Genomic DNA, 55789 nt, shown 5'->3' with positions numbered 1-55789 from the left:
GCCTTGCAAGGAATCGGCGCCACCGGCGCCGACCAACACATCATTCCCGGCGCCGCCGAGCAGGATGTCGTTGCCTCCCTGTCCGTCGAGCGTGTCGTTACCGCCCTGACCGTTCATCGTGTTGGCGGCTGCGCTGCCGGCCAAGTCGTCGCCACCCGTGTTGGAACCGATCAGGTAGACGATACCGACCAGATAGTCGCCCTGGGCGTCGCCGCCGAAACCTTGCGAGGCACCGGTGAGCTGGATGTTGAGACCCAGCCTCGGCAGGTTGAGGCTGACAAGCACTGACAGGTCGATAGTCACGCCGTCGACGGATGTCGTGTAATCAGCCGCGTCGATGCCTGAAAGGGTGATGACGCCTGCGGCATCGATCGTGCCGCCGATGACGACGTCCCCGCCGGCGCCGCCGCGGATCACATCGTCGCCGGACCAGCCGATTGCGATGTCGTCTCCGCCGAGTGCGTCGACGAAGTCGTTGCCGGTGCCCGAGACCGGCCCCATGTTGATATCAAGCAGGATCTCGGCGCCGTCGGTGCCGGTGAAAGTGGCCATGAGATCCTCGTGGAAAAATGGGGCGGCGAAGAGGTGCGCCGATTCGCACCGAACGCGATCGTAGCATGCTACCTTGAGTAGATGAATGCGTGTGGAGTACTTGTCACAGGCCCCTACCCGGCAAATGCCCGTCATGGATAACAAGGATTGAACCGGACCCGGACGGATCGATACTCGGCTGCTGAACGGCGATCAGACCACTTTGGCCAATGGTGTCGCCGCCTTCGCGAACGATACTGTTCGCGCGACGACGCCAGTGTCCGCGAGGATGCGGCGATGGCCGAGTCCGGGCGCCCAATGCAAGGTGACGTGTGGGCCTGCGCCGGCATAGGTACGTGCGTCGTCCGCGGGAACCTCGCGGTCGTCCGGCGCATGAACCACCAGCGTCGGGATCGCCACGCGCGCCAACTGGCGTGAGCCGGCAAAATCGTCCAGCCGGCGTTTTGCGATTCGCTCGATTCGCTCGGCCATTGCATCTCGGGACCGGCGGCCGAGGCCGATCTGGCGGCCGAATCCGTCAAGTATTTCCGAGATCGAGTTGGGCGCGGCGATCAGCACGAGGCGGCGAGCGCAAAGCAGCGTCGTTCCCGCCAACGATCCGGCGACGGCGTTGACCGCAACCGCGCCACCGAAGGAATGACCGAGCACTACGTCGAACGGCCCGAACCACTGTGCGACATTCGCCAATGCGTCCACCCCTTTCATGATGGTCAAGCGCCGGCCGGCGGACTGGCCGTGGCCAGGCAGGTCGACGGCGAACACCCGGTAACCGGCGGCCCGAAGGCCCTCGACGAGAGCCCTCATATATTCGGTGCGGGACCGCCAGCCATGCACGACAAGCGCCCTGCCCGCCTCACCGCTGCCGCTGTCCGGCCGGAACTCGTGCACCGCCACGCAGTCCTTGCCGGCGCTCAGGCGATGATGCCTTGCGGTGCTCATGAAGTCGGCGGCGCGCGCGATGGCCTTGCGCTCGCCATCGGTCTGGATGCGCGGATTGGGCGTGCGGGCGAATAGTTCGAAAGCGGCGCGTCCCGCCAGTTTTGGTGCAACCCGTTCACCGATGCCGAAAAGGGTGCGGGTGACCTGCCAACCCAAAGATGCCATAATCGCGGACCATCAACTAGTTCAAGCATGAACATATTAGTTCAAGAATGAACAATAATCAAGAACTCCCCTGGGATAATCCGCGCTTCCGCAACTGGGTCGCGGTCGCGCGCGCCTGCCATGCCGTGGAACGCGCGTTGGGCGCGGCCCTGCTGCCTCTCGACCTGAAGCCCGCACAACTCGACGTTTTGATGAACTTGTTCCGGCACCCCGGCATCTCGCAGCAGGATCTTGCACGAAAGCTGCTGGTCGGGCGCTCCAACATCACCATGCTGGTGCCGCAACTCGAGACACGCGGGCTGTTGACGCGAGAGGGCGATGAGAAGGATCGGCGCGTGCTGCGGCTCACGCTAACGGCGGACGGCGAAGGACTGCTGATGCAGGCGCTCAAGATCTACACGGCACTGATCGAGAAGGCGATGGCGACCGCCACCCCCAGCGAATGCGATTTCGTCGGCGACCACATGCGCCGAATCGCCGACGTTCTGAGAGTCGACTGAGCGGTCCGGGCTATCGCACTCTGGATACCACTATCCGGCCGCCGCCCGCAGGGGCTTGCGGCCGCCGCCCTTCGGGCGCTTTTCGCCAGCAAGCGGACGCAGCAACGGCACGGCGGCGGCCGTCAATCCGGTCGCCAGAACCCACCAGGCAGGCCGGACCATATACGAAAAATGCAGATTGGCGGCGAGCACGCGCTCCGGCGGGACGCCGGTCGCGAGCGCGTACCAGGCATATTCGATGCCAGCCGTGGCGAGGCCGGCCAGAATCGCAGCACCGCCGAGCACCAGTGGCGAGCCAATGTCGAATCCACGCCAATGCAGGATCCGGAAGAACATTAGCAGCACGAACAGGCCGCTCATCAGAGTGGCCTCGTAAACATCCGCTTTGGTCTGCATGAAGAAATGCAGCGCCGCGAGAACGCCGATCGCATAGATGATCCTGTGCAGCCGCGTCCAATTGCGACCAAGCTTCTTGATCATCGCGTCGGTCGAGGTTGCGCCCAGAACGGACAATCCTATCAGCGCCGCGAAACCGATGGTCAGATAGATTCGAAGCGCTATCTCCGACGCGACGCGGGCCAGCCCAAAATTCTGGTCGATGATGTAGAGGCAAAGATGGGTGAGCGCATAGAACAGCGCAGCCAGCCCAATCATGCGGCGCACCAGGATAAGTTTCGGCCAGTCTGCAATGCGCCGGAGCGGCGTGACCGCCAGCGACAGAAACAGGAAGCGGATCGCCCAATCGCCTGTGCCGTGGATCAGCTCGGTCACCGGCCGTGGCCCGAGCGCACCCGCCGCAAATTGGGCGAGCAGCCAGATGGCTGGAAGGACCAGTCCGGCAAGCACCGCCGTCTTCAGCGGTGAAAGATGCCCGGCGCGGTCGTTCCAGGGCAGTGGCAAGGATCGGCGATCAGTCATGGCACGATCCTATACGAAGATCGTGCGGCCTTGTTACGGAACGGGCGGATCACGCTTCAGTGAAGCAACCACCGCCGGCCCGCCTCACCACATCGTCTTGCGCGCCCGCTCCGGCCATTCCCGATCATAGGCGTCGCCGTCGATGCGGGCAGCGCTGGTTTTTTCCAGAATTTTTCCGGGCGTCGGCAGCGATTTTTCGTCGACATGCCTTTCCGGGTTCCACAGATCGGAACGGCGGATGGCGCGGGCACACTGGAAGTAGACCTTTTCGATGGCGATCACGGTGACGGACCGCGCCGGCTTGTCTTCCATGGCAAAACTGGCGCAGAGGTCCGGATCGATGCTGACTTCGGCGCGGCCGTTGACGCGCAGCGTCGTGCCGGAACCGGGAATCAGGAACAGCAGCCCTACCCTGCCGTCGCGGATGATGTTTTTGAGCGAGTCAGCGCGGTTGTTGCCGCGCCGGTCCGGTATCAGCAGAGTCCTGTCGTCTCTGATGCGCACAAAACCGGCGAGATCGCCGCGCGGACTGCAATCCAGCCCCTCCGGCCCGGCGGTCGCCAGCGCCACGAAAGGCGACGCCTCGATCAGCACGGCATATTCCGGGATCAGCCGGTCGAGTTCCTTGACCAGCGAGGCCTCGCCGGGCTGGCCGTAGAGCGCTTCCAGTTCCTCGACGGTCCTAACTATCGACATCGTTGTTCCTCAGTCTCGCGAAAGGGCTTTTTGCGCAAGCTCGTCGAGATACGCCTGCCAACGCGAATCCTTCTCATGTCCGAGCGTATGCAGGTACTGCCAGGTGAAGATGCCGGTGTCGTGAAAATCGTCGAAGGTGATGCGCACCGCGTAATTGCCGACCGGCTCGATCTTCGAAATGGCGACGTTGCGTTTCCCCGGCACGGTGACGCGCTGCTCGGGGGAATGGCCCTGCACTTCCGCCGACGGCGACAGCACGCGCAGCAATTCCGCCGGCAGTTGGAACGGCCGATGGTCGGGAAAGGTCACCGTCAGCAGTTTCCGGTCTTTCGAGACACGGAGTTCGGTCGGAGCAGTCATCGGTCGTTCTCCATCTGCGGCCGCTATACGCCCAATGCCGTTCGCGAGAAAGCTCTCGACGCCGGCCGCGCCGCATCAACCAAAGAACAGGCGTGACCTTGATTGTCGCGCCCGATCGTACGACATAGGGATATATAACGATCGGCCAGAAGCCGATGGAGGAACGCAATCCCGATGCAGTCCGACATGATCGATCCTTTCGGCCGGGCCATCACCTATCTACGCGTGTCGGTCACCGACCGCTGCGACTTCCGTTGCACCTACTGCATGGCGGAAGACATGACCTTCCTGCCGAAGAAGGATCTTCTGTCGCTGGAAGAGCTCGACCGGCTAACCACCGTCTTCGTCGAGAAGGGCGTAAAAAAACTGCGCCTCACCGGCGGCGAGCCGCTGGTACGCAAGAACATCATGCATCTGGTCCGCCAGATCTCGCGCCATCTCGACAGCGGTGCGCTGGAGGAATTGACGCTCACCACCAACGGCTCGTTGCTTTCGCGCTTCGCGGCTGAGCTCGCCGATTGCGGGGTAAAACGCATCAATGTGTCGCTCGACACGCTCGACACGGATAAATTCCGGCAGATCACCCGCTGGGGCAGCCTCGATCGCGTCATGGCCGGCATCGACGCCGCGCAGGCTGCCGGAATTCATATCAAGCTCAACGCGGTCGCATTGAAGAATTTCAACGAGTTCGAGATTCCGGAACTGCTGCGCTTCGCCCACGGCCGCGGCATGGATCTCACCGTCATCGAGACCATGCCGATGGGCGAAATCGACGGCGACCGCACCGACCAGTACCTGCCGCTGTCGCTGCTGCGTGCCAGCCTGGAGCGACTGTTCACACTCAGCGATATTCCCTTCAAAACCGGCGGCCCGGCCCGCTACGTCGAGGTGGCGGAGACCGGCGGGCGGCTCGGCTTCATCACGCCGATGACCCACAATTTCTGCGAGAGCTGCAACCGCGTCCGTCTGACTTGCACCGGCACGCTCTATATGTGTCTTGGCCAGGAGGACGCCGCCGACCTGCGCACGCCGCTGCGTGTGTCGGAAGGCAACGAGCGCGTGTCGGCCGCCATCGACGAGGCGATCGGCCGCAAACCGAAGGGCCACGATTTCGTGATCGATCGGCGCACCCGCCGCCCAGCCGTGTCGCGCCACATGAGCGTCACCGGCGGCTGATCCGTCTCTTATCACAAATTTTTTGACTGGACTCGAACCGGCTCACGGCGTTAGCCGCAACCTCCGGTTCGGACCTATGCGCGATTCAAGCCGGTCATCACCCAGTTCTCGCCCGTCGAGCCTTGATCAAAAACCAGCGGTTTCGACAGCATGACCACGCTCGACAACGACACATTGGCGGAAAGGCAGCGCCAGCGGCTGGCCTCGCTGCTGACACGCGCCGAGCGCCAGGGCGCCCGCTGGCAGTTCTGGGTCACGTCCGGGACGCTGCTCGGCGTCGCCATCCTGTTCGTCGCGCTCGACAAGTGGGACGCGGCGTTCAGCTACTCGATCTCGACGCTGGTCTTCTTCTTCCTGATCAACCTGTTGAACTACCTGCTGATCAGGCGTGGCATGCGGCCGCTCTGGCTCGGCTATGTGCTTGGCACCCTCAACATCGTGGTCTTGACTGCGGTCGTCGTCATACCCAACCCGTTCCACGACCAGGCACTGCCGCATGCCATGACACTGCGCGACGCCGGCTTCAAATATCTGCTGATCTTCGTCTGTCTCGGCGCGCTGACGCTGTCGCCACGCCTCGCCGCCTGGCTCGGCACCGCCGCGGCGCTGTGCTGGGCAGCGGCCGTGCTGTGGATCATTTCGCTGCCGGGAAGCATCGTCGCGCCGCCGCCAGCCGACGGCATCGGTGTCGGCGAGCGGCTGCGCCTCTATCTCAATCCCAATTTCGTCGACATCGTCGACCAGGCCACCAACATCGCGGTGATCCTGATCATCGCCGGCATCATCGCGTCGGTGGTGGCGCGCACGCGCCGACTGGCCGAGGATTACACGAAAGCCGAACGCGCCCGCGTCAACCTCGCCCGGCATTTCTCACCAAACGTCGTCGACGCGCTGGCGTCGATCGACGAGCCGTTCGGCCCGGTGCGCCGGCAGGAGGTCGCGGTGCTGTTCGCCGACATCGTCGGCTTCACCAACTATGCCGAGGACCACAAGGCCGAAGAGGTGTTTTCCATGCTGCGCGCCTTCCACGGGCGCATGGAGCAGGTGGTGTTCGACCATGGCGGCACGGTCGACAACTATATCGGCGACTGCATCATGGCGACCTTCGGCGTACCCCGCCCCGCCGAGGACGACGCGGCGCGGGCGCTGCGCTGCGCGCGCGCCATGCACATCGCCCTCGACCAGTGGAACGACGAGCGTCGCCGAAGCGGCCTCGACCCCGTCGACGTGCGGATCGGCTGCCAGTACGGTCCGGTGGTGATCGGCGCGATCGGCAGCGAGCGTAGCCTCTCGTTCGCGGTCATCGGCGACACCTGCAACGTTGCCAGCCGGCTGCAGACGATGTGCCGCGATCTCGGCGCCGCTGTCTGCGTCGGCGACGCGCTCGTCAAACGTGTCGCCATGTCCGGCGCGGACGACTTGACCGAAGGTTTCGTGGCGATGCGTGACGTGACGGTACGCGGCCGCGAGGCGCCCATCGACATGTGGACCTTGCCGGTCACGGCTCCGGCTGTCTAGCGGATGCGGGCAAACGCTTCTTGCCTGCGCATTCCTGGGCGACTCGGTGGTGCCCGCCTCGGCCAGGCCGATCGTACCGGGGCGTCCACGCCTCGCCGGCTGGACCAGCGCATTAAAATTGCTGGTGTCGCCGCATCCGTCTAAGCGGCGGCATCGCAATCTTTCCGGACGGCCCCGTGGCGCTTTCCCCCAATCATGCCGGCGCGGTTTTCATGATGGTGTCGATGGCGGGTTTCACCGTCAACGACGCCCTGGTGAAACTCGCTGCGACCGAGATGAACATGGGCCAGGTCATGCTGGTGCGCGGTTTTTTCGCCACCCTGCTGATCACCGCGCTGGCCTGGCACATGGGCGCGTTCCGCTCGGTGCGGCTGCTTCTCCATCCGATGGTGGTCCTGCGCTCGGCCTGCGAGCTCGGCGCCACCGTCTTCTTCCTGACCGCCCTCGTGCATCTGCCGATCGGCGACATCTCGGCCGTGCTGCAGGCACTGCCTCTGATGGTCACGATGGGGGCGGCGCTGTTTTTCGGCGAACCCGTCGGCTGGCGGCGCTGGCTGTCGATCGGCGCGGGTTTTGCCGGTGTGCTGATCGTCATCCGCCCGGGCTTTTCCGGTTTCAGCGTCTACTCGCTCGCCGTGCTGGGCAGTGTGTTCTGCGCCACCGTCCGCGATCTCTCGACCCGCGCCGTGCCGCCGGAAGTGCCCACGCCGCTTGTCTCGGTGATGACCGCAGTGCTGGTCACGGTCGCCGGCGCGATACTGGTGAAGCCGCTCGGCGGCTGGACGCCGATGGACGGCTGGGAACTGGGCACGCTCGCCGTCGCGGCCGGCCTGCTCATCGTCGGTTACCAGTTCATCATTCTCGCCATGCGGCGCGGCGACATCTCCTTCATCGCCCCGTTCCGCTACACCTCGTTGCTCTGGGCCATTCTGCTCGGCTACCTGATCTTCGCCGACGTGCCGGACCTCCCGATGATCGCCGGCTCGGCCATCATCGTCGCGTCGGGGCTCTACATGCTCTACCGCGAGCGCGTGGTGGCAAAACGCCTGCCGATCGCCAACAGCACCTCGCCCGGCATGGCGCCGGAAGGGTTGTGAGCTTGCAGAACGATCCGCTTCGGTTTACCGCGGCCCGATGAGCGGCCTCGAGACTATCGAGATCGGCTGGATCTGCTTCAGCAGTACGTCCTTCAACATCGACACGCGCGGACCTTGCCGCGGTGGAGCGGATGGCGAAAAATAGCGGCGCATGACAAGACGCATCTTCGGCATCACCGGCTGGAAGAACTCGGGAAAGACCACGCTGGCCGAGCGGCTGGTCGCCGAGCTGACGAAGCGCGGCTGGAAAATCGCGACGGTAAAACACGCCCACCATGCCTTTGACATCGACCATGAAGGCACTGACAGTTTTCGCCATCGCGCGGCCGGTGCCACGGAGGTGGCGATCGTTTCCGGCGTCCGCTGGGCGCTGATGCACGAGCTCCGCGACGAGGCGGAGCCAGCCCTGGAGGCGGTGATTGCTCGCCTGTCGCCCTGCGACCTCGTGCTCGTCGAAGGCTACAAGCGCGAAAGCCACCTCAAGATCGAAGTGCGCCGCCGCAACGCCAAGAACACCACGCCCTTGGCGCCCGTCGACCCGAACATCGTCGCTATTGCGGCTGACCATGCGGTCGAAGGCACGGACTTGCCAGCCTTCAGCCTCGACGATATCGGCGCAATCGCCGATTTCATCGAACGCACGACCGGTCTTGTGCGCGACTGACGCAGCGTCGCTGTTCTGCTTGGACACTGCGCGGTTTTGCGATTGCTTTTTCAGCGAAAACAGTGGGAATATTAACGAATGCGGGCGTGCGAAAATCGCGCCGCAAGCGGTCCGGCTCCAGAACGGGACCGGTCGATAACAGAGAGGAACACTATGCGTATCACCAAGCGTATCGCCTTTGCGATATCGGCGGCCGCCCTGATGGCGTCGCTCGGCGCGGCAAGCGCCCAGGAATTGAACCTGAAGATCGGCACCGAAGGCGCCTACCCGCCCTTCAACAACCTGACCGCCGACGGCAAGCTGGAAGGTTTTGACATCGACATCGCCAACGCGCTCTGCGAAGAGATGAAGGCGAAGTGCGAGTTCGTCACCCAAGACTGGGACGGCATAATCCCGGCGCTGCAGGCCGGCAAGTTCGACGCCATCATCGCGTCCATGTCGATCACGCCGGAGCGCGCCGAGAAGGTCGACTTCACCCACAAATACTACAACACCCCCTCGGCTCTCGCCGGTCCGAAGGATTCCGACATCAAGGGCGTAGCCAAGGCGGATCTCGCCGGCAAGACCATTGGCGTCGCCACCTCGACCACCCACTTCAACTACGCCACGCAGACCTACACCGATTCCGAGATCAAGGGTTATCCGACCAGCCAGGAGTTCCTGCTTGACCTCGCCAACGGCCGGCTCGACGCGGTGGAGGACGACATCAGCGTGCTCGAGGAATGGCTGAAGACCGCCGATGGCGCTTGCTGCAAGCTGATCGGCCAGCCCTCGCCTCAGCCCGTCGAGATCTTCGGCGAAGGCGCCGGCATCGCCGTGCGCAAGGGCGAGACGGACCTGGTCAACAAGCTCAACGATGCCATCAAGGCGATCCGCGCCAACGGCAAATACAAGGCGATCAACGACAAGTACTTCACCTTCGACGTCTACGGCGCCGAATCCTGACACGTGATGCACGGGCGGCCGCTTTTCGTGGCCGCCCGTTTGCGTGCCGCCGACTGATCAACGGAGCCCGATCCGCCTCATGAAGAGCATCTGGACTCTGTTGAGCTGGGGTTCCGAGGGGTGGCTTGATGAAATCGCCTATGGCGTCTTCATCACCGTTTCGCTTGCGGCGGCGACCCTTCCCCTCGGGCTGCTCATCGGCTTTTTCGTTGCGCTGGCCAAGCAGTCGGGCGAACCCTCGCTCCGGCTGGCCGGCAACGTCTACACCACGATCTTCCGCGGGCTTCCTGAACTCGTCACGCTTTTCCTGGTCTACTACGGCGCGCAGATCGGCATCCAGAGTCTGATCCGCACCGTCAACCCGGAAGCGACAGTCGACGTCAATAGCTTCATCTCAGGCATGGTGGCGCTTGGCGTGGTGTTCTCCGCCTACGCGAGCGAGGTGTTTCTCTCCGCCTTCCGTGCGATTCCGCAGGGCCAGTACGAAGGCGGCTACGCCATTGGGCTGACCTACGGCCAGACCATGCGCCTCGTCGTGCTGCCGCAACTGATCCGCATCGCCCTGCCCGGCCTGGCCAATCTCTGGCTGATCCTGCTGAAGGACACCGCATTGGTGTCGGCGATCGGCCTCAACGACATCCTGCGTTGGACAAGCGTAGCGGCGCGCGTCGAGCGCGAGCCTTTCCTGTTCTACAGTTTCGCCATTTTGATCTATCTCGCGCTGACGATCGTCTCTTCCTTCGGAATCAACAAGATAGAACGGTCGGTCGGCCCGGAGCCGACGCGATGAACGCCACCGGCCAGACGGCAATCGAACTTGCCCCGCCCAACCCGCCGCGCGGCTGGCCGCGCGAGCGCATCGTCGGGCACGTGCTGACCGGTCTGTGGATTCTGGCCGGCATCGGCCTCGTCGGTTATCTGGCCGCCGTCTGGAACCTCACATGGTTCGAAAAATACATTCCGACCTACATTGCCGGCCTCAAGGTGACGCTGTCGCTGGTGGTAATCTCGATCCTCCTCGGCGCCATCCTGTCGTTACCGATCACCTATGCGCGCATGTCGAAGAACAACGTGCTTGCGGCCATCGGCTACGGCTATGTCTATTTCTTCCGCGGCACACCGCTGCTCGCACAGACGTTCCTGATCTATTACGGCATCGGCTCGTTCAAGCCGCAGTTGGAAGCGGTTGGCCTGTGGACCTTTTTTCGCGAAGCCTGGTACTGCGCCATCCTCGCCTTTTCCTTGAACACCGCCGCCTATCAGGCTGAAATCCTTCGCGGCGCGATCCGCAGCGTGCCACGCGGCCAATGGGAGGGAGCCGCCTCGCTCGGCCTCCACAAGCTGCAGACACTTTGGAAGGTTATCCTGCCGCAGGCCCTGATCGTGGCGCTGCGCCCCTATGGCAACGAGATCATCCTGATGGTCAAGGGCTCGGCCGTGGTAGCGCTGGTGACCGTGGCGGACCTGATGGGCGCGACCCGGCTCGCCTATTCGCGCAGCTTCGATTTCCAGGCCTATATCTGGGCGGCAATCATCTATCTGGCCCTTGTCGAAACCCTGCGCAACGCTATTGACTGGTTCGAACGGCTGATTACACGACACCTGCGGCGCTGAGCACACCGTCACGCCGGCCCGGGCAATCACCCGTTCGAAAGGATCGCACCATGGCGTCAGTCGCATTCCTCGGTCTGGGCGTCATGGGTTTTCCTATGGCCGGGCATCTCAAGAACAAGGGCGGCCATGACGTGACCGTCTACAACCGTACCGCCGCGCGGGCCGAAAAATGGGTCGCCGAGCACGGCGGCAAAAGCGCGCCGACGCCGGAAAAAGCCTCGGAAAACAAGGATTTCGTCTTCGCCTGCGTCGGCAATGACGACGATTTGCGCGCCGTGACAACCGGCGAGAACGGTGCCTTCGGAGCGATGAAGAAGGGGGCAATCTTCATCGACAACACCACAGCCTCAGCCGAAGTCGCCCGGGAACTTGCGGAAAAGGCGGCGGAACGCGGCTTTTCGTTCCTCGACGCGCCGGTCTCCGGCGGCCAGGCCGGCGCGGAAAACGGCGTGCTGACGGTGATGGTCGGCGGCCAAGAGGCCGATTTCGACCGGGCAAAACCGGTGATCGATTCTTACGCCCGCATGGTCGGGCTGATGGGACCGTCCGGCGCCGGACAACTGACCAAGATGATCAACCAGATCTGCATCGCCGGTCTGGTGCAGGGGCTGGCCGAGGGCATCCATTTCGGAAAGAAGGCGGGGCTGGATGTCGAAAAGGTCGTCGAGGTGATTTCCAAGGGTGCGGCCGGCTCCTGGCAGATGGAAAACCGGCACAAGACGATGAATGCCGGCAAATACGATTTCGGCTTTGCGGTCGACTGGATGCGCAAGGATCTTAATATCTGCCTTGAGGAAGCCGATCGCAACGGCGCAAAACTGCCGGTGACCGCGCTGGTCGACCAGTTCTACAAGGAAATCCAGCAGATGGGCGGCCGGCGCTGGGATACTTCGTCGCTGCTGGCGCGGCTAGAGAAATGACTTGAGCGCTTACTCGCTGCTGCTCACGATCGCCAGGGGAATTCGGCTTCGCCTTCTCAGCCGACGCGTGAACCCCGAGACTTTCGTCTACCAGTGCAGAGATCTAGGCTACGGCATGGGAGAAACGATGCTGCTTCTCATGCGCTTCTATCAACTCGACGGCCGGGAGGCCAAGAGCATCTCATTTCTGAGTCCCGCATGGGGTGAGGAAATGGTAAAGGAAACCAGTGAGTTGCATGAGCATCTTTGGAATTGGGCCGAAGCGGAGGCGAAGCGGCCAGACTCCGGAGTCAAGATCATTTGAAAGAACCTAGGCCGGACTGGTCCGCGACAGAAATCATCGCTCATCTGCACTCGATCGGTTCGGAAGACAACCGAAAGGGGATGCAGCGCTACGGGATCAGAATAGACCGGGCGCTGGGCATTTCGCACGGCGTGCAGCGGCAGATCGCCAAAAAGATCAAACGCAACCACGAACGCGCCTTCGAATTGTGGCAAAGCGGCATCATGGAGGCGCAGTTCATCGCTTCCGTCACCGCCGACCCGAAGCGCTTTTCCGCAGCCGATGCAAGGGCTTGGGCTGCGTCCTTCGATTCGTGGGATATCGTTGACGGCGTCTCCGACCTGTTCGTCGATACCGATCATTGGCGGAGCCTGATCGAGGAGTTTGCGGAAGACGAGCGGGAGTTTGTACGGCGTACGGCTTTCGCCATGCTGTGCTGGGCGACGGTGCACCGCAAGAAGGAGCCCGATGCGACCTTTGCAGCTTACCTATCGCTGGTCGAAAGGCATTCGACCGACGGCCGCAATTTTGTGAAAAAGGCGGTGAACTGGGCATTGCGGACCATCGGAAAACGCTCGATTGTGTTGCATTCACAAGCACTTGCGCTGGCAGAAAAGCTTGCCGCATCCTCGGATAAGACGGCACGCTGGATCGGCAAGGACGCGGTCCGCGAACTGACGGCGGCAAAGACAGTCGAGCGGATCAAGGCCAAGGCGAAGCCGACCACCTGAGGAGCTTCTGCGTGCCTATGCTGCTGACACAACACCGCTCGGGCTTCACCGGCGGGTCTTTGCGATCAATGGGTTAAGCCTAGCCGGCACGCCGCATCATTTCGAATGAAGTCCGGAAGATCGTTTATTTGCAACACGTTATGTGGAATGGCAGCTTGCGGAACCGCCGACGGGCTTCATGGCGGGGTTCAAAAAGCCTGCTTTCCATCGCTCTTCTGACCGTCTGGCTTCAGCAGGAACGCAAATGACCTTCTTGCCGGTTCCCGTTCCCGACACTCGCCCCGCTCGACGAAGTGAACCCAGTCGCCTTTTGGTTGGCCCCGGCAATCAACGCGACGGCGCCGCCCCGCGGCCCAAATCCAATCCGCGGAGATATTTTGGCAGGTGGCGCCCGTCCGGGCTGGTCAGGCGGCGTTGGAGCCGGATTCCTTCTCCAGCATCATGTAGTCGAGCGGCAGTTCGGTCGTGTATTTTATCTGCTCCATGGCGAAGGACGACGACACGTCGCGGATCTCGATCTTGGCGATGAGCCGCTTGTAGAAGGCATCGTAGGCGGCGATGTCGGGCACGACGACGCGCAGCAGATAGTCGATGTCGCCGCTCATGCGGTAGAATTCGATGACTTCCGGGAACTCCTGGATGACCTCGGAAAAGCGGCGCAGCCATTCGTGGCTGTGCGAGTTGGTGCGGATCGACACGAACACGGTGACGCGCGCGTTGATCCTTTCCGGATCGAGGATGGCGACGCGCCTGCGGATGACGCCTTCCTCCTCGAGCTTCTGGATGCGCCGCCAGCAAGGCGTGGTCGACAGGCCGACCTTCTTGGCGATGTCGGCCACGGCGAGCGTGGCGTCCTCCTGCAACAAGCGAAGGATTTTGCGGTCTAGGCGGTCCATAACGGGCTCCGGGAGAAAAATATTCCGCGCAACTTAGCATTCCGGGAAACCCGTACAAGCAAGATTTTCGCTCCGGCGCCATCGTCACGAGCATGAGCTTGCGTGGAGGTCAGGTAAGGCGCGCGGCGATTTCCTCTCGCAGGCGCGGCAGCAATTCAGCCTCGAACCACGGATTTTTGCGCAGCCAGCCGGTGTTTCGCCAAGACGGGTGCGGCAGCGGAAAGATTTTCGGTCCGCTCGATCCTTCAAGAATGTCGCGCCAGTCTTGCACCGTTTCGGTCAGCGAGCGCGCTTTCCCGCCGCCCATATGCCAGGCCTGCGCGTAGAGCCCGACGGCGACCACCAGTTCGACCTGCGGCATCAGCGCCATCAGCGGCGCCCGCCAGGCCGGCGCGCATTCCTTGCGCGGCGGCAGGTCGCCGCCATGTCTGTCCTGTCCGGGAAAGCAGAACCCCATCGCGACGATGGCGATCTTTTCCGCATCGTAGAATGTCCGGTCGTCGACGCCGAGCCAATCGCGCAGCCGGTCGCCGGACCTGTCCGAGAACGGCCTTCCGCTCAGATGCACCTTCGTGCCGGGCGCCTGGCCGGCGATCAGGATCTTTGCCGTCGAGGACGGCGTCAGCACGGGCCGCGGCTCGTGCGGCAGCGGCCGGCCGGCAGGCGTCTCGACACAGATGCGGCAGGCGTGGATGCGGGCCGTCAGGTCTTGCAGTTGTGCTTCCAAGTCAAGCCGTCGCACTCGGCCGTGCCTTCAGCGCCGCGTACCAACGCAGCACCGACGGGCAGTCCTCCGGGATGGTGATGCGCGCCGGCTTCATGAAGTCCAGCGCGATCATGCCGGTGATGTCGGCAATGCTGAAAAAGTCGCCGGCGGCGAATTGGTTGTCTTGCAGATGCCGGTCGAGGATACGCAGGAACTCGATCGCCTTCGGCCGGTTGGCCTCGCCCCATTCGGGCACCTGCGGCACCTCCCACTCCTTCATGGCGGGGTGCGTGTGACGAAAGGCATGGGCGACCGCGGCATAAAGGACGAGCTCGATGCGCCGCTGCCACATCTCGACAAGCGCCTTGCCGAGAGCACCGCGCCCAAACAGCGCAGGCTCGGGATGCAGTTCCTCGAAATAGCGGCAGATGGCGACCGATTCGGTCAGCACGGTGCCGTCATCGAGTTCCAGCACCGGCAGGCGCTGCAACGGGTTTTTCGCGGTGATCTCCGCGCCCCTGTGACCCATGGCGCCCATGTCGACGGGCACAAGCGGCACCTCGATGCCCTTTTCCGCCAGAAACACCCGCACCCGGCGCGGGTTCGGCGCGCGGCCGCCGTCGAAAAGTTTCATTGTCCAGCCCTTTGTTCCGATCCTTGCCCCAAGCCGATTGGATAGAGGCGGATGGCGCGGGGTCAAGGGCTGCAGGATTTCGTGATCGAGGATCGGCGCCGAATGGTGATCGTTGGATCGCCACTTTTATCGCGGCAACACGTCCTCGATGTTGTGCCCCGTTTTCTCCCGATAGGCACGTCGGGCCGATACCATCTCCGTCCAGAAGTCTTGCGTCGCCTTGTCGGGAAGACCATAGCTGGGTCTGGGCCGCAGGAATGACGAAGCGTCGAAGTTCAATGCGGTTGCCTCCCGCAAGGACCGAGCGGTCACGCCTTGCACTCGAAGCGCGGTGAAAGTCGAACTCATCATCGGCGATGCTCCGTGGTAATCGGCTTGCCTGGCGCTGACGCTGGAAAGTACAAGCCCGCAGGCCGGATCATTGCGCCGGCAGGGCCGTCGGGGTAAGCGCGATCCCGCAAGCACGCGCCAGTTCCCGGTTGGGCTTGTCTTCTCCGAGAGGCGTCGCCCATCCGGCGGCGGCGACGAGACCCGGCCGTTGAAAGGCGCGCGCGATTTTCATATCGGCCACGATCGCGGCGGAATTCGGATCGCGTTCCGCGCGCTCCAGGCAATAGGGCAGAAGACTCAGAGCGACGGCCGACAGCACAGCGTCGTCCGACATGCGCCGCGCCGCGCGTTCGGTGAGCCAGCCGCCCCAAGTAAAACCGACGAGTGACAAAGCGAGCGCCCCCGTGCCGGCGCCGAAGAGCACCGGCGAAATCCAATCCGGGATTTCCATGAAATCTGTCCGATCTTGACCTGGGCAAGTTCGCCTGATCGCAAATGCCCAGAAATGCTTGTAGCAGGGTAATAGGGCAAGCAGGGATTTATTTGACAAGAATCCGATTAACCTCGCTATCCTGCTTGCCTGCTGCTAGGGTCTTCGGGTTGGCAGCCTTTTCAAGGGCGCTGTCGATTGAGGGCGGCTATCGTGCCCTAGCCCCAGCCGGAAAGGAGGACACCCATGTCTTCCGCCTTGCCAACACCGCAACCGACCTCTTCCAACATGGCAATGTTGTCGCGCGTCCTCAACGAGGTGCGCGCGAACAACGAAGCACGGAGCGATACCGCGCGCGCAGCGGACATCGCATTGTGAGGCGGCTTGAACGGATCGCAGCGGATCCAACCGCCATCATCCTGATACTGCTGGTCGCTTCCGTGATCGGCGGCTTTCTGTACCTCGCCTTGAGCAGCATCACATTCTGACGGCAATCGAGGGGAAGCATTCCCTCGTATCGATGAGCGATCCCGTACAGGCGGGCAACCGCAATCATCTGCCGTCAACCGGAGCACCAGAGTATTCCGTCCATGACCCTAGCCTTTCCAAACCAGAGCCGAAGCTATGACGCCGGGAGGCAGGCAGTCCATTTCCTGGGTTATGATGGGATGTTCAAGGTCCCGTTCTTCGTCGAAACCAACGCATTGAAGCCGCTCGATGGCGGAGGGAACGCCGAGGCGAGGTATCTGGCCGCGTTCGATGCGGCAAGGAAGTCGATCGAGAACGCGGCGCGGAAGGCCTATTCGAACAAACGGAGTCAACTCTATGTGCTGACCGCCGCGGACCTTTAACTTCTCCGCGGATCGGCGCATCGTGTAGAAAGATCATGACCCTCCACGATTTCGAAGCCGCCCGTCGCGCCCGCGGGCGCTGCCTGGTGATCCCGTTTCCGGCGCGAAAACGTATCGGAGAAATCTTGCAGGCGGCCCAGGCCCTGTCGGAAAAATCCGGGCGGGACGCCGATCACTACTGGAAATTCGTCATTGCCACCATGCGGTCGCGCCTGATGGCCGCCGGAGTTCCCCGTGAGGTAACCGAAAGCGAATTGAGAAAATTCGCGGACGAGGTCTTTTCCCGACTGTCCTGAGGACATCACCCGATGACCGTGGCACACAAAATCCATGAACTCTTCATCGTGCCGCCCTCGGGATCAGAGTACGAGGACGCGGCTCTGCATGGCCGGATCCGGGCCGATCTGTCGGAACGTTTCCCGCAGTATCGATACACGATCCGGCTTTCGGTCGATCGCCAGCACGGATGCTATTCGATGTATGTCGGCGATCCGGAACTCGGAACCCCCTATGTTGCAGACCAAGATTTGAAGAACTTTCAGGATATCGGAGCGCATCTCTACAAGCATTTTCTGTTCATTCGCACGTTTCACTGAGCAGAGAAATTCATTCGCGGTATAGGGATTGCCCCCCGGCATCAGGGTTTTGTTTCCGATCCCAGCGCCTCCGAACCTTTTCCGTCGAAGAACGCCCGGAAAAATACGCGTTCAGGGGCAGAGCGGATTGTCCTGGCGATCAAGGCGGTTGCCAGCACGGCAAAGATCAGCCGGCCGACAAAGACGCTGGTGAAGTCGGCGCCGAGGGCAACGACGAGCAGCGTGTCCTCGATCAGCGAGTGGGCAAAACCCATGAAGACGCAGGCGAGGAAGATTTGGCGCGGTTCGACGGCCGTCGAGCGCGCCTCGCGGATGAGCAGCCCGCCGCCATAAGAAATGCCGAGGAAAAGACCCACCGCCGCGAACGGCACGGTTTCGGAGCGGATGCCGGCAAGCCGGAACAGAGGGGCGATGCCCTTGTTCAGCCAGTCCATGATGCCGGAGATTTTCAGGATCTCCATCGTCCAGCTAAGGGCAAGCAGGATGACCAGCATGGCGGCCAGGCTTTCCGCCAGACCCCACGCGAATTCGCCCCAGCCGGCGCTCTGGCCCATCGGCATCCAGGCCGGCTCCAGCGGCGCGGCCAGCCAGCCGGTCGCGGCAAAGGTCTGGTGCAGGATGACAGCAAAGACCATGCCGCCGCCGATGCGGACCGCCGCGGTGACCAGGAAACCGGGGCCTGCCTTCTGGATGATGCGCTGTTCGATGGGGATGGCGTGCGCCACCAGCAGCAGCGCCGAAAAGACAGTCATGTCGGCGACGGTCAGTTCCGAGACCGGCACCAGGGTGAAAAGGGTCGCTACCGCGCCCCAGAGCCCGACCAGCAATCCCATCAGCCAGGCGAAGGCAAGCTCCGGCGGCAGCCCGTAAAGTTCCATGACCGGCGCGAACACCGGCGAGACGGCGCGGATCACGCCGAACTCCACCAGCGCCTGGGTGAGCAGCGTGACCGGCACGATGATGCGCACCAGTTCCCAATAGATTTCAAGGGTTTCGCGGGTCTTTCGATAAAACAGCGCCGTCGCCGTCATGGCCATGTCTCCAAACTTCGGCCAACCTCTTAACCCGGCGCCGTTCGCATTCGGCGTCAAAAACTTGCGGGTGCGTGCAATATTATTGCATGGTGTTGGCGGGTGGCGGCCGGGAGAAATGGATGGACCGCATCGACAAAAGACTGCTCGACCTTCTGCAGGAGGATGCGTCGCGAACCAATGCGGAGCTGGCGGACCTGGTCGGGCTTTCGCCGTCCAGTTGCCTGCGCCGCATCCAGCGGCTGAAGGCCGGCGGCGCAATCGATCGGATCGTGGCGATCCTCAATCCGGCCAAGGCCGGCAAGGGATTGAAGGCGATCGTGACCGTCGAACTGGTGCGCCACGGCGAACAGCACACGCGGCGTTTCCTCGACCTCGCGGCCCGGGAGCCGGCCGTCGTTCAGGCCTACAGCGTTTCCGGCCAGACGGACGTGATCCTGATGCTGCGCCTGGCCGACATGAAGGAGTTCGGCTCGCTGTGCGAGCGCCTGTTCGACGACCGCAGCGACATCGCGCGCTATTATACGATGTTCGTCGTCCGCACAGGGAAGGAGACGACGGCGATCCCGGTTTCGGGGTGAGCCGCCGCCCGCCTGTGACATCGGCAACCCTTGCGCGGACGCGGGCGCGATGGTCTAGGGACCACGCTTTCGCAGCCGCCTCCGAAACAGCCGGCCGCGAGAAATGAATCCCAGGCTGGAAACGCATGATCCGTCTCGAAAATATCGGCAAGCAGAACGGCAAGCAGATCGTCTTCATCGAGGCCTCCGCCGCGATCCAGCGCGGCGAGAAGGTCGGCCTCGTCGGCCCCAACGGCGCCGGCAAGACTACACTGTTCCGCATGATCACCGGCGAGGAACAGCCCGACGAAGGACAGGTGTCGATCGACCGCGGCGTGACCGTCGGCTATTTCAGCCAGGATGTCGGCGACATGGCCGGCCGCAGCGCCGTGCACGAGGTGATGGACGGCGTCGGTCCGGTCAGCGCGCTGGCGGACGAAATGGCCGAGCTGGAGGCCGCCATGGCCGATCCGGATCGCGCCGACGAGATGGACGACATCATCGCGCGTTACGGCGAGGTGCAGCACAAGTTCGACGAGCTCGACGGCTACGCGCTGGACGGCCGCGCCCGCGAGGTGCTGGACGGGCTGGGCTTTTCGCAGGAGATGATGGACGGCGACGTCGCAAAACTGTCGGGCGGCTGGAAGATGCGCGTGGCGCTCGCCAAAATTCTCTTGATGCGGCCCGATGCCATGCTGCTCGACGAGCCGTCGAACCATCTCGACCTCGAAAGCCTGATCTGGCTGGAGAATTTCCTGAAAAATTTCGACGGCGCGGTGCTGATGACCTCGCACGACCGCGAATTCATGAACCGCATCGTGGGAAAAATCGTCGAGATCGATGGCGGTGCGCTGACCTCCTATTCGGGTGATTACGAATTCTACCGCCAGCAGCGGGCGGTGGCCGAGGTGCAGCAGCAGGCGCAGTTCGAGCGCCAGCAGGCGATGCTGGCCAAGGAGATCGCCTTCATCGAGCGCTTCAAGGCGCGCGCCAGCCACGCCGCGCAGGTGCAGAGCCGCGTCAAGAAGCTGGAGAAGATCGACAAGGTCGAGCCGCCGAAACGCCAGCAGACGGTGCGCTTCGAGTTCCAGCCGGCGCCGCGCTCCGGCGAGGACGTGGCGACGCTGAAGAACGTCCACAAGAGTTTTGGCAGCCGCAGGATCTATGAGGGGCTCGACTTCCAGGTGCGCCGGCGCGAGCGCTGGTGCGTGATGGGTGTCAACGGCGCGGGAAAATCGACGCTGCTGAAGCTGGTCGCCGGCGCCGCCGAACCCGACGACGGTTCGGTTTCGCGCGGGCCGAGCGTCAAGATGGGTTATTTCGCCCAGCACGCCATGGAACTGCTCGACGGCGAGCGCACCGTGCTGCAATCGCTGGAGGATTCGTTCCCGCAGGCGGGCCAGGCGCCGCTGCGGGCGCTTGCCGGCTGCTTCGGCTTCTCCGGCGACGAGATCGAGAAGAAATGCCGGGTGCTTTCGGGCGGCGAGAAGGCGCGGCTGGTAATGGCGAAAATGCTGTTCGACCCGCCGAATTTTCTGGTGCTCGACGAGCCGACTAACCATCTCGACATCGCCACCAAGCAGATGCTGATCGAGGCGCTGTCGCGCTATGAGGGCGCGATGCTGTTCGTCAGCCACGACCGGCATTTTCTCGCAGCACTGTCGAACCGGGTGCTGGAACTGACGCCGGACGGCCTGCACGCCTATGGCGGCGGCTACACCGAATATGTCGAGCGCACCGGCCAGGAGGCGCCGGGCCTGCGGAGCTAGCGCGGGAGCCTTCTTCTAGCCGAACCCGAAGCTTGCCCGCAGCCAATTCCACGCGGCATCAAGCCAATCGTGCTCGTCTTCGGCCATGCTGCCATGGCTGTCGCGCCATTGCCGCGGCCGGTCGAACTCGCCCGCCCACAGGCCACGCCCGGCTTTTCGCGCGGAAAATTCCTCGATCTCGAAGCCGCCGAAGGCCACCGCCCAGCCCTCCGCCACCAGCGCGCGATTGAGATCGGTCGAGCCCGCCTTGCACTCGCCGAGCAGCCGGCCGAAACGGTCGCGCTGCCAGCCGGCACATGAAACGGCCTGCCCGCCGATCAGACGGCGCAGCGCCTCGCGCGCCTCGCGGCCGCAGGCATAGTCCTTGCCGCCACGCCGGCAGGTCTGCGAATATTCCGGCGCGTCGATGCCGCGCAGTCGGATCTTTTCGCCGGCAATGGTGATCGTGTCGCCGTCATTGACGATCGCGGAGCCCGCCATGCGCCGGGTCTCCACCCGGTCGAGCCGCGCGGCTAGAAGCGCGATCAGCCCCAGGATGACCACGGCCAGCGAGAGGTCCAACGCCTTGCGCGCAAAGCTGCGCGGCGGGCGCGCCCGCCCGGCCCGCCACGGCCTGCTCATATGGCAAACAGTCTCTTAATCATTCGCAACTAGCTTGGAGGAACCGAAAATCCTGGAACCCGCGCGCGAAATTTTTGAACCGGAATGCCGTCCACGCTCACCAACACGGCGGACAAGATCATTGTGGACCGGCGCAAACCGCATCGCAACAGCGATGTGGCGCGGGCCGTCCGGCGGATTCGCGACCGGCTGGCGCAGCAGCCTGGCAATGTCGGCTACGACCGCGAACTGTTGAAGCTGCACGCCAACTCGACCATCGCCGGCGCGGCCGCCGTGCCGCTGCTGGTGTCGATCATCGCCATCGGCGGCATGCTGGCGGGCATGACCCTGTCGATCGCCATTTGGGCCCTGATAACAGTCACTTGCTACGCCGGGCTCGCTTTCGTCGCGAAGCGCATCGAGCGCCAGCAGACCGACGATCTCGATGTCGCCTGGACGAAACGCGCCTTCCTGGTCGGGCATTTCGTGTCGGGTCTTGGCTGGGCCTATCTGGCGGCGCTGCGATGCGACGAATGCAGCGTGGCGCAATTCCCGGTGGTCAAGGCCGTGCTGCTGCTGCTTGCCGTGGCCGCTTCGGCGCTGATCGCCGCTTCGCTGCGCGGCGCGCTGGTCGCCACCTTCGCGTTGCCGGTGCTGCTCTATGCGGCGCTTGGCGCCGACCTTCGCCAGCCGGTGGAGGCGCTGATGGCGGCGCTGCTCGTGCTGTCGCTGCCGTTCTTTTCCTACATTTCCGGCCACATCTACCGCTCCTCGCTGATGCTGCTCTCCTTCCGCACGGAGAAGGACGCGCTGATCGCCGAGCTTGAGACGGCGAAGGCGATGTCGGACGAGGCGCGCCTGCGCGCCGAAGAGGCCAACCTGGCGAAATCGCGTTTCCTCGCCTCGATGAGCCACGAGTTGCGCACCCCGCTGAATGCCATCCTCGGCTTTTCCGAGGTGATGGGCAGCGAGGTGCTGGGTCCGATGGCCAACACCACCTACAAGGATTACGCCCACGACATCCATTCCTCGGGCCAGCACCTGCTGCAACTGATCAACGAGATCCTCGACCTGTCGCGCATCGAGGCCGGGCGCTATCAGCTCAACGAGGAGGCGTTGTCGCTGGCCGGCACGGTCGAGGATTCGTGCCACATGATGACGCTGAAGGCGCGCGCCAAGGACATCCGCATCGTCGAGGAGTTCGAGCAGGACATGCCGCGGCTCCACGCCGACGAGCGCGCGGTGCGGCAGATCACGCTCAATCTGCTCTCCAACGCGGTGAAATTCACGCCCGGCGGCGGCGAGATCCGCGTGCGCGTCGGCTGGACGGCGGGCGGCGGCCAGTATCTGTCTGTGAAGGACAACGGGCCGGGCATCGCCGAGGACGAATTGCCGGTGGTGCTGTCGGCCTTCGGCCAGGGTTCCATCGCCATAAAAAGCGCCGAACAGGGCACCGGCCTCGGCCTGCCGATCGTCCAGGGCCTGATCGCCCTGCATGGCGGCAGTTTCGACATCCGCTCGAAGCTGCGCGAGGGCACCGAGGTGATCGTCGTGTTCCCGGCCGCGCGGGTGATGGAGGCGATGCCGGCCGTGCCGGCGCCGGGGGCGGCGGCGGGCGGACGGCGATAGGGCGGGGTGCGACCGGCTTAGCCTTTGGTGGTTGTGCGCCGAGGCCTATGTTAGGTGTCGAGGGTACGAATCGGAACTTTTATGATGCGACTGCTGCCGCCCATTGCGATGATCGCCGCGCTGACCCTGCTTTCGGCCTGCCAGAGCGCGCCGCCGACAAAACCCTTCGAGCCCGCCTGCACACAGCACCGCTACGACGCCGGTTTTTGCGACCTGCCGAGCAATTTCCACCTGTGGACGACCCTGCTGACCGGGCAGTGGCAGTAGGGAGCGCTGCTGCCGGATTAGGGTCTGTTGATATTCGGGCCAAGGCGGCCTGCAAATGGCGCTTTTCTGCGCTTCCGATGCTCTTGTACCTTAACGTACACTGCGCTTCGGTTCTCGAAAACCGCCATTTTCGGCGCGCCCTGACCTGAATCTCAACAGATCCTAGACTACCGCTTCCCCGCGACCGCGGCGCGGGCCTCCGCGAACGTCGATGCCACTTCGGCGGCGGCCTTCACGATTCCGGCAGCAAGCACGGCCGAAGTTCCCTCTCCGCCGGAAATGCCGAGATCGAGCACCGGTTTCAGCCCCAGCCGCTCGACGGCCTTGGCCGGACCCGGGTCGACGGGCGCCTGCGCGACAAGGCAGTGGTCGAGCGCGGCGTCCAGCGCCTTCAGCACCGCCGCCGAGGCGATCGCGGCCGCGCCATCCAGAATGACCGGCACGCGCTCCATGCGCGCCGCCAGAATGGCGCCGGCGATCGCCGCGAATTCGCGTCCGCCGAGGCGGCGCAGCACCTCCAGCGGATCAGCAAGATGGTCGCGATGCAGCGCCAGCGCGCGGTCGACGGTCTCCACCTTGCGGGCATGCAGGTCGGCTCCGGCCTCCACCCAATCGGCCCCTGTGCCGCCGAACAGCGCGGCGAACAGCGCCGCCGCGACGGTCGAGCCGCCGACGCCGATGGCGCCGATGCACAGAAGGTCGGTGCCGCCGGCAACCGCTTCCATGCCGAAGGCCATGGTGGCGGCGCAGCCGCGCTCGTCGAGCGCGGACTCGACAGAAATGTCGGCGGTAGGCAGATGCAGCGCAAGATCGAACACTTTCAACCCGACATCGTTGGCGAGGCAGACGCCGTTGATGGCAGCGCCGCCGGCTGCGCAGAGTTCGACCAGCCGCGCCGTCTCCTCGACCGGACGTGACGAAATGCCTTGCGCCGCGACACCGTGGTTGCCGGCGAACACCGCCATCAGCGGCCGGCGCACCGCCGGCTGCTTGCCAGCCCAACGGGCGAGCCATACGGCAATCTCTTCGACCCTTCCCAGCCGGCCGAAACGGGCGGCGCGCGACAGGAAATCGAAGCGCACGCGCTCGGCAACCTCGTCGTCGCCGGCCGGCAGTTGCGGCAGCAGCGCGCGAATGTCGTCGAAGGGTTTTGCCGATGCCATGTCGTATCCGCCAGGGAGCGCTGTCGTTGCCGGGGGCATAAACGCTTCCGCCGCATGGCACAATCGCGCCCTTGCATATCGTCTTCGCCTGTCCCAAGTGAAGCGTATCGAACGGAACGGCAACACCTTGATCGAGTCGCCCTGCATCCTCGTCTGCTCCATCGACATGAAGACGGGCTACTGCTTCGGCTGCGGCCGCACGCGCGACGAGATCGCCGAATGGATCGACATGACGCCGGACCAGCGCCGCGCCGTGATGGCGCTGCTGCCGGCGCGGCTGGAGACGGTTGAGCGGAAGCCGCGCCGCGAGACCCGCCGCGCCCGCATGGCGCGCGAGCGCGGGATGGCGGAGTGAGATGACATGAACCGCCTGACCATCGGTCTCGGCATCCTCGGCGTCGGACTGGTCGTGCTGTTGGTCACCGATTCCAGCGGCTCGGTGCTCGGGCTGGACAACGACCGTTTTGCTCGCCTGGTCTATCTCGGTGCCATTGTCGCCGTGATCTCCGCCGGCCTGGTCTCGTCGCGACGCCAGTTGAGCGGCGGGCTGCGCGCCGCGGCCTTGTGGCTGGCGATGCTGCTGGCGCTGGTCGCCGGCTACCAGTATCGCTACGAGTTGCAGGACGTGCTGTCACGCGTCACCGCCGGTCTGGTGCCTGGAAGCCCGCTGTCGGTGACCGACGCCGACGGCCGCGCCACGGTGATGATGGAAAAGCGGCCGAACGGCCATTTCGAGGTGCGCGGCACCGTAGAGGGCGCGGATGTGGAGTTTTTGATCGACACCGGCGCCACCAGCACGGTGCTGACGACGGAGGACGCGCGCCGCGCCGGCATCGACATCGGCGCATTGAGCTATTCGATCCCGATCGCCACCGCGAACGGCACCACGCATGCGGCGTCGGCCCGGGCGCGTGAGATCACCGTCGGCGCCATCATCCGCCGCAACCAGCCGATCCTCGTGGCCGCCGAAGGCACGCTCGGCCAGAGCCTGCTCGGCATGAATTTCATCTCGACGCTGTCGGGCTTCGACATGCGCGGCGACCGGCTGATCCTGCGGGACTGAGTTTTTTACGAACGGCGGGCGGGGGCGAAACCCCCCGCCCCGCGGCTGTGTCTAGCGCAGCAATGCCTTCCAGCTCTTGTTCCAGCTTTTGCCCCAACTCCTGCCAAAACCCTTGCCCTTGCCGCCATGCCGGGAGCGGCCGGAATCGTAGCCATCGGACGATCGGTTGGATGACGAATTGGAGTTCGAATTGCTCGACGAGTTGGACGAGGAATTCGAGCTGGAATTCGACGAGCTGTTGGAGGAACTGTTCGACGACGAGTTCGAACTGGAGTTGCTCGACGAGTTGGAGCTCGAATTGGACGAGCTGTTGCCGACGAGGATGACGGCGCCGTCCGCCAAATTGCTGGTCATCGAGGACCCCTTGGCGGGTACCGACATGTGAAAGGGCTGTGCCTCGGCCGCCGTGGTGGCTACCGCCGCCATACCGGCGATTGCCGCCGCGCGAAACTTCCAGTGCCGTGTTGACATGATCCTGTTCCTTGCTTGCGACCGGCTTCGTGCCGGCCGCGAGGAAGAACGGGGGCCTGGCCGCCTTATTCCCCGCAAGAAGCGATCGGTGGCGATTATTGTTTGGAGGGCTCGCGGATTGCCTTCAGCGCCGCCGCTTCCTCGGCCGCCGCCATGGGCGCCGCTGCCTCGATGGCGCCGAGATAGGCGTCCAGCGCCTCGGTCGAGGACGCCGGCGCATAGCCGGAGGAATCGCCGGGCGCGGCAACGGCGAAATCGACGCGCCAGCCGCCTTCCGCCGCGCAGGCCACCGCGATCACCGTCGAGCGGGTTTCCGAATCCAGCTCGAATTCGCGGCAGGTTTCCTGCCGGCGGTCGGTGAAAGTGGCGATGGCACGGAACCGGTGCTCATCGACCTGCTGTTCCTGTCCGGACGGCACGCTGGCCAGCGCCTGCCGCAAGGCCGGGCTGTCGATGCCGGCGATGATGTCGCCCCTTGGCGGGATGTCGCCGCCCTGCTCCAGCCGGAAGCCCAAAAACCCGCCGACAAGCGCTGCAACCAGCGAGGCTGCGACTGGCAGCAACCACACCGGCTTCGGACGGCGTACCTCTCGCGCCGCGGCGATGGGGATGACCACGGCCTCCGGCTTGCCCGCGCCGGACTGCGGCGCCACGCCTGCTGCCCGCTTCCCGGCAATCATGCGCTCGACCGAAGCCGTCAACTCCGCCGGCACCGGCTCGTCCAGCAGCGGCCGCAGCGCCTCCTTGGCGGCGGCCCGCGTCTCGATGAACAGCGCCACGCGGGCGACGAGGTCGTCGTCCGTCTCCATGTCGCGCTCCAGCGCCTCGGCCGTCGCGGCGTCGAGTTCGCCGTCGGCGTAGCGCATCAGTGTCTCGTCGGTGAAATCGGCCTTTGTCATCCCCGCACACCCTTCGAATGGTCAGAACGGGCCGGCGCCGCCTCTATTCCCGCGGCCACGCCAAGATTTTTGCGCGCCCGCGCCAGCCGGCTCATCACTGTGCCGATCGGGATACCAAGCACCTCCGCCGCGTCGCGGTAGGAGAGTTCCTCGACGCAGACCAGCAGCAGCACTTCGCGCTGCTCGTCGGCGAGTTCGCCGATCGCCTCGGCGACGCTTTTCAGCGTCATGCGGGCCTCGGCCTCGCGCTCGCCCGTGCCGGTCGAGAGCTCGTGATGGTCGGAAATGTCCTCCTGCACCCCGGCGGTTTTCCGGCGGCGGATCTGGTCGATCCACAGGTTGCGCAGGATGCGGAACATCCAGGCGTCGAAACGCGTGCCCGGCTCAAAGCGGTCGGCGCTGGCCAGCGCCCGCTCGCAGGCCGCCTGGACCAGATCGTCCGCGACGTCGCGCGAGCCGCTGAGCGAAATGGCGAAACGGCGCAGATTGGGCAGGAAGGCGATCAGCCGGTCCTCGACGCGGTCCGTCGTGTCGGTCATGTCGGTCCGGCTCGAACTCCCCGCAACGGCTTCAGCCGTTTGTTCATGAAAGCGGCGGCCTTGTCCAGCGGGGTCGGGCGCCCGCCGAAGTCTCAGGACCGGCTCAGAGCAGCCCGAGCTCCGCAAGCTCCTGCCGGAGTTTTGGCGGCATCTCCATGAAACCGGCCCTACCTTTGCCGAGGTCCGGCGGCGCGTCGGCCGGCTTCAGATAGCGCCAACCCTGGAAGGCGCGGCGCGGCTGCCATTCGGTACGCTCGACATTGGGATCGAGGATGAGGTGGCAGCGGCCGATGCCCTCGTCGTCGGTGAACGGGCGTATTTCCACCAGCCGCTGGCGGCATTGCACCTGCGCCTTGATGACCCAGTAGAGCGAGCCGCCGTCGAGCAGTTCGGAGGCACGGGTCGGCACCATGCGGGTGGTGTGATAGTGTTCCACCGGCTCGCCGGCGCGCCGCCGCTCGTCGAGACGGAAGGCGATCCACTCCTCCAGATCCTCGACACTGTCGCAGCCGACGCAGAGTTTTATCAGGTTGAGCGCCATGCAAGAGATTTAGCGGCGCGGCGGCGGCGGTTCAATCGCAAGCCAGGTTATGCACAGGCGGTACAGCGCGTGTTGACGACGCATCGGGCAACGGTGTCAACACTCCACCACGTTGACCGCCAGCCCGCCGAGACTGGTCTCCTTGTATTTCTCGCTCATGTCGCGGCCGGTCTGGCGCATCGTCTCGATCGCCGCGTCAAGCGGCACGAAATGTTTGCCGTCGCCCTTGACCGCCAGCGAGGCGGCGGTGACGGCCTTCACCGCGCCCAGCGCGTTGCGCTCTATGCAAGGCACCTGCACCAGCCCGGCGACAGGATCGCAGGTCATGCCGAGATGATGCTCCAGCGCGATCTCGGCGGCGTTCTCGATCTGCTCCGGCGTGCCGCCGAGAACCGCCGCGAGACCGGCGGCGGCCATCGCCGAGGCAGAACCCACCTCGCCCTGACAGCCGACCTCGGCGCCGGAGATCGAGGCGTTGGTCTTGATGATGCCGCCGACGGCCGCCGCCGTCAGCAGGAAGTCGCGAACGCCGCGCTGGTCGGCGTCGGGGTGGAAATGCAGCCAATAGCGCAGCACGGCGGGCAGCGTGCCGGCCGCACCGTTGGTCGGCGCGGTGACGACACGGCCACCGGCAGCGTTCTCCTCGTTGACGGCCATGGCGTAGACGGAGAGCCAGTCATTGGCGAGCAGCGGGTTCGGGCGATTCTGCCGCCATTCCTCCTCCAGCTTGCCGTGCAACATCTTGGCGCGGCGCCGCACTTTCAGCCCGCCTGGCATGACACCTTCCTGCGCCAGGCCGCGCTCGATGCAGCCGCGCATGGCGTTCCAGATGGCGTCGAGGCCGGCGTCGAGTTCCTCGCGCGACATCTGCGTTTCTTCGTTGACGCGCTTCATCTCGGCGATCGACAGGCCGCTTCTTTTCGCCATCTTCAGCATCTCGGCGGCGTCGGCGAAGGGATACGGCACCTTCGGCCCTGCGGCCTTCGCCGAGCGGCTCTTCATGCGCTGCAATTCTTCCTCGGAGACGACGAAACCGCCGCCGATCGAATAATAGACCCGGCGCAGGATGAGATGATCGTCGGTGTCGTATGCGTAAAACGTCATGCCGTTGGCATGGCCAGGCAGCGGCGTCTTCTTGTCGAGCACGAGGTCGGTCGCCGGATCGAAGCGATAGGAAGGATGGCCGGGCGGCGACACGCGCTTCTCCGCCTTGATCGCGTCGACCTGTGCGTCCGACTTGTCGGGGTCGACAGTGGTGGGCGTCTCGCCGGCAAGGCCGAGTATGACGGCGCGGTCGGAACCGTGGCCGACGCCGGTATAGGCAAGCGAGCCGTGCAGGCTGGCACCGATCCGCCCGACCTTCGTGCCGGCCGGGCGCGGCCAGTCGTCGCCGGCGATCTCGTCGAGGAAACGTCGGGCGGCGGTCATCGGCCCCATCGTGTGCGAGCTCGACGGGCCTATGCCGATCTTGAACAGGTCGAAGACGGAAAGAAACAACGGTTGCTCCCTGTCCGCGTGGTGCGAACCATGCTGTCGCGGAAAGCAACATATCGGTCTTTTGCCGCGCCGGGACTAGGCCCATGCCGAAATCCGCTGTGCAGGCCGCGACATTGCGGCGCGCTTCATGGCGGCCGAAACGCGAAAAGGCGCGGTCGCCCGCGCCTTTCCGGTGCCGCCCTGTGTTGTCCGATCAGCCTGCGGTCAGCACCGCCGCCGTCTCGTGTCCTCCGCCGACCAGCCAGGTCAGCAGCAGGATGCCCGCGAAGCCTATGACCACCTTTGCGGTAAGGCCCCAGCAGGACTTCTGAATTCCGTCGTCCATGATTTTCCCGTCGTTGCCGGCAAGTGGCGTGGCGGTCGTCGCGCCGCCTTGTTCCCCCAGCCGGATGCCGTGATACGATTTCGTCCGCGCCTTCGCAACGCGAAAAATGGCAGAATCGTGGCAAGGCCTGGTGCCGCTGCGGCATTGGATCGCCAGCATTTTAATAAAAACAACACGTTACTGCTGATTCACCGTAAACGGTGTTTTCACCGGTGAGGCGGGATTGCGGCGACGCCGCAGGGCCGCCGATGGGCGGCGTCTTCGCCGAGAATCGCCGGCGCGCCCGTTTCCCTTCGGCATCGCCCCGCGTTACGATTTCTTTCATGGTCGAATCGCTGATGCTGTCGCGCTTGGATATTGTCGCCCTCGCCATCTATCTGTCGGTGTGGGTGGTCCATGCGCTGGCCGCCAACGGCCATATCGTCAGACGCGTCTCGCTGACCACGGCCATGAACGCGCAGCGGCTCGCCTGGATGCGCACCATGGGCCGGCGCGAATTGCGCATGATCGACACCAGCATCATGGTCGGCCTTCAGCAGGGCACCGCCTTCTTCGCCTCGAGTTCGCTGATCGCGCTGGGCGGCTGCTTCGCCATCCTGCGCGGGTCGGACAATGTGCTGGCGGTCGTCTCGGACCTGCCGCTCACCGATCCTCCCTCGCAGCAGCTTTTCGAGATGAAGGTGTTCGGGCTGATCGCCATCCTTGCCTACGCCTTCTTCAAGTTCGGCTGGTCGTATCGGCTGTTCAACTACTGCTCGATCCTGGTCGGCGCGGTGCCGATGCATAAGGACAGCCTCGACAATCCGGCCGAACTGGAGGCGGCGATCGAACGCGCGGCACGCATGAACATGCTGGCCGGCGCGCATTTCAACGCGGGCCTGCGCGGCATCTTCTTCTCGATCGCCTATCTCGGCTGGTTCTTGAACCCGCTCGTCTTCATCTTCACCACCCTGCTGCTGTTCGCCGTGCTGTTGCGGCGGCAGTTCTTTTCTGAGGCGCGGAGGGTGGCGTTGGGTGAAGAAGGCAGTATGGCAGTAAGGCAGTAAGGCAGTAAGAGGGAACGCGAACTCGCAGAGTTGTCAACGGATCGTTGCGAATCTCAAAACCAATGCCGGGAGCGGACACCCCTACTGCCCTACTGCCCTACTGCCCTACTGCCCTACTGCCCTACTGCCCTACTGCCCTACTGCCCTACTGCCCTAACTTGGAAACGGCTCATCGATCCTTCCAGACAGCCAGTAGGCGAAAAGGCCGATCCATTCGCGGATGCCGAGGGTCGTCGCCTGCAGCGAATCGATGGCGTTGTCGGCAAAAAACAGGCCTTCCCTGCCGGAGGTACGGTAGTCGACCGGCCACGGCAGCACGGCAAAATCCGCCTTGCGGAACAGCGCCATCGAGCGCGGCATATGGAAGGCGGAGGTGACCAGCAGCCAGGTCTCGCCGGGTTGCGGCGTCACCAGCCGTTTGGTGAAGAGGGCGTTTTCGAACATGTTGCGGGATTGGTTCTCGAGGATAAGCCGCGCCGGGTCGACGCCGAGCGCCGTCAGCAGGCGCGGCGCGGTGGCGCCGTCGCCCTCGCCGTCAAGCAACAGCGTGCCGGCGCCGCCGCTGACGACGATGTGCGCCTGCGGATAACGGCGCGCCAGCACCGCCGTCTCGATATAGCGGTCGCCGCCGGCATTCACCTCGTAGCCACCGCGGGCGAGATTGATCGAGCCCTCCAGCCCGCCACCGAGCACGACGATGCCGTCCAGCTTTTCAGGCGCCGGGTTCGGGCGCGAAAAACGTTCCTCCAGCGGGTAAAGCAGCGCCTGGCCGAAGGAGGTCCACGTTGCCACGGCGAGGACAAGAAATGCGCCGGCCGCTCCCGCCGCCATCAGCTTTCGCCAGCGAAACAAGCCGGCCGCCAGCAGGAAGATCGCCAGATTCAGCGGCTGGACGAAGAACCAGAAGATTTTGGAAAGGAGGAAGAACATTCTGCCGCGCAATCGCTCCCGCCGCCTATCGGCTGCCCCAGGGCGGATTGGAAATATGGGCGATGTCGTGCCGACGGCGCGTCCAGTCACGGATATGGACTGACCCGTCAGCAAGAATCTCGATCAATTTGCCGTCGGGTGGTTCATCCATTTCGACAAGATGATCGAGAGCACGTGAAAAAAGTGCAATCTGAGCCTGCCGCTCACTATTGGGAACCAGCACGATCAGGCCGTGGTGCAGTTCGTGCTTCAGATACTCGCGCAAGAAGTCGCGTCGATTGTTCGTCACGACGATGTAGCCATTTTCAAAGGCAAACCGGGCTATGTTCCAATCCTGCCAACCGGCCATGCCCATGTGCGGGCCGTAGTCGACCAGGAGGCCCCGCTCCTTGGCAATCGCGACGAGCGACGCGCTCAGACACTCGTCGATGAAGAAGCGGTTCACCGGGATCGGGTCGTGCGAGATGCAGCGAGCGCCCGCCAATCCGGCCCCAGTTCCGCTTCGGCCCAGGCAATGACGGCATCGATCCCGTCGACCGGAAGCGTCGGATAGTCCTCAAAAATCTCGCGGCTGCTCCGTCCGGCGCGCAGGTAAGCAACGATCGTCATCGCCGGAACCCTCGTGCCGCGCACGACAGGATCCCCGCTCATGATCGACGAATCGCGAACGACTTCACTCTTGACGACGGGCTTGCTCGTGAGGGCGGTCATCACTCGATCCCCAGCTCGATGCCCTTCAAGATAAGCGGTTCCCGCGTCCATGCAAGGAAAGCGCGAGACGAATTGCCCTACCACCACTTCTCCGGCGTGAACCGCCCGGCGGCCTGCTCGATGACATGGCCGGTCTGGAACAGCGTCTCCTCGTCGAACGGCTTTCCGATGAGTTGCAGGCCGAGCGGCAGACCGTTGGCGTCGAGGCCGGCGGGAACGGCGATGCCTGGAAGGCCCGCCATGTTCACGGTGACCGTGAAAATGTCGTTGAGGTACATCTTCACCGGGTCGTTCGCCATGTCTTCGTCGGCAATGCCGAAGGCGGCCGAAGGGGTCGCCGGCGTCAGGATCACGTCGATGCCGTCGGCAAAAACCTTCTCGAAATCGCGCTTGATGAGATTGCGGACCTTCTGCGCCTGCAAATAATAGGCGTCGTAATAGCCGGCCGACAGCACATAGGTGCCGATCATGATGCGGCGCTTAACCTCGCGGCCGAAACCGGCGGCGCGGGTCTTTTCATACATGTCGATGACGTCCTTGCCCGGCACGCGCAGGCCGTAGCGCACGCCGTCATAGCGGGCGAGGTTGGACGAGGCTTCCGCCGGCGCCACGATGTAATAGGCCGGCAGCGCATATTTGGTGTGCGGCAGCGAGATGTCGACGATTTCGGCGCCGGCATCCTTCAGCCAGGCGATACCCTTTTGCCAAAGCGTCTCGATTTCCTCCGGCATGCCGTCGACGCGATATTCCTTCGGTATGCCGACCTTCATGCCCTTGATGGAGCGGCCGATGGCCGCCTCGTAGTCCGGCACAGGGATATCGACCGAGGTCGTGTCCTTGGCGTCGACCGATGCCATCGACTTGAGCATGATCGCGGCGTCGCGCACGTCGCGGGCGATCGGGCCGGCCTGGTCGAGCGAGGAGGCGAAAGCAACGGTGCCCCAGCGCGAGACGCGGCCATAGGTCGGCTTGATGCCGACCGTGCCGGTAAAGGCGGCCGGCTGGCGGATCGAGCCGCCTGTGTCGGTGGCGGTGGCGCCGGCGCAGAGGAAGGCCGAGACCGCCGCCGCCGAGCCGCCCGACGAACCGCCGGGCACGAGCCGCATATTGTCCAGTGCCTTGACCTGCCGTGCGACACTGCCGGCGGAAACAAAGCCGCCCTCGCCCATATGGATCGACGGCGTCACCGCCGTTTCGGTGCGCTGGCGCCGCCACGGATTGACGACCGGGCCGTAATAAGAGGTCTCGTTGGACGAGCCCATGGCGAACTCGTCCATGTTGAGCTTTCCGAGCATGACGGCGCCGTCGGCCCACAGGTTGGACGTCACCGTGGACTCGTAGCGTGGCTTGAACCCGTCGAGGACGTGGCTACACGCCTGGGTGTGAACGCCCTCGGTGGCGAACAGGTCTTTTATGCCGAGCGGGATACCCTCGAGCGCGCCGGCCTCGCCCTTGGCCAGCTTCGTGTCGGACGCCTTGGCCATGTCGCGCGCCTTGTCGTGGGTGACGGCGACATAGGCGTTGAAGGTCGGGTTGGCGGCGTCGATCGCAGCGAGATAGGCGTCGGTCAGCTCGGCAGAGGTGATCTCGCGCGCCTTCAGCTTTGCACGGGCCTCGGCGATTGTCAGTCCGGTGAGCTCGGTCATTTAGGAAAGCTTCTTTTCGTAGAATCGGGAATGGCCGGAATCGGGATAGTCGAGAACGACGCCGCAGGTGGTGAAGCCGCCGCGCTCGTAGACGCGGTAGGCGGGCTCGAAGCCGGGCGCCTCGCCGGTCTCCAGCACCAGCCGGGAAATGCCTTTTTCGCGCGCGAGCGCCTCGATCATCCGCAGCAGTTGCGACCCGACGCGTCTTCCCCGCACTTCCGGCAGCGTGAACATGCGCTTGACCTCTCCGACGCCGCCGCCATGGTCCTTCAGCGCGCCCATGCCGACCGGCTTGCCTTCATCGCGCGCCACGAACAGGGTGACGGCCGGCTCCGCCATCTGCTCGACGGTGAGCTGGAACTGGAATTCGCGCGGCGTCAGCGGGATCATGGTGGCGTTCAGCGCCGACACCATCGTACGCACATCGTCCTGCAACGGCGTCTCAACCGCGATCTCGATGGACATGGGCGCTACTCCACGACCTTCGGGACGAGGAAGAAGTTTTCCGCCGTCGCCGGCGCGTTGGCGACGATGTCGGCGGCCTTGCCGCCGTCGGTGACCCCGTCCTGCCGCTTCTTCATGGCCATCGGCGTCACCGAGACCATAGGCTCGACGCCGGTCACGTCAACTTCGTTCAACTGTTCGACGAAACCCAGAATGGCGTTGAGCTCGCCGGTCATGCGTTCGGCGTCCGCGTCGTCGACGGCAATGCGGGCCAGGCGCGCGACGCGCTTCACGGTGGCGATATCGACGGACATCTCTTGCCTCGGCGAAATGATGGGAAAAGGCGAAGTCCGGGCTATAGCGGCGTGCCGCGCGGCGCGCAACCGCAGACGGCGCGACGTTCGCGCCGGGAGCGCTACGGCAGCGGCACGCCCTCGCAAAGGAAATAGCTGCCGCCGTTGCCGCCGCCGGAGTCTGGATCGGCCGGCTTGACCGAAACCAGATCGAGCTGGGTCGCGTTCATCTCCAGGATGGTGAGCACATCGGGCGAGAGGTAACCGGGCTCCTGGCAGACCGCCTGCACCAGCCATGTCGGCGAGCGGGTTGCACGGGTCATCTGCACGAACTCGCAATTGTACTCGATGCTCTCAATGCCGCGCGCCGAAAGCATGGTGTTGCCCGCCTCTATGACGGTCTGCAGCGAATCCTTGCGGGCCTGCTCGCACAATTCCTCGGACTGGAGATAGACACCCTTGATGAAGTCGTCGGCCAGGGCCGCCTTCGGCATGGCCAGCAGCATCGCGGCGACAAGCGGCCCCAGAGCAATGTCCGACCAGATTGAATCATTCTGTTTCACGTTTGGCGAGGCGATCCACGAGGAGGATGGCGCGGGTCGTGCCGGTGGCACGGCCAAGTCCATCCGACAAAGTGGGCGCCCGCCAAACGGAAACCCGAAGGGCCGGGCCGGTTTGGGCCAAATCCATCGGGCTTCGTCTTGTCCGGGCCACCAGCCCGGCCTGCGACAAAGCCCTCGACCTTGGCCCAAACCATCGCCGGCAGAATGGTTCAATCTGATCGGACATTGCTCTCGCCACGACCGGACAGGTTGCGATCGTCTTGACGGCATCGATCCCCTCGCGCTCAACGGTTTTGGCCGAATAGACAGGGCAGCAAGGCGCGCGTCAATGATCGGGGGCAGCGCCTGACCGCGCCTGGATCAAATCGGGGCAAGGCCACAGCCTGAAAGGATTGGCGCGGCGACCGGGCTTGGAGTCAGCGCAAATACGCCGTCACCCGATCAATAAACCTGACCGCGAAAACCGGCGCGGTGCAGGATCGCCCGCATTCCCGAAACGCGGACCGGTCAAAACTCAATCGTCGCGATAGACTTTTTCGCGACGCTCGTGCCGTTCCTGGGCTTCGATCGACAGCGTGGCGATCGGGCGGGCATCCAGTCGCTTCAGCGAGATCGGCTCGCCGGTCTCCTCGCAGAACCCGTAGGTTCCCTCGTCGATGCGCATCAAGGCGGAGTCGATCTTGGCGATCAACTTGCGCTGGCGGTCGCGGGCGCGCAGTTCGATGGCTCTGTCGGTTTCGGAGGAGGCGCGATCGGCCAGGTCGGGGTGGTTGGCGTTTTCCTGCTGGAGAATTTCGAGTGTTTCGCGGGCTTCCTTGAGTATGTCGCTCTTCCAAGTCATGAGTTTTGCCCGGAAGTAGGCTTTCTGCCGCTCGTTCATGAACGGCTCTTCTTCCGTGGGCACATAGTCGGCATCAACGAGAACGCTCATTCGACTCATCCCATTACCCCAGTTTTTTGGCGCCTATATATTCGCCGCCTCCAAGTGGCACAAGATCAATCCGCTACCCCATAACGCGATTGTTAGTTGCATCCCAGGGGTGCTTGGCATGCCTTTGGCGCTGCCTGCATGACATTGATTTGATGAAAGAATGAGGATCGGGCCGGCCATTGCGCGAAACCGCTGCGGCCGCTATGCCGCAAGGGCAGCAAGGGGCGGCGGATGAGCAAACTCTATCTTCTGAGGCATGCCAAGGCCGGCTGGGCGCTGCCCGGAATGCGCGATTTCGACCGTCCGCTCGACGCGACGGGCGTGCGGGACGCCGCAGCCATGGGGCTCGCCATGCGCGAGCGCGGCTACGTCCCCGACCTTACCCTCTGTTCCACCGCGGTGCGCGCCCGCCAGACGCTGGAAGGTGTCGCCGCCCAGGCCGACACCGGCCGCGTCGTCCTCCTCGATGCCCTCTATTCCGGGGACGCCGCCGGTTATCTGTCGGCCATCCGCGATCATGACGGACGCGGATCGCTGCTGGTCGTCGGGCACAATCCGACGATGGAGGATCTGGCCATCGCGCTGGCCGGAAGCGGAGACGCCGAGGCACTTGCGTCACTCTCGGCCGGCTTCCCGACATCTGGACTGGCGGTGCTCGAGTTCGAAACCGAACTCAGGCACGCTGCGCCCGGCAAGGGCAAGCTGACGGCGTTTCTCAGCCCCGCCCTCTTGTAGGATTCTTCCCGCGCTCCGCGAACGGGCTGTGCGGCATTTCAATTGCGGCGCGCCGCGCCTATATGGCCGGGACGGTAGGCAGCGGGATTTCGGCTTGGCGTCACTCACCAGTTTCACCGACGAGGCGCGGATCGCGCTGGACACGCTGACCGGCCGCGCGGCGGGCATGTTCTCGCCGCCCTCGCTGAGGCTCGGCGTCACCGGCCTGTCGCGCGCCGGCAAGACGGTGTTCATCACCGCGCTGGTCCACAACCTCATCCACGGCGGCAGGCTGCCGTTGTTCGAAGCCCGCAAATCCGGGCGCATCTCTCGCGCGCGGCTGGAGGAGCAGCCCGACGACGCGGTGCCGCGCTTCCAGTACGAGGACCATGTCGAGGCGCTGGTCAATGCGCGCATCTGGCCGGACTCGACGCGGGCGATCTCGGAACTGAGGCTTACCATCGAATACGAAGCGGCCTCTGGCTGGAACCGCATGTTCTCCAGCGGCCGGCTGGCGATCGACATCGTCGACTATCCAGGCGAGTGGCTGCTCGACCTGCCGCTTCTGGCCAAGGATTTTCGCACCTTCTCCCGGGAAGCCGTCGATCTTGCCGCGCTGCCGGTGCGCGCCGACCTGGCGGAGGGCTGGCGAAAGCTGGCGGCCGAGGCCGATCCGGACGCGGATGCGGACGAGATGACGGCGCGTCGTCTCGCCGAGGCGTTCGCGTCCTATCTAAGGGCATGCAAACTCGACGAGCGCGCATTGTCGACGCTGCCGCCTGGCCGTTTCCTCATGCCGGGCGATCTCGACGGCTCGCCGGCGCTGACCTTCTCGCCGCTGGTCCTCGTCGACGCCAAGGCCGCGCGGCCCGGCTCGCTGCATGCGATGATGGAACGACGCTACGAGGCTTACAAGACGCATGTGATCAAACCGTTCTTCCGCGAGCATGTGGCGCGCCTCGACCGCCAGATCGTGCTGGTCGACGCGCTTCAGGCGCTGAATGCCGGCCCCTGGGCCATGGCCGACCTGGAACGGGCGCTGGGCGAAATCCTCGCCTGCTTCCGCATCGGTCGCGGCGGTTTTCTGACCGACTTCTTCTCGCACCGCATCGACCGCATCCTGGTCGCCGCGACCAAGGCCGACCATCTGCACCACGAAAGCCACGACCGCTTGCAGGCGATCGTCAAGCGCATCGCCGACCGGGCGGTGAAGCGCGCCGATCTCACCGGCGCGGAGATCGACGTACTGGCCATGGCGGCGGTGCGCGCCACCCGCGAAGGCACGGTCCGGCAGGGCCGCGAGGAACTGCCGGTGATCATCGGCACGCCGCTCAAGGGCGAAACCATCGGCGACGAGGTCTTTGACGGCAACACCGAGACGGCGGTGTTTCCCGGCGACCTGCCGGGGCGGACCGAAGCTGCCTTCGAACCTGCCCACGAAGATGAAAACGCCGTCCGTTTCGTCCGCTTCCGGCCGCCGAAGCTCGAACGCACGGCCGACGGAGCAACGCTGTCGTTGCCGCACATAAGGCTCGACCGCGCCTTGCAATTTCTCTTGGGAGATCGGCTCGCATGACACCGCCCCGCAAGCCGGCGGCCTTCAGGATCGCCGCCGAAAAGCCCGCGCCCGCCCCTCATCCGGCAGCTCCCTCTGCCCAACCGACGCCGCCTGCCGCCAGGCCGCCGGCTGCCCAAGCGTCCGTGAAACAGAGACCACCGCGAGCGCTCAAGAGCGAGGACGCGCTGGTCGTGCCGGACGAGGCCGACTTCTTCGCCGAACCTGTGGCTGTCGCTGGCGACCCGCCGCCGGCCACCGCGCCAAGGCGGCGCTCCTGGCTCGCCCCGATCTTCGCCGGCGCCTTCGGCATACTTGTCTCGCTCGCCATCGGCCTGTGGACAGACCGGCTGATCCGCGACCTGTTCGCGCGCACCGAATGGCTGGGCTGGGTTGCGGCGGCGGCCGCGGCCGTCGCGCTGCTCGCGCTCATCGTCATTCTAACCCGCGAAATGCTTGCATTGGCGAAACTTTCGTCGATCGAAAGGCTGCGGGCCGACGCCGCCGAGGCGGCGCGCAAGGACGACGCCAAGGCGGCGCGAAAGGTGGTTGCCGAATTGACGGCGCTGCTCGCTGCCAATCCGGAGACCGCCGCTGGCCGCAAGGCGCTGGCCGATCTCGATGGCGAGATCATCGACGGGGCGAATCTCATCCGTCTCGCCGAGACCGAAATTCTGGGGCCGCTCGACGCCCGCGCGAAAACCCTGGTGCTCGACGCCGCGAAACGTGTGTCGATTGTCACCGCCGTCAGCCCGCGCGCGCTGGTCGACCTCGCCTATGTCGTGTTCGAGGCCGGCCGGCTGATCCGCCGCCTGTCTGAGCTCTACGGCGGACGTCCCGGCACGCTCGGCTTCTTGCGGCTGGCGCGCAGCGTCGTTGCACATCTGGCGGTCACCGGCGCCATCGCCGCCGGCGACGATTTCGTGCACCAGATCGTCGGCCAGGGTCTTGCCGCGCGCCTTTCGGCGAAGCTCGGCGAGGGCGTGGTCAACGGAACGATGACAGCGCGCATCGGCATTGCCGCGATGGAAACGGTGAGGCCCCTGCCCTTCGCCGCGCTCAAGCGCCCGAAACTGACCGATTTCCTGGCAGCGCTCGCTTCCTTCACCAACCGCAAGGCGGCCGGAAAGGACGCGCCGGCTGCCTGAGGCGCCTGCCGTCGCGATGTTGGCAGACCCTCGACGACTCCCTTTTTAAGGAATGCATTAACCATTCTTCTTCATGGTCGGTGCCAGTAAAGCAGCTCTGGTGCGTGGACGTTTCCCGATGAAGTTCGTGTCTTTCTCCGCCGTCTCGATGATCCTCGCGGCGGCTGCCGCTGTCATACCCGCGGCCGGTGCTTCCGCCGCCGAACGCGACAAGAAGTTCTTCGAATCGGTCGAGGGCAACTGGACCGGGCCAGGCGAGATCGTCGCCGGCAAATACAAGGGCACCAAGTTCAACTGCACCTTCGAAGGCACCACGCCCGGCAACAAGAAGACCGGCATGACGTTGGACGGCGGATGCCGGGTCGGCGTGTTCAACCAGAAGATGAGGGCCTCGATCGAGCACAAGGCCGGCCGCTACCAGGGCACGTTTCTCGACGGCGCCGAGGGTAAGGGCCTCGACATCATCTCGGGCAATGTCGTCGAAAGCGGCCAGAAGGTCGTGCTTGCCATCAACCGCAAGCAGCTCAACGGCATCATGCAGGCCAAGCTTGCCGGCGAAAACACCATGAACGTCACCGTCTCGGTGCGTGTCGACAAGCAACTGGTGCCGGTCATCGGCATGAGCCTGAAGCGCGTCGACACCACCGCCGTCGGCTCGATCGACTGACCGTCCCGCCCCACGCAACCCTCCTTCGCCCATTCGCCTCTGGCAGAGCGGAAGCCTACCCCCTATCGTGAGTGCTGATCTGGGCCGGACGGCCCGCGCACCCAGGACAGGAACGGACGTATGGCGGTTGAAGGTGCGGGCAGCGATCTTGTGCAAGTGGTGGCGCTGCTGGCGGCCGGCGTTGTCGCCGTGCCGATCTTCAAACGGATCGGTCTGGGCTCTATCCTCGGCTATCTCGCAGCCGGCATTGTCATCGGCCCGTTCGGCCTCGGCATCTTCTACGAATCGGAAGCCATCCTGCACATCGCCGAACTCGGCGTGGTGATGTTCCTGTTCATCATCGGCCTGGAAATGGAGCCGTCGCGGCTGTGGAACCTGCGGCACGAGATCTTCGGGCTCGGCGTCTTTCAGGTCGGCCTCTGCGCGCTGCTGCTGACGCTGGTCGGCATCCTGACCGGCTTTCCGGTCGCCGCTTCCTTCGTGGCCGGCGCCGGTTTCGTGCTCACCTCCACGGCAATCGTCATGCAACTGCTCGAGGAGCGCGGCGACCTTTCCACGCCGAAGGGTCAGCGGATCATCTCGGTGCTGCTCCTGGAGGATCTGGCGATCGTGCCGCTGCTGGCGCTCGTCGCCTTCCTGGCTCCGGGCGGCGAGCACCTGACCTGGACAGAGAGATTTACCGGCGTCCTGATCGGCATCGGCTCGATCGCCGGCCTGATCGTCGCCGGCCGCTACCTGCTCAACCCCATCTTCCGAATCCTTGCCGAATCGCGGGCGCGCGAGGTGATGACCGCCGCCGCCCTCCTGGTCGTGCTGGGCGCCGCGCTCGCTCTGCAACTCGGCGGCCTGTCGATGGCGATGGGCGCCTTCATCGCCGGCGTCCTTCTGTCGGAATCCACCTTCAAGCACCAGTTGGAAGCCGACGTCGAGCCGTTCCGCGGCATCCTGCTCGGCCTGTTCTTCATCGCCGTCGGCATGTCGCTCGACCTGGCCGTGGTGTGGCAGGAATGGCGGCTCGTCGCCTTCTACGTCGTCGCCTACATGGTCATGAAGGCGCTCGGCATCTATGTCGTGGCGCGGCTGCTCGGCTCCGGCCACCGCGAGGGGCTGGAGCGGGCCGTGCTGATGGCGCAGGGCGGCGAGTTCGCCTTCGTGCTTTATGCCGCCGCCTTTTCGGAAGGCATCATCAGCGCCAACGAAAGCGCCGTACTAACCGCGATCATCATCGTCTCGATGGTGCTCACGCCCTTCGCCATCATCGCCCTGCGCCGCCTGACGCCGCGCGAAACGCAGTCGCTGGAGGGGATCGACATCGCCGACGGGTTGACCGGCAGCGTGTTGATCATAGGCTTCGGCCGCTTCGGCCAGATCGTCAGCCAGCCGCTGCTGTTGCGCGGCATCGACGTTTCCATCATCGACAACGATGTCGAGATGATCCAGGCGGCGGCCGATTTCGGCTTCAAGGTCTATTACGGGGACGGCGCCCGCCTCGACATATTGCATGCTGCCGGCGCGCACCGGGCCCGCGCCGTCCTCGTCTGCGTCGACAAGGGCGACACCGCGATCCGCATCGCCGAGCTGCTCAGATCGGAAGTCCCCATGGTCCCGGTGCTGGCCCGCGCCTATGACCGCGGCACTACCATCTCGCTGATCAAGGCCGGCGTCCGCCACCAGGTGCGCGAGACCTTCGAATCGGCGCTCACGCTGGGCGGCGAGGCGCTGCGCACACTGGGCACCGAGGCGGACGATGTCGCTGAAGTCCTGGAGGACGTGCGCCGCCGCGACGCCGAGCGTCTGGAATTGCAGATCTCCGGCGGTCTGCAGGCCGGGCGCGGCCTGATGAAGGGCAATGCCCCTGTTCCGGCGCCGCTGGCGCCACCAAGACGGCCCGGCCAGGCCATGACCCCCGAAACCGCCGACATACTGGCGCAGGGTACGACGCAAGAGCGGCAAGGAGAACCTCGATGATCGCCACGCAGCGGGAGGTCGTGGATTTCTGGCGCGATGCCGGACAGGAAAAGTGGTTCGAGAAGAATGACGATTTCGATACCGCCTTCCGCGAAAAATTCCTGGAAACCCATGAGGCGGCCGCGCGCGGCGACCTCGACGGCTGGACCGAAAGCGCGGAGGGCGCGCTCGCCCTTCTGATCCTTCTCGACCAGTTCCCGCGCAACTGCTTTCGCAGCACCGCGCACATGTACGCGACCGATCCGCACGCCCGCCGCATAGCCCGCAAAGCGGTCGCCGCCGGATACGACCGTGCCTTCGACGGCCCGGTCCGCGTCTTCTTCTACCTGCCGTTTTCGCATTCCGAGGATCTGGCCGACCAGGAGGAAGCCGTTCGCCTGCAATCGCTCATCGGCGAGGAATACGCCAAACATGCCCGGCGCCACCGCGACATCGTCGCGAAGTTCAGCCGGTTTCCGCACCGCAATGCGATCCTTGGCCGGGATACGACGCCGGAGGAGCAGAAGTATTTGGACGACGGCGGCTTTGCCGGCTGAACCCTCGGTTATCCCGCGGCCTGCGCCTTCCACCAGTCGCGGCCCGAGGGCTGGCGCTCGATGTCCGAAACGTCGAGCGCCCGCAGCCATTCCCCCGCCGGTTGGCCGGCTATCTCCAGATCAGGGGCAATCTCGGCGAGCGGAACGAGCACGAAGGCGCGTTCGGTCATGCGCGGATGCGGCAGGTCGAGACCGGGCTCGCTCACCCGGCGCCGGCCGAACATCAAGATGTCGATGTCGATCAGCCGCGGTCCCCAGCGTTCACGGCGCTCGCGTTTCAGCCGCCGTTCGACGTCGAGGCAGAGATCGAGGAAGGCGCGCGGCGTCTTGTCCGTCTCGACCGCCGCGGCGATGTTCAGGAAATCCGGCTGGTCGAGTTTTCCCCAGGGCGGCGTCCGGTAGAGAGCGGACACGGCGACCACCTTCGTACTCGGCTCGGCGTCGAGCAGGCGCAAGGCCTCGCCCATGGCGCGCGCGGGGTCGCCCAGATTTCCGCCGAGGCTGAGATAGACGCACTCGCTTGCATGGTCAGGCACGCCTCACCTCCGTCCTGTTGTCGATCCGGCGCCGACGCGCCTTCGACAGCAATAGTGGCAGCGGCGCCACACGGCCGCTCCAATTGCGACCTTTGCGCGACTTGGTCCCCGCCGATGCAGGCATGTCTTAACCCCGGGCATATATTGGCCTACATCCTGTGTTTCGACTTCCGGCGTGCCCGGGGAGAGTTAGAGCGTTTCTTGCTCAGATTGAATCATTCTGTTTGCCGTTTGGCGAGGCGATCCACAAGGAAGGCCGCGCAGATCGGGCTGGTTGCCCGGGCAAGCGGCCTGACGAAGTGGGCGCCCGCCAAACGCAAACCCGAAGGGCCGGGCTGGTTTGGGACAAATCCATCGGGCTTCGTCTCGTCCGGGCCACCAGCCCGAACTTCGACGAAGCCCTCGACCTTGTCCCAAACCATCGCCGGCAGAATGGTTCAATCCAAGCAAGAAACGCTCTAACGCAGATCGAGCCCAGAGGCGACATGCTCACGAAAATCCTTGCGGCGACTGCACTTTTCGCGCTGACGATGTCGGCGGCGTCCGCCGCGACCGTTTCCCGCGCTTACAGCTATTTTCCGGTCACCGGCGGCACACTCGAGGAGATCGAGCAGGAACTGTTGAAGTTCGGGCCGAAGGTCGAAAGCTCCGGCCAGCGCCACCCCGGCGCCACCCGTATGAAGTTCTCCATGCGCATCCGCTACAAGGAAGAGCCAGGCCGCTGTGAAATCGTCAAGGCCGACGTCAGTGTGAAGGCGACGGTCATCCTGCCGAAATGGCGCCAGCCGAAGGGCGTAGACAACGACGTCCGCCTGTTCTGGGACACGCTGCGCGCGGACATCAAGCGGCACGAAGAAAGCCACATCATCATTGCCAAGAATCATGCCCGCGCGCTGGAGGAAAAGCTCGTCACGATCGTCGCTCCCGATTGCAAGCAGGCCGCCGAACGCTCCAAGGCCACCATGGCTCAGGTTCTGGCCCGACTGGAAAAGGCGCAGGACTATTTCGACCGCGTCGAATCCGTCAATTTCGAAAGCCGGATGGTCCGCCTGATGCTCTATCGGCTGCAGCAGACCAAAGCCCGCGACCGGGCGGCCAAGACGAACTGAGCGTTAATGCCGGCGCGTCACCGCGCCGATCTCACGCGACGCCAAGCTTCTTCTGCAGGCTGGTCGAGGAAGTCGTGTACTGGAACACGACCCGCTCGCCGGGGCTGACGATGCGCTTGGCCGCCTGCGCCATCAGCGCCACCTCGTGGAAACCCGACAGGATCAGCTTCAGCTTGCCCGGATACCAGTTGATGTCGCCGATCGCGAAAATGCCCGGCACCGAGGTCTCGAACTTTTCGGTATCCACCGGAATGAGGTTCTCGTGCAGGTTCAGCCCCCATTCGGCGATCGGCCCGAGTTTCATGGTCAGGCCGAAGAAAGGCAGCATGCGCGTGCACGGCACCTCGACGTCGCCGTCGGGGCCTTTGACCGTCGCGGACGCGAGTTTTCCGTCGGCGCCCTTCAGCCCGGTCACCTGGCCGACCAGAAACTCCAGTTGCTTCATCTCCTGCAGCGCGTACATCTTGTTGACACTGTCGGGTGCGGCGCGGAACTCCGGCCGCCGGTGGACCAGGGTCACGCTTTTGGCCAGCGGCTGCAGGTTGAGCGTCCAGTCCAGCGCCGAATCGCCGCCGCCTACGATCATCACGTCGTGGCCGCGGAACTCTTCCATGCGGCGCACCGAATAGAAGACACTTTCTCCCTCGAACGCCTCGATGCCGGGGATTGGCGGACGTTTTGGCTGGAACGAGCCGCCGCCGGCCGCGATCACCACGACCTTCGCCTCGAACACCTCGTTCTCGTCCGTGACGACGCGAAATCCGCCGTCCTCGAGCTTTTCCAACCCGGTGACCATGCGATTGAAGGTGAAGCCGGGCTTGAACGGGGCGATCTGCTCCATGAGCCGGTCGACCAATCCCTGGGCCGTGATGATCGGATAGCCGGGAATGTCGTAGATCGGCTTTTCCGGATAGAGTTCCGCGCACTGGCCGCCCGGCCGGTCGAGGATGTCGATCAGATGGCATTTCATGTCGAACAGGCCGAGTTCGAACACGGCGAACAGGCCGACCGGCCCTGCCCCGATGATCAGGACGTCGGTGCGGGTCGGCTCTGGCATTGGCTGCTCCTTCGCGGGCTGGCGCACCTGTCCGCCGATATCGCGCTCCGGCGCGGCAGTGGCCGGAGCAGATTGCTGATGGACCTAACCTTGCCTTTCCGGGACGGTGACGACAAGCCCGTCCAATTCGCTGCGCACCTTGATCTGGCACGACAGCCGCGAGTTCGGGCGGACGTCGTAGGCGAAGTCCAACATGTCCTCTTCCATCGACTCCGGCTCGCCGACGATGTCGGTCCAAGCCTCGTCGACATAGACGTGGCAGGTGGCGCAGGCGCAGGCGCCGCCGCATTCGGCTTCGATGCCGGGAACGGCGTTGCGGATCGCGTTCTCCATCACCGTCGAGCCGTTCTCGGCATCGACCTCGAAGCGCGTGCCGTCGAAGGCCATGTAAGTCAGCTTGGTCATCATATATTCCGGGAGTGCCTTGCTCCGCCGACATAATCACTGTTGGGCGCGAGTCAACAGCGCGGCGCCGCTGCCAGCCTGCGGAATCCTGCGGTCCACCCGGTTTCGCAGGAATTCCGCCTTCGAGCGGCGCCCGGCTTAGCGGCAGATGGCTGCGACGAAGTCGCGCGCCTCCTCGATCAGCTTGGCCAATTTGCGCTTGGCTTGCGCGTCCCGCGGGTCGGCCTCGATCTCCGACGCGCAGTCGGCGATGGCGAAAGCGCCGACGCCGGCGGCCGCGCCTCGCAGCCCGTGCGCCAGCCTTTGGCATTCCTCCGGTCCGGCATGGGCGATCTGGTCCTGCACCAACCTGCTTTGATTGACGAACATGCCGAGCACCTCCTGCTCCAGCGCCCGGTCGCCCATGGTCTGGCGCGCCAGATGCGCCATGTCGATCGGCCTGTGCCGCGCCATCCCCGATGTCTCGCCGCCGGGCATCGAGTAGGCGACGGCTTTGTCCTTGTTCTCAAGCATGCTGGATTGACCCCTGCGCTGCGGACCGACCCGGCAGCCTATCGATATGATGTGGATAACGCGTTAATCGCAAAAATGGCCAAAAAATTGGCTCAATTTGCCGCCCCAACGGGCGGTAGCGTTAACCCTATGTTTAAACTTTTACGCATTTGGCGGGATTCAAGTTTTCTTTACCGGACCCGCTGGATACGATACGCCGGGCTCATAATGGGCCCACTTTGCGGGGGCTTCTCCGCGACACTCGACCGGCATTGCGGCATTGGTACAGGGTAGTAGCGGCATGGCTAAGGCACCGACGACATCGAAGACTCTGGACAACGATGTCGCAAAGGAGCTGGAGAAAGCGCTGGATCGCGACCTCATCAGCGATGGCGGCGATCTCGACATAGCAGCCTCCATGGAAGACCTGGAGGCGCAGATTTCCAAGGCGGCCGAGGAACTGTCGCGCGAGACGCGGGACCCGCCGCTCCTGAGCGAGACGCCCTCGACCCCGCCCCCTGCCGCCAATGACGAGATCGACATCGACGTCAAGCCTTCGTCGCTGGGCCTGCGCCCGGCCGCCGATCCGGCGCCGGTGTCGCTCGCTCCCGCCAATGACGACACCGTGCGCGAATCCCGGCTGATGCTGCAGAAGCTGGCGCGCCGCTCCTCGTCGGCCATCTATTGGGCGGTCGCCGTGCTTTCGCTTCTGTGGATCGCCGGCGGGCTGATGTTGGGCTACCTGCTGGTCGGCCCGGAAATTCTCCAGGAATTCTCGGCGCGCACCGTGCTGGACCAGCCGCTGGTTCTGCTTGTCGCCATCATCACGCTCACCCCGCTCATCCTGTTCTGGGCCTTTGCCGTGATGATCCGCCGCGCCCAGGACATGCGCATCGCCGCGCAAGGCATCGCCGAGGTCGCCGCGCGGCTGGCCGAGCCCGAGGGCATGGCGCAGAACCGCATCATGACCGTCGGCCAGGCGGTACGCCGCGAAGTCGCCGCCATGGGCGAAGGCATCGAGCGCACTTTGGCGCGCGCCGTCGAGCTTGAAACGCTGGTCCACACCGAAGTCAATCAGCTCGAACGCTCCTATTCCGAGAACCAGGCGCGCATCCGCGCCCTCGTCGACGGCCTCGGCAGCGAGCGCGAGGCGGTGGTCACCCACGCAGAGCGCGTCCGCGCCTCCATCACCGGCGCCAACGAGACGCTGAAAGACCAGCTCAGCTCGGCCAGCGACGTCATCCGCGACAGCATCCTCGGCGCGTCGACCAAGCTGACGATGACCATCACCAATTCCGGCGACGCGCTGATCGACCGCATCCATGACAGCGGCAATTCGATCTTCGATTCGATCGGCAGCCGCCTCGACACGCTCAGCGACCGCATCACCACCTCTGGCGAGGCTTTTGCCAGCCTGCTCGACACCCGCATCGCCACCCTCCAGCAGACCTCCGACGACGTCACCCGCTCGCTCACCGACATGCTCGACGAGCGCACGTCGGGCATGGTTTCCCTGCTCGGCGGCGCGGCACGCTCGCTCAACGAGGAGTTCGACACCAGCCTGAAGGCGATCGAGCGCACGCTGGCCGAACGCGGCCAGAGCCTGATCGGCGAGTTCCAGACCCGCGCCGAGGCGCTCGACACTGGCACAGAAAAGCTCAACGCTGCGTTGGAGGCGCGCGCCCGCCAGATCAACGACAGCCTGGTCGAACGCGCCAGCGAGATCGCCGCCACCTTCACCGGCGGCCGCCAGCAGCTTTCCGACCTGTTCGACGACGGCAAGCTGAAGCTGAACGCCGAGATGGCCGAGCTCGTCACCTCGACCACGTCGATGCTGGAAGCGCGCGCCGCCGACTTCGCCGGCCGCCTCGAGGAGGCCCGTCACCTCGCCTCGCAATCCTTCGACGCAGACCTCGGAAAACTGTCGGCCGCCCGCCAGGGGCTGGACGAGGCCGTCGGGGAGCAGTCGCGAAAGCTGACCGAGAGCGGCGAGCGCATGAGCGGTCTGCTGCGCGCCGATTTCGAGCGTTTTACGCTCAGCCGCGGCGAGATCGAGCAGGCGGTCGAGCTCCAGGTCCAGAAACTCGCCGAGGGCCGCGAGGCGATCGCCAAGGCGGTCGAGGACGATCTGCGCCGCATCGATGAATCGCGTACGCTGATCGACCTGTCGCTCGGCGAACAGTTGCGCAAGATCGCCGAGGGCCGCGACAGCCTCGACAAGGCGCTGCAGGAGGATGCGGTCAAGCTGGCCCAGAGCCGCATCGGCATCGACGAGATGGTCACCTCGCATGTCGCCAAGCTCACCGAGGGCCGCCATATCCTGTCGCGGGCGCTCGAGGCCGACGCCTCGGTCATCGACGGCATGGTCGCCGCGCAGGCCGAAAAATTCACCGAGGGCCGCACCGCCCTGTCCCAGGCCTTCGACAAGGATGTCGAGCGCCTCGAATCCATCGTCACGGCGCAGACGGCGCGCATCGCCGAGACGCGCGGCGCGCTCAGCCGCGCGCTCGACGACGACATCGGCAGCCTCGACACCATCGTCGCCGCGCAGGTCGAGAAGATCGAGAACAGCCGCCGCGGCCTCATGGATGCCCTCCAGAACGATCTCGGCGGCATCGAGACGGCCGTCGCCGGCCACCTGGACAGGATCGCCACCGGCAGCCGCTCGCTGTCGCAGTCGCTGCTCGGCGACATGGCGGGTGTCGAGACGCTGGTCGACGGGCAACTCGGCCGCATCGCCGAAAGCCGGCTCTCCCTCAGCAAGGCGCTTGAAAGCGACGTCGGCGCCATCGACGGGCTGGTCGCCAGCCAGGCCGAGAAGATCGAGCTTGGCCGCACCGTGTTGTCCAAGGCGTTGGAAGCCGACATGGAGAGCATCGATTCCATGGTCTCCGGCCATCTCGACCGGCTGGCCGAAGGACGGCGCATCCTGTCGCGGGCGCTCGAAACCGAGATGGCCGACATCGAGGGCATGCTGGCCGGCCAGTCCGGCCGCTTGGCTGAAGGCCGCGAGGCCCTCGGCAAGGCCTTTGCCTCCGACATGACGGCGATCGACGCCATGATCGAGAAACATGTTGGCAAGCTGGTCGAAGGCCGCGGCGTGCTGACGGCGGCGCTCGAGAGCGACATCGCCCATTTGCATGCGGCCGTCGATTCCCAGTCGCGGAAATTCGACGAGGGCCGTGACCTCCTGTCCAGGCGGCTTGCCGAGGACCTCGGCCGGCTCGACGAAAGCCGCAGCGGCATCGACGGCCTGGTCGCCGCGCAGGTGGAGAAGCTTGCCGAAGGCCGCGACATCCTGAAGCGCGCACTGGAGGCCGATCTGGAGCGGTTGTCGCAGAGCCGCGCCGAGATCGACGGCCTCGCCGTCACCCAGGTCGACAAGCTCGCCGAAGGCCGCGCCTTGCTCAGGCAGGCGCTGGAGGACGACCTTGCGAAACTCGCCGAAAGCCGCTCCGGCATAGACGGTCTGGTGGCCGCACAGGTGGAGAAGCTGGCCGAAGGCCGCGACATCCTGAAGCGCGCTCTCGAGGCCGACCTGGTGAAAGTGTCGGAAAGCCGCGCCGAGATCGACGGCATCGCCGCCACGCATATCGAGAAGCTGGCCGAAGGCCGCGCCCTGCTGGCGCGCGCGCTGGACGAGGATCTCGCCAAGCTGGAAGGCATCGCCGCGACCCATGGCGAAAGGCTGGCCGAAGGCCGCAGCCTGCTGGCGCATGCGCTGGAAGACGATCTCGCCAAACTTGCCCAGGGCCGCGCCGAGATCGACGGCATCGCAGCGACCCATGTCGAGAAACTGGCGGAAGGCCGTGCCTTGCTCGCCCGCGCGCTCGAAGAGGACGTCGCCAAGCTGGCCGAAAGCCGCGCCGAGATCGACGGCATCGCCACTGCCCATGTCGAGAAGCTGGCCGAGGGCCGCGCCGTGCTCGCCCGAGCGCTGGAGGACGATCTTGGCAAGCTCGACGGCTTCGCCGTCGCTCATGCCGACAAACTGGCCGAAAACCGCAGCCTGCTCGCCAATGCTCTGGAAGCCGACCTTGCCAAGCTGGCGCAGAGCCGTGCCGAGATCGACGGCATCGCAGCAACTCATGTCGAGAAGCTGGCGGAAGGCCGCGAATTGCTGGCGCGCAACCTCCACGAGGACCTGGCCAAGCTGGAGAGCGTCTCGGCCGCCCATATAGAGAAACTCGCCCAGGGCCGCAGCGTGTTCACCGAGGCGCTGGAAGCCGACCTCGCCAAGCTGACCGAGAGCCGCGCCGGCATCGACGGGATTGTCGCCGCGCAGGTGGAAAAGCTCGCCGAAGGCCGCGACATCCTCAAGCGCGCGCTGGAAGCCGATCTCGCGAAACTTTCGCAGAGCCGCGTCGAGATCGATGGAATCGCCGCCATGCATGTCGAGCGGCTGGCGGAAGGCCGCGACGCGCTTGCCCGCGTCTTCGAAGCCGACATGGAGAAGCTGTCGCAACGCCGCATCGAACTCGACGGCATGGCCAAGACCCATGTCGAGCACCTTGCCGCCGGCCGCGAAGTGTTGAAACAGGCACTGGAGGCCGATCTCGCCAAGTTGGGCGAAAGCCGCGCAGGCCTCGACGGCATCATCGCCGCGCAGGTCGAAAAACTCGCCGAGGGCCGCGACATCCTCAAGCGCGCGCTGGAAGCCGACCTGGCGAAACTGTCCGAGAGCCGCGCCGAGATCGACGGCCTCGCCGCCGCCCATATCGAGAAGCTGGCGGAGGGCCGCAGCCTGCTCAAGGACGCGCTGGCCTCCGACCTGGCCAGCATCGAGGGCAGCCGCGCCGACGTCGATGCGATCGCTGCAAGCCATGTCGAGCGTCTGGCCGAAGGCCGCGACGTTCTCAGGCAGGCGCTGGAAGCCGATCTCGCGAAGCTCTCGGACAGCCGCGCCGAGATCGAAAGCATCGCGGCGAGCCATGTCGAAAGGCTGGCCGAGGGCCGCGACATGCTGAAACGCGCCCTGGAGGACGATCTCGCCCGCCTGCTGGAAAGCCGGGCCGAGATCAACAGCATCGCCGCCAGCCATGTCGACAACCTGGCGGAGGGCCGCGAGCTGTTGAAACGCGCGCTGGAGGCCGACCTCGCCGCGCTCGACGAAAGCCGCGCGACGATCGACGGTCTCGTCATCGATCAGGTGTCCAAGTTTACCGAAGGCCGCAACGTGCTGAGCCGGGCGCTGGAGGATGATCTCGGCAAGCTCCAGGATGCGCGCGCCGAGATCGACACGCTCGTCAATTCGCATTTCGACAAGCTGGCGCAGGGCCGCGACGCGCTGAAACGCGCGCTGGAAGCCGACCTTGAGAAGCTCGCCGATACCCGCAACGAGGTCGACGGGCTGGTGCAGACGCAGGTCGGCCGCCTTACCGAGGGCCGCAACTTCCTCGTCCAGGCGCTTGAAGCCGATCTCGGCAAGGTGGCCGAAGCGCGCGGCACGCTCGACGCCACCATCGTCGGCCATATCGGCAAGCTGGCGGAGGGCCGCGGCCTGCTGGCGCGGGCGCTCGACGCCGACCTGAAGAAGCTCGGCGACGGCCGCGACGCGCTCGATCAGGTCGTCGCCAGGCAGCTCGAACGTATCTCGCAGGGCCGCGACATGCTGGCCCAGGCAATCGAGACCGACATGGCCGGACTGGAAGGCATCGTACGCGACCAGATCGCCAAGCTGGCCGACGGCCGCGAGGTGCTGTCGCGCGCGCTCGAACAGGACATGTCGAGCATCGGCGGTATGGTCGAGGGCCACGTCGAGAAGCTCGCCGCGGGCCGCACGGCCCTTACCGAGGCGCTGCAGGGCGATCTCGGCATGATCGACCAGGTCCTCGCCAGCCAGGGCGAACGCTTTGCCGAGGGCCGCGACCAACTCAGCAAGTCGCTCGCCGAAGATCTCGCCAAGCTCGGCGAAAGCAGGGCGACCATCGACCAGCTCGTTTCCGCGCAGGTCGAAAAGCTGGCCGAGGGCCGCGACATTCTGCGACGCGCTCTGGAAACCGACCTCGCCAAGCTTGGCGAGACCCGTGGCGGTATCGACCTCGCCGTGCAGGGACAGATCGAGAAGCTGGCGGAAGGCCGCGCGGTGCTGAAGCAGGCGCTGGACAGCGACCTGATCCAGCTTTCGGAGGCCCGCGCCAGCATCGACCGCATGGTCGAGGCGCATGTGGAGAAGCTGGCCGAAGGCCGCGGTACACTGGGCAGCGCACTGGAAGCCGATCTCGCCAGGCTGGAGGAGGTGCGCGGCAGCATCGACCAGTTGGTACATTCGCAGACCGACACCATCGCCCAGGGCCGCGAGGTGCTGGCGCATGCGCTGGAAGCCGATCTGGCGAAAGTGGCCGAGAGCCGGGCCGGCATCGACGCCATCGTCGCCGGCCATCTGGAGAAGCTCGCCGAGGGCCGCCAGCGGCTGGCGCAGGCGCTCGACGTCGACATGGAGAAGCTTGTCGACGCGCGCCGCGCCATCGACCTCGAGGTCTCCTCCCATATCGACACGATCGCCGGCAAGCGCGACCTGATCTCGCAGGCGCTTGCCGCCGATGTGGAGCGCATCGAAGGCGCCTTCAGCCGCCAGACCGGCGTCATCGAGGAGCGCACCGGTACGATGGAGCGGGCGCTGTCGGCCGGCGTCGAGAATGTTCGCCAGGCGCTGCAGGGCAGCGCCGTCGCGGTCGCCACCTCGCTGCGCGACAAGGTGATGGAGATCACCGCCGCATTGCATCAGGAGGCCGGCAATGCTTTCACCGATGCTGACAAGCGCATCGCCGAGCGGGCCGAGCAGACCTCCGCGGCGTTGCTCGCGCGCGCCGAGGACATAGCCGGCGTATTCGCCGACGCAGACCAGCGCATCCTCGCTCGCACCGGCGAGACGGCGGACACGCTTTCGGCGCGCGCCGCCGAGATCGCCCAGCACTTCGAGGAAGCCGACCGCAAGCTGGTAGAGCGCGCCGTCGCCACGGCCGAGACACTGGCCGCCCGCGCCGGCGAGATCGGCCAGAATTTCGATCGGATCGACGACGGCATCGGCCAGCGCATCACGCAGTCGGCCGAAACGCTCGGCGCCCGCGCCACCGAGATCGCGCGCCTGTTCGACGCGGTCGACGAGCGGCTCGACCTGCGCTTCGTCAAGGGCGCGGAAGCGTTCGATGCGCGCACGGCGGAACTGAATGCCGCCTTCGACAGCGCGGACCGGAAATTTGCCGATCGCATCGAAAGCGGCGCGCAGGCGTTCGGCGCCCGCGCCACCGACCTCGTCACGGTGTTCGAGGACGCAGACCAGCGGCTTACCGCGCGTGTCGGCGAGACGGCGGCGACGCTGGCCGCCCGCGCCAGCGAGATCGGCCGTGTGTTCCACGAGACCGACGAGCGCCTGGCGTCCAGCATCGAGAAGAACGCCGACATGCTGGCCGGCCGCGCCGACCAGTTCGAAAGGGTGTTCGAGGCGGCGGACCAGCGCATCGCCGCCCGCGTCGACCAGACCGCCGATGCGCTCGCCGAGCGCGCCGTCGCGATGGGCGACGTTTTCCGCAACGCCGACGAGCAGCTTGCCGCCCGTACCGAGGCCGCCGCTCAGGCGCTGTCGGCACGCGCGGTGGAAATGGGCGAGGTGTTCAAGGGCGCCGACGAGCGCTTTGCCGCCCGCGTCGGCGAAAGCACATCGGCCATCGGCGCGCGCGCCGATGAGGTCGCCAAGGCCTTCGCCTCCGCCGAGCAGCGGGTGGTTGCGCGCGTCGCCCAGTCCTCGAAGGAACTCGAAGGCCGCGCCCGCGCCATCGAGGGCGCGCTGGCGGCGGTCGACCAGCGGGTCATGGCCGGCGCCGAAGCCGCCACCTCCTTCGTCGAGGCGAAACTTGCCGATGCGGAGAGCCGGTTCGCCAACAGCGCCGACGAGGCGACGCTACGCGTCGGCAACACCATGATCGACGTCGAGAACCGCATGGCGAGCAGCGCCGAGGCGCTCAGGCAGCGGATCGGCGAGCATGTCTCGGAAGCCGAGGAACATTTGGTGTCGCGCGCCGGCGTCATCGCCGACACGTTCACCGCGGTCGGCAAGCATATTGGCGACAGCACCAACGACGCAGCCCGCGCCATCGCTGCCAACACGCGCGAACTCAACGCGCTGATGGCCGAGCGCTCCGTCGAGATCACCCGCATCCTCGACGACACCGCGCGGCCGATCGCCGACAAGCTCAATGCCGCCCATGCCGATCTCGAGCGCACCGTCGAGACCGCTTCGCAGCGGGCGGCCGACAAGCTGCGCACCGAGAACAATGCGCTTGCCGAGGCGCTCGCCAATCGCACCGCCGAAACGCTTGCCGCCGTCGACGGCGCGCGCAACAGCCTCGCCAGCGGCGTGACCGAGCTCATCGGCCGCATGTCGGCGTCGAGCGCGAAGCTCGGCAAGTTGATCGAGGCGGCGGCGGAAAACCTCGGCAAGGTCGACGGCGATCTCAGCGCCTCCACCGAGCGCTTCGCCGCGACCACCGAACGCGCGGCGCAGACTTTCGCCAGCTCGGCGCGGCTGGTCGATTCCAACACCACCCGCCTCACCGAACTGTCGTCCGGAACCTTGCGCGAGGTGGCTTCCATCGCCACCCGCTTCGAGGAGCACAGCCGTCTGCTCACCAGCGCCTCGCACCTGCTTAGCTCGGCGCAGGGCAACCTCGAGCACACGCTGGAGCGCCAGTCGACGCTGGAGGATCTGGCGGTCGGCCTGGTCAAGAAGTCGGAGGACCTGGAGACGATCATCAAATCCTTCGAAAACCTCGTCGGCAACGCCCTGGAAAAGGCGGAGGGCAAGGCGCTGGCCTCCACCGACAAGATCCGCACGGCAATCACCGACGTGGTGGAATCGGCGACAAAACGCTTCGCCGACGCCACCGAGGAGATGCGCCGCACCGCCAGCTCGATCAAGGGCGATCTCGACGCCACCCGCGCCGAGCTGCGCAAGGGCGTGCTCGACATGCCGCAGGAGGCGAAGGAGTCGACCACGGCGATCCGCCGCGCCGTCGGCGAGCAGATCAAGGCGCTCAAGGAACTGTCCGAGATCGTCGCCAAGTCGGGGCGCACGGTGGACGTCTCGGACAAGGCCGAGCAGCCCGCGCCGCGCCGCGCCGCGCCGCAGGCGGCGCCACGGCCGGCCGAGCGCCAGCCCGAGCCG

60 protein-coding genes (1 of these 60 cut by a window edge) are annotated in these 55789 nt (G+C 65.1%); 31 read left to right on the top strand and 29 right to left on the bottom strand.

What is annotated here, in order from left to right; genetic code table 11:
- Together RB623_RS27880 and RB623_RS27875 are read right to left on the bottom strand one after the other, a co-directional pair.
- Positions 1-552 carry part of the coding region annotated (locus RB623_RS27880) for a calcium-binding protein (RefSeq protein ID WP_308060390.1) on the bottom strand (this coding region is incomplete at its 3' end). Its footprint begins 1211 nt before the window's first position, so 552 of the 1763 annotated nt are shown.
- Positions 553-744: 192 nt separating this feature from the next.
- Entirely contained in the window at positions 745-1656 is a 912-nt protein-coding gene (locus tag RB623_RS27875; protein ID WP_308060389.1) for an alpha/beta fold hydrolase, read from the bottom strand.
- Positions 1657-1703: 47 nt separating this feature from the next.
- Between RB623_RS27875 and RB623_RS27870 the strand changes: the two genes are divergently transcribed.
- Complete coding sequence (locus RB623_RS27870; RefSeq protein WP_308060388.1) at positions 1704-2156, top strand: MarR family transcriptional regulator; 453 nt, start codon at positions 1704-1706, stop codon at positions 2154-2156.
- A 30-nt stretch (positions 2157-2186) separates the two neighbouring features.
- Here RB623_RS27870 and RB623_RS27865 read toward each other — a convergent pair whose 3' ends face one another.
- From RB623_RS27865 to RB623_RS27855, 3 genes are all read right to left on the bottom strand, one after another.
- A complete protein-coding gene (locus RB623_RS27865) occupies positions 2187-3074 on the bottom strand; it encodes a protein-methionine-sulfoxide reductase heme-binding subunit MsrQ (protein ID WP_308060387.1) in 888 nt (295 codons plus the stop codon).
- Between the two features lie 84 nt (positions 3075-3158).
- Complete coding sequence (locus RB623_RS27860; RefSeq protein WP_308060386.1) at positions 3159-3770, bottom strand: pyridoxamine 5'-phosphate oxidase family protein; 612 nt, start codon at positions 3768-3770, stop codon at positions 3159-3161.
- Between the two features lie 9 nt (positions 3771-3779).
- Positions 3780-4130 (bottom strand): DUF971 domain-containing protein, encoded by a 351-nt coding sequence (locus tag RB623_RS27855; protein ID WP_308060385.1) that lies wholly within the window; start codon positions 4128-4130, stop codon positions 3780-3782.
- Positions 4131-4304: 174 nt separating this feature from the next.
- Here RB623_RS27855 and moaA point away from each other — a divergent pair, with 174 nt between their 5' ends.
- From moaA to RB623_RS27805, 10 genes are all read left to right on the top strand, one after another.
- On the top strand, positions 4305-5306 hold the full coding sequence (moaA, locus tag RB623_RS27850) for a GTP 3',8-cyclase MoaA (protein ID WP_308060384.1): 1002 nt from the start codon (positions 4305-4307) through the stop codon (positions 5304-5306).
- A gap of 150 nt (positions 5307-5456) precedes the next feature.
- Positions 5457-6824 (top strand): adenylate/guanylate cyclase domain-containing protein, encoded by a 1368-nt coding sequence (locus RB623_RS27845; RefSeq protein ID WP_308060383.1) that lies wholly within the window; start codon positions 5457-5459, stop codon positions 6822-6824.
- Between the two features lie 176 nt (positions 6825-7000).
- Positions 7001-7921: a DMT family transporter gene (locus tag RB623_RS27840; RefSeq protein WP_308060382.1), complete on the top strand. Its 921-nt coding sequence runs from the start codon at positions 7001-7003 to the stop codon at positions 7919-7921.
- A gap of 151 nt (positions 7922-8072) precedes the next feature.
- Positions 8073-8585 carry a molybdopterin-guanine dinucleotide biosynthesis protein B gene (gene mobB / locus RB623_RS27835; protein ID WP_308060381.1) on the top strand — a complete coding sequence of 171 codons (513 nt, stop codon included), beginning with the start codon at positions 8073-8075 and terminating at the stop codon, positions 8583-8585.
- 153 nt (positions 8586-8738) lie between these two features.
- Positions 8739-9530 carry an ABC transporter substrate-binding protein gene (locus RB623_RS27830; protein ID WP_308060380.1) on the top strand — a complete coding sequence of 264 codons (792 nt, stop codon included), beginning with the start codon at positions 8739-8741 and terminating at the stop codon, positions 9528-9530.
- 79 nt (positions 9531-9609) lie between these two features.
- On the top strand, positions 9610-10320 hold the full coding sequence (locus RB623_RS27825; protein WP_308060379.1) for an ABC transporter permease: 711 nt from the start codon (positions 9610-9612) through the stop codon (positions 10318-10320).
- On the top strand, positions 10317-11144 hold the full coding sequence (locus tag RB623_RS27820) for an ABC transporter permease (RefSeq protein WP_308060378.1): 828 nt from the start codon (positions 10317-10319) through the stop codon (positions 11142-11144). Before RB623_RS27825 ends, RB623_RS27820 begins: the two co-directional genes overlap by 4 nt.
- 50 nt (positions 11145-11194) lie before the next feature.
- Positions 11195-12064: an NAD(P)-dependent oxidoreductase gene (locus RB623_RS27815; protein ID WP_308060377.1), complete on the top strand. Its 870-nt coding sequence runs from the start codon at positions 11195-11197 to the stop codon at positions 12062-12064.
- Position 12065: 1 nt separating this feature from the next.
- On the top strand, positions 12066-12368 hold the full coding sequence (locus RB623_RS27810) for a hypothetical protein (protein WP_308060376.1): 303 nt from the start codon (positions 12066-12068) through the stop codon (positions 12366-12368).
- Positions 12365-13078 (top strand): DNA alkylation repair protein, encoded by a 714-nt coding sequence (locus tag RB623_RS27805; protein WP_308060393.1) that lies wholly within the window; start codon positions 12365-12367, stop codon positions 13076-13078. Before RB623_RS27810 ends, RB623_RS27805 begins: the two co-directional genes overlap by 4 nt.
- Before the next feature lie 404 nt (positions 13079-13482).
- On the opposite strand, the gene RB623_RS27800 is transcribed toward RB623_RS27805, so the two are convergent.
- From RB623_RS27800 to RB623_RS27785, 4 genes are all read right to left on the bottom strand, one after another.
- Complete coding sequence (locus RB623_RS27800) at positions 13483-13974, bottom strand: Lrp/AsnC family transcriptional regulator (protein ID WP_308060375.1); 492 nt, start codon at positions 13972-13974, stop codon at positions 13483-13485.
- 109 nt (positions 13975-14083) lie between these two features.
- Positions 14084-14701 carry a uracil-DNA glycosylase family protein gene (locus RB623_RS27795; protein ID WP_308060374.1) on the bottom strand — a complete coding sequence of 206 codons (618 nt, stop codon included), beginning with the start codon at positions 14699-14701 and terminating at the stop codon, positions 14084-14086.
- A 1-nt stretch (position 14702) separates the two neighbouring features.
- Positions 14703-15314, bottom strand: a complete 612-nt coding sequence (locus tag RB623_RS27790; RefSeq protein ID WP_308060373.1) for a glutathione S-transferase — start codon at positions 15312-15314, stop codon at positions 14703-14705.
- A gap of 418 nt (positions 15315-15732) precedes the next feature.
- Positions 15733-16068, bottom strand: coding sequence for a hypothetical protein (locus RB623_RS27785; protein ID WP_308060372.1), 336 nt, complete (start codon positions 16066-16068; stop codon positions 15733-15735).
- Between the two features lie 176 nt (positions 16069-16244).
- On the opposite strand from RB623_RS27785, the gene RB623_RS27780 reads away from it, so the two are divergent.
- From RB623_RS27780 to RB623_RS27765, 4 genes are all read left to right on the top strand, one after another.
- Positions 16245-16562, top strand: coding sequence for a hypothetical protein (locus RB623_RS27780; RefSeq protein WP_308060371.1), 318 nt, complete (start codon positions 16245-16247; stop codon positions 16560-16562).
- A 102-nt stretch (positions 16563-16664) separates the two neighbouring features.
- The gene (locus RB623_RS27775) at positions 16665-16925 is read left to right on the top strand and encodes a DUF1488 domain-containing protein (protein WP_308060370.1); all 261 of its coding nucleotides are present in this window, start codon (positions 16665-16667) and stop codon (positions 16923-16925) included.
- A gap of 86 nt (positions 16926-17011) precedes the next feature.
- Positions 17012-17221 (top strand): DUF6074 family protein, encoded by a 210-nt coding sequence (locus RB623_RS27770; RefSeq protein WP_308060369.1) that lies wholly within the window; start codon positions 17012-17014, stop codon positions 17219-17221.
- 12 nt (positions 17222-17233) lie between these two features.
- Entirely contained in the window at positions 17234-17521 is a 288-nt protein-coding gene (locus RB623_RS27765; RefSeq protein ID WP_308060368.1) for a hypothetical protein, read from the top strand.
- 41 nt (positions 17522-17562) lie between these two features.
- Here RB623_RS27765 and RB623_RS27760 read toward each other — a convergent pair whose 3' ends face one another.
- Positions 17563-18552 (bottom strand): nucleoside recognition domain-containing protein, encoded by a 990-nt coding sequence (locus RB623_RS27760; RefSeq protein WP_308060367.1) that lies wholly within the window; start codon positions 18550-18552, stop codon positions 17563-17565.
- 122 nt (positions 18553-18674) lie between these two features.
- Between RB623_RS27760 and RB623_RS27755 the strand changes: the two genes are divergently transcribed.
- Together RB623_RS27755 and RB623_RS27750 are read left to right on the top strand one after the other, a co-directional pair.
- Complete coding sequence (locus RB623_RS27755; protein ID WP_308060366.1) at positions 18675-19133, top strand: Lrp/AsnC family transcriptional regulator; 459 nt, start codon at positions 18675-18677, stop codon at positions 19131-19133.
- Positions 19134-19258: 125 nt separating this feature from the next.
- Complete coding sequence (locus RB623_RS27750; RefSeq protein ID WP_308060365.1) at positions 19259-20881, top strand: ABC-F family ATP-binding cassette domain-containing protein; 1623 nt, start codon at positions 19259-19261, stop codon at positions 20879-20881.
- A gap of 15 nt (positions 20882-20896) precedes the next feature.
- Here the strand turns inward: RB623_RS27750 and RB623_RS27745 are convergent, their stop codons facing one another.
- Positions 20897-21502 (bottom strand): thermonuclease family protein, encoded by a 606-nt coding sequence (locus RB623_RS27745; RefSeq protein WP_308060364.1) that lies wholly within the window; start codon positions 21500-21502, stop codon positions 20897-20899.
- A gap of 84 nt (positions 21503-21586) precedes the next feature.
- On the opposite strand from RB623_RS27745, the gene RB623_RS27740 reads away from it, so the two are divergent.
- Complete coding sequence (locus RB623_RS27740; RefSeq protein ID WP_308060363.1) at positions 21587-23110, top strand: HAMP domain-containing sensor histidine kinase; 1524 nt, start codon at positions 21587-21589, stop codon at positions 23108-23110.
- An 81-nt stretch (positions 23111-23191) separates the two neighbouring features.
- Positions 23192-23377 carry a hypothetical protein gene (locus RB623_RS27735; protein ID WP_308060362.1) on the top strand — a complete coding sequence of 62 codons (186 nt, stop codon included), beginning with the start codon at positions 23192-23194 and terminating at the stop codon, positions 23375-23377.
- Between the two features lie 167 nt (positions 23378-23544).
- Here RB623_RS27735 and RB623_RS27730 read toward each other — a convergent pair whose 3' ends face one another.
- The gene (locus tag RB623_RS27730; RefSeq protein ID WP_308060361.1) at positions 23545-24540 is read right to left on the bottom strand and encodes a nicotinate-nucleotide--dimethylbenzimidazole phosphoribosyltransferase; all 996 of its coding nucleotides are present in this window, start codon (positions 24538-24540) and stop codon (positions 23545-23547) included.
- A gap of 130 nt (positions 24541-24670) precedes the next feature.
- Between RB623_RS27730 and RB623_RS27725 the strand changes: the two genes are divergently transcribed.
- The 3 genes from RB623_RS27725 (at position 24671) to RB623_RS27715 (ending at position 25988) form a co-directional block, all read left to right on the top strand.
- Complete coding sequence (locus RB623_RS27725; protein WP_308060392.1) at positions 24671-24895, top strand: DUF1289 domain-containing protein; 225 nt, start codon at positions 24671-24673, stop codon at positions 24893-24895.
- A 6-nt stretch (positions 24896-24901) separates the two neighbouring features.
- Positions 24902-25603: a TIGR02281 family clan AA aspartic protease gene (locus RB623_RS27720; protein WP_308060360.1), complete on the top strand. Its 702-nt coding sequence runs from the start codon at positions 24902-24904 to the stop codon at positions 25601-25603.
- Between the two features lie 166 nt (positions 25604-25769).
- Positions 25770-25988, top strand: coding sequence for a hypothetical protein (locus RB623_RS27715; protein WP_308060359.1), 219 nt, complete (start codon positions 25770-25772; stop codon positions 25986-25988).
- Between the two features lie 181 nt (positions 25989-26169).
- Here the strand turns inward: RB623_RS27715 and RB623_RS27710 are convergent, their stop codons facing one another.
- From RB623_RS27710 to RB623_RS27690, 5 genes are all read right to left on the bottom strand, one after another.
- The gene (locus tag RB623_RS27710; RefSeq protein ID WP_308060358.1) at positions 26170-26973 is read right to left on the bottom strand and encodes an anti-sigma factor; all 804 of its coding nucleotides are present in this window, start codon (positions 26971-26973) and stop codon (positions 26170-26172) included.
- Complete coding sequence (locus RB623_RS27705) at positions 26970-27512, bottom strand: RNA polymerase sigma factor (protein ID WP_308060357.1); 543 nt, start codon at positions 27510-27512, stop codon at positions 26970-26972. Before RB623_RS27705 ends, RB623_RS27710 begins: the two co-directional genes overlap by 4 nt.
- 103 nt (positions 27513-27615) lie before the next feature.
- On the bottom strand, positions 27616-28053 hold the full coding sequence (locus RB623_RS27700) for a DUF1489 family protein (RefSeq protein WP_308060356.1): 438 nt from the start codon (positions 28051-28053) through the stop codon (positions 27616-27618).
- A gap of 96 nt (positions 28054-28149) precedes the next feature.
- Positions 28150-29550 (bottom strand): L-serine ammonia-lyase, encoded by a 1401-nt coding sequence (locus RB623_RS27695; RefSeq protein ID WP_308060355.1) that lies wholly within the window; start codon positions 29548-29550, stop codon positions 28150-28152.
- A 193-nt stretch (positions 29551-29743) separates the two neighbouring features.
- A complete protein-coding gene (locus tag RB623_RS27690; RefSeq protein WP_308060354.1) occupies positions 29744-29875 on the bottom strand; it encodes a hypothetical protein in 132 nt (43 codons plus the stop codon).
- 323 nt (positions 29876-30198) lie between these two features.
- Here RB623_RS27690 and RB623_RS27685 point away from each other — a divergent pair, with 323 nt between their 5' ends.
- Positions 30199-30921, top strand: coding sequence for a DUF599 family protein (locus tag RB623_RS27685; RefSeq protein ID WP_308060353.1), 723 nt, complete (start codon positions 30199-30201; stop codon positions 30919-30921).
- Between the two features lie 153 nt (positions 30922-31074).
- On the opposite strand, the gene RB623_RS27680 is transcribed toward RB623_RS27685, so the two are convergent.
- From RB623_RS27680 to dksA, 8 genes are all read right to left on the bottom strand, one after another.
- The gene (locus RB623_RS27680; RefSeq protein WP_308060352.1) at positions 31075-31851 is read right to left on the bottom strand and encodes a YdcF family protein; all 777 of its coding nucleotides are present in this window, start codon (positions 31849-31851) and stop codon (positions 31075-31077) included.
- Between the two features lie 25 nt (positions 31852-31876).
- Entirely contained in the window at positions 31877-32296 is a 420-nt protein-coding gene (locus RB623_RS27675; RefSeq protein WP_308060351.1) for a DUF5615 family PIN-like protein, read from the bottom strand.
- Positions 32293-32562: a DUF433 domain-containing protein gene (locus RB623_RS27670; RefSeq protein WP_308060350.1), complete on the bottom strand. Its 270-nt coding sequence runs from the start codon at positions 32560-32562 to the stop codon at positions 32293-32295. The genes RB623_RS27675 and RB623_RS27670 overlap by 4 nt, the downstream gene beginning before the upstream one ends.
- Before the next feature lie 77 nt (positions 32563-32639).
- Positions 32640-34208: an amidase family protein gene (locus tag RB623_RS27665; protein WP_308060349.1), complete on the bottom strand. Its 1569-nt coding sequence runs from the start codon at positions 34206-34208 to the stop codon at positions 32640-32642.
- Positions 34209-34673 carry a GNAT family N-acetyltransferase gene (locus RB623_RS27660; RefSeq protein ID WP_308060348.1) on the bottom strand — a complete coding sequence of 155 codons (465 nt, stop codon included), beginning with the start codon at positions 34671-34673 and terminating at the stop codon, positions 34209-34211.
- Positions 34674-34678: 5 nt separating this feature from the next.
- Positions 34679-34966, bottom strand: coding sequence for an Asp-tRNA(Asn)/Glu-tRNA(Gln) amidotransferase subunit GatC (gene gatC, locus RB623_RS27655; protein ID WP_308060347.1), 288 nt, complete (start codon positions 34964-34966; stop codon positions 34679-34681).
- Between the two features lie 101 nt (positions 34967-35067).
- A complete protein-coding gene (locus RB623_RS27650) occupies positions 35068-35451 on the bottom strand; it encodes a hypothetical protein (protein ID WP_308060391.1) in 384 nt (127 codons plus the stop codon).
- A gap of 571 nt (positions 35452-36022) precedes the next feature.
- Positions 36023-36439, bottom strand: a complete 417-nt coding sequence (dksA, locus tag RB623_RS27645) for an RNA polymerase-binding protein DksA (protein ID WP_308060346.1) — start codon at positions 36437-36439, stop codon at positions 36023-36025.
- 231 nt (positions 36440-36670) lie between these two features.
- Between dksA and RB623_RS27640 the strand changes: the two genes are divergently transcribed.
- The 6 genes from RB623_RS27640 (at position 36671) to RB623_RS27615 (ending at position 43027) form a co-directional block, all read left to right on the top strand.
- On the top strand, positions 36671-37174 hold the full coding sequence (locus RB623_RS27640) for a histidine phosphatase family protein (RefSeq protein ID WP_308060345.1): 504 nt from the start codon (positions 36671-36673) through the stop codon (positions 37172-37174).
- Between the two features lie 94 nt (positions 37175-37268).
- Positions 37269-38729: a YcjX family protein gene (locus RB623_RS27635; RefSeq protein ID WP_308060344.1), complete on the top strand. Its 1461-nt coding sequence runs from the start codon at positions 37269-37271 to the stop codon at positions 38727-38729.
- A complete protein-coding gene (locus tag RB623_RS27630) occupies positions 38726-39856 on the top strand; it encodes a TIGR01620 family protein (RefSeq protein ID WP_308060343.1) in 1131 nt (376 codons plus the stop codon). Before RB623_RS27635 ends, RB623_RS27630 begins: the two co-directional genes overlap by 4 nt.
- 118 nt (positions 39857-39974) lie before the next feature.
- Entirely contained in the window at positions 39975-40523 is a 549-nt protein-coding gene (locus RB623_RS27625; protein WP_308060342.1) for a hypothetical protein, read from the top strand.
- A gap of 120 nt (positions 40524-40643) precedes the next feature.
- A complete protein-coding gene (locus RB623_RS27620) occupies positions 40644-42491 on the top strand; it encodes a monovalent cation:proton antiporter-2 (CPA2) family protein (RefSeq protein WP_308060341.1) in 1848 nt (615 codons plus the stop codon).
- Entirely contained in the window at positions 42488-43027 is a 540-nt protein-coding gene (locus tag RB623_RS27615) for a DUF924 family protein (RefSeq protein ID WP_308060340.1), read from the top strand. The genes RB623_RS27620 and RB623_RS27615 overlap by 4 nt, the downstream gene beginning before the upstream one ends.
- 8 nt (positions 43028-43035) lie before the next feature.
- Here the strand turns inward: RB623_RS27615 and folK are convergent, their stop codons facing one another.
- Positions 43036-43563: a 2-amino-4-hydroxy-6-hydroxymethyldihydropteridine diphosphokinase gene (folK, locus tag RB623_RS27610; protein WP_308060339.1), complete on the bottom strand. Its 528-nt coding sequence runs from the start codon at positions 43561-43563 to the stop codon at positions 43036-43038.
- Between the two features lie 224 nt (positions 43564-43787).
- Between folK and RB623_RS27605 the strand changes: the two genes are divergently transcribed.
- On the top strand, positions 43788-44672 hold the full coding sequence (locus tag RB623_RS27605; RefSeq protein ID WP_308060338.1) for a DUF922 domain-containing protein: 885 nt from the start codon (positions 43788-43790) through the stop codon (positions 44670-44672).
- A 31-nt stretch (positions 44673-44703) separates the two neighbouring features.
- Here RB623_RS27605 and RB623_RS27600 read toward each other — a convergent pair whose 3' ends face one another.
- From RB623_RS27600 to RB623_RS27590, 3 genes are all read right to left on the bottom strand, one after another.
- Entirely contained in the window at positions 44704-45729 is a 1026-nt protein-coding gene (locus RB623_RS27600; RefSeq protein WP_308060337.1) for an NAD(P)/FAD-dependent oxidoreductase, read from the bottom strand.
- Positions 45730-45813: 84 nt separating this feature from the next.
- On the bottom strand, positions 45814-46134 hold the full coding sequence (locus tag RB623_RS27595; RefSeq protein ID WP_308060336.1) for a 2Fe-2S iron-sulfur cluster-binding protein: 321 nt from the start codon (positions 46132-46134) through the stop codon (positions 45814-45816).
- A 138-nt stretch (positions 46135-46272) separates the two neighbouring features.
- The gene (locus tag RB623_RS27590) at positions 46273-46647 is read right to left on the bottom strand and encodes an Hpt domain-containing protein (RefSeq protein WP_308060335.1); all 375 of its coding nucleotides are present in this window, start codon (positions 46645-46647) and stop codon (positions 46273-46275) included.
- Positions 46648-46927: 280 nt separating this feature from the next.
- Here RB623_RS27590 and RB623_RS27585 point away from each other — a divergent pair.
- Positions 46928-55789 (top strand): hypothetical protein (locus RB623_RS27585; protein WP_308060334.1); only part of this gene is annotated, 8862 nt, incomplete at its 3' end.

This window comes from Mesorhizobium sp. LHD-90 (genome assembly GCF_030929505.1).
Taxonomy (GTDB): domain Bacteria; phylum Pseudomonadota; class Alphaproteobacteria; order Rhizobiales; family Rhizobiaceae; genus Kumtagia.
This window is presented reverse-complemented; position numbering and strand designations above follow the sequence as displayed.

Excerpts from the sequence above, each read along its gene's own strand:
- RB623_RS27875 (WP_308060389.1), bottom strand. The coding sequence starts at position 1,656 with ATGGCATCTTTGGGTTGGCAGGTCACCCGCACCCTTTTCGGCATCGGT.
- RB623_RS27870 (WP_308060388.1), top strand. The coding sequence starts at position 1,704 with ATGAACAATAATCAAGAACTCCCCTGGGATAATCCGCGCTTCCGCAAC.
- RB623_RS27865 (WP_308060387.1), bottom strand. The coding sequence starts at position 3,074 with ATGACTGATCGCCGATCCTTGCCACTGCCCTGGAACGACCGCGCCGGG.
- RB623_RS27860 (WP_308060386.1), bottom strand. The coding sequence starts at position 3,770 with ATGTCGATAGTTAGGACCGTCGAGGAACTGGAAGCGCTCTACGGCCAG.
- RB623_RS27855 (WP_308060385.1), bottom strand. The coding sequence starts at position 4,130 with ATGACTGCTCCGACCGAACTCCGTGTCTCGAAAGACCGGAAACTGCTG.
- moaA (WP_308060384.1), top strand. The coding sequence starts at position 4,305 with ATGCAGTCCGACATGATCGATCCTTTCGGCCGGGCCATCACCTATCTA.
- RB623_RS27845 (WP_308060383.1), top strand. The coding sequence starts at position 5,457 with ATGACCACGCTCGACAACGACACATTGGCGGAAAGGCAGCGCCAGCGG.
- mobB (WP_308060381.1), top strand. The coding sequence starts at position 8,073 with ATGACAAGACGCATCTTCGGCATCACCGGCTGGAAGAACTCGGGAAAG.
- RB623_RS27830 (WP_308060380.1), top strand. The coding sequence starts at position 8,739 with ATGCGTATCACCAAGCGTATCGCCTTTGCGATATCGGCGGCCGCCCTG.
- RB623_RS27825 (WP_308060379.1), top strand. The coding sequence starts at position 9,610 with ATGAAGAGCATCTGGACTCTGTTGAGCTGGGGTTCCGAGGGGTGGCTT.
- RB623_RS27820 (WP_308060378.1), top strand. The coding sequence starts at position 10,317 with ATGAACGCCACCGGCCAGACGGCAATCGAACTTGCCCCGCCCAACCCG.
- RB623_RS27815 (WP_308060377.1), top strand. The coding sequence starts at position 11,195 with ATGGCGTCAGTCGCATTCCTCGGTCTGGGCGTCATGGGTTTTCCTATG.
- RB623_RS27800 (WP_308060375.1), bottom strand. The coding sequence starts at position 13,974 with ATGGACCGCCTAGACCGCAAAATCCTTCGCTTGTTGCAGGAGGACGCC.
- RB623_RS27790 (WP_308060373.1), bottom strand. The coding sequence starts at position 15,314 with ATGAAACTTTTCGACGGCGGCCGCGCGCCGAACCCGCGCCGGGTGCGG.
- RB623_RS27775 (WP_308060370.1), top strand. The coding sequence starts at position 16,665 with ATGACCCTAGCCTTTCCAAACCAGAGCCGAAGCTATGACGCCGGGAGG.
- RB623_RS27765 (WP_308060368.1), top strand. The coding sequence starts at position 17,234 with ATGACCGTGGCACACAAAATCCATGAACTCTTCATCGTGCCGCCCTCG.
- RB623_RS27760 (WP_308060367.1), bottom strand. The coding sequence starts at position 18,552 with ATGACGGCGACGGCGCTGTTTTATCGAAAGACCCGCGAAACCCTTGAA.
- RB623_RS27755 (WP_308060366.1), top strand. The coding sequence starts at position 18,675 with ATGGACCGCATCGACAAAAGACTGCTCGACCTTCTGCAGGAGGATGCG.
- RB623_RS27750 (WP_308060365.1), top strand. The coding sequence starts at position 19,259 with ATGATCCGTCTCGAAAATATCGGCAAGCAGAACGGCAAGCAGATCGTC.
- RB623_RS27745 (WP_308060364.1), bottom strand. The coding sequence starts at position 21,502 with ATGAGCAGGCCGTGGCGGGCCGGGCGGGCGCGCCCGCCGCGCAGCTTT.
- RB623_RS27740 (WP_308060363.1), top strand. The coding sequence starts at position 21,587 with ATGCCGTCCACGCTCACCAACACGGCGGACAAGATCATTGTGGACCGG.
- RB623_RS27735 (WP_308060362.1), top strand. The coding sequence starts at position 23,192 with ATGATGCGACTGCTGCCGCCCATTGCGATGATCGCCGCGCTGACCCTG.
- RB623_RS27730 (WP_308060361.1), bottom strand. The coding sequence starts at position 24,540 with ATGGCATCGGCAAAACCCTTCGACGACATTCGCGCGCTGCTGCCGCAA.
- RB623_RS27720 (WP_308060360.1), top strand. The coding sequence starts at position 24,902 with ATGAACCGCCTGACCATCGGTCTCGGCATCCTCGGCGTCGGACTGGTC.
- RB623_RS27710 (WP_308060358.1), bottom strand. The coding sequence starts at position 26,973 with ATGACAAAGGCCGATTTCACCGACGAGACACTGATGCGCTACGCCGAC.
- RB623_RS27705 (WP_308060357.1), bottom strand. The coding sequence starts at position 27,512 with ATGACCGACACGACGGACCGCGTCGAGGACCGGCTGATCGCCTTCCTG.
- RB623_RS27700 (WP_308060356.1), bottom strand. The coding sequence starts at position 28,053 with ATGGCGCTCAACCTGATAAAACTCTGCGTCGGCTGCGACAGTGTCGAG.
- RB623_RS27690 (WP_308060354.1), bottom strand. The coding sequence starts at position 29,875 with ATGGACGACGGAATTCAGAAGTCCTGCTGGGGCCTTACCGCAAAGGTG.
- RB623_RS27685 (WP_308060353.1), top strand. The coding sequence starts at position 30,199 with ATGGTCGAATCGCTGATGCTGTCGCGCTTGGATATTGTCGCCCTCGCC.
- RB623_RS27680 (WP_308060352.1), bottom strand. The coding sequence starts at position 31,851 with ATGTTCTTCCTCCTTTCCAAAATCTTCTGGTTCTTCGTCCAGCCGCTG.
- RB623_RS27670 (WP_308060350.1), bottom strand. The coding sequence starts at position 32,562 with ATGACCGCCCTCACGAGCAAGCCCGTCGTCAAGAGTGAAGTCGTTCGC.
- RB623_RS27665 (WP_308060349.1), bottom strand. The coding sequence starts at position 34,208 with ATGACCGAGCTCACCGGACTGACAATCGCCGAGGCCCGTGCAAAGCTG.
- RB623_RS27660 (WP_308060348.1), bottom strand. The coding sequence starts at position 34,673 with ATGTCCATCGAGATCGCGGTTGAGACGCCGTTGCAGGACGATGTGCGT.
- gatC (WP_308060347.1), bottom strand. The coding sequence starts at position 34,966 with ATGTCCGTCGATATCGCCACCGTGAAGCGCGTCGCGCGCCTGGCCCGC.
- RB623_RS27650 (WP_308060391.1), bottom strand. The coding sequence starts at position 35,451 with ATGCTGCTGGCCATGCCGAAGGCGGCCCTGGCCGACGACTTCATCAAG.
- dksA (WP_308060346.1), bottom strand. The coding sequence starts at position 36,439 with ATGAGCGTTCTCGTTGATGCCGACTATGTGCCCACGGAAGAAGAGCCG.
- RB623_RS27640 (WP_308060345.1), top strand. The coding sequence starts at position 36,671 with ATGAGCAAACTCTATCTTCTGAGGCATGCCAAGGCCGGCTGGGCGCTG.
- RB623_RS27630 (WP_308060343.1), top strand. The coding sequence starts at position 38,726 with ATGACACCGCCCCGCAAGCCGGCGGCCTTCAGGATCGCCGCCGAAAAG.
- RB623_RS27625 (WP_308060342.1), top strand. The coding sequence starts at position 39,975 with ATGAAGTTCGTGTCTTTCTCCGCCGTCTCGATGATCCTCGCGGCGGCT.
- RB623_RS27620 (WP_308060341.1), top strand. The coding sequence starts at position 40,644 with ATGGCGGTTGAAGGTGCGGGCAGCGATCTTGTGCAAGTGGTGGCGCTG.
- RB623_RS27615 (WP_308060340.1), top strand. The coding sequence starts at position 42,488 with ATGATCGCCACGCAGCGGGAGGTCGTGGATTTCTGGCGCGATGCCGGA.
- RB623_RS27600 (WP_308060337.1), bottom strand. The coding sequence starts at position 45,729 with ATGCCAGAGCCGACCCGCACCGACGTCCTGATCATCGGGGCAGGGCCG.
- RB623_RS27595 (WP_308060336.1), bottom strand. The coding sequence starts at position 46,134 with ATGACCAAGCTGACTTACATGGCCTTCGACGGCACGCGCTTCGAGGTC.
- RB623_RS27590 (WP_308060335.1), bottom strand. The coding sequence starts at position 46,647 with ATGCTTGAGAACAAGGACAAAGCCGTCGCCTACTCGATGCCCGGCGGC.